At 57.8% G+C, this 57671-nt stretch carries 45 protein-coding genes and 1 tRNA gene (2 of these 46 running past the window's edge); 21 read left to right on the top strand and 25 right to left on the bottom strand.

All coding sequences use genetic code 11. The annotated features are described in order from the left end of the window. The 4 genes from ABIC80_RS14135 to ABIC80_RS14120 all read right to left on the bottom strand — a co-directional run. Positions 1–12565, bottom strand: the 5' portion of a protein-coding gene (locus ABIC80_RS14135) for an amino acid adenylation domain-containing protein (protein WP_429177643.1). The gene continues 818 nt to the left of window position 1, outside the view; 12565 of the gene's 13383 nt are visible here — the first part of the coding sequence; its start codon is at positions 12563–12565; the stop codon falls past the left edge of the window. A 69-nt stretch (positions 12566–12634) separates the two neighbouring features. Then, on the bottom strand, positions 12635–12835 hold the full coding sequence (locus tag ABIC80_RS14130; RefSeq protein WP_200134796.1) for an MbtH family protein: 201 nt from the start codon (positions 12833–12835) through the stop codon (positions 12635–12637). A 683-nt stretch (positions 12836–13518) separates the two neighbouring features. After that, positions 13519–13594, bottom strand: a tRNA-Phe gene (locus ABIC80_RS14125). 105 nt (positions 13595–13699) lie between these two features. After that, on the bottom strand, positions 13700–14419 hold the full coding sequence (locus ABIC80_RS14120; RefSeq protein WP_094422068.1) for a DUF554 domain-containing protein: 720 nt from the start codon (positions 14417–14419) through the stop codon (positions 13700–13702). 398 nt (positions 14420–14817) lie between these two features. Between ABIC80_RS14120 and ABIC80_RS14115 the strand changes: the two genes are divergently transcribed. Continuing rightward, positions 14818–16953: an ornithine decarboxylase gene (locus ABIC80_RS14115; RefSeq protein WP_429177554.1), complete on the top strand. Its 2136-nt coding sequence runs from the start codon at positions 14818–14820 to the stop codon at positions 16951–16953. A 24-nt stretch (positions 16954–16977) separates the two neighbouring features. Here the strand turns inward: ABIC80_RS14115 and ABIC80_RS14110 are convergent, their stop codons facing one another. Together ABIC80_RS14110 and ABIC80_RS14105 are read right to left on the bottom strand one after the other, a co-directional pair. Next, a complete protein-coding gene (locus tag ABIC80_RS14110; protein WP_429177553.1) occupies positions 16978–17670 on the bottom strand; it encodes a response regulator in 693 nt (230 codons plus the stop codon). Then, positions 17660–19294: an ATP-binding protein gene (locus tag ABIC80_RS14105; RefSeq protein WP_429177551.1), complete on the bottom strand. Its 1635-nt coding sequence runs from the start codon at positions 19292–19294 to the stop codon at positions 17660–17662. Before ABIC80_RS14105 ends, ABIC80_RS14110 begins: the two co-directional genes overlap by 11 nt. Before the next feature lie 335 nt (positions 19295–19629). Between ABIC80_RS14105 and ABIC80_RS14100 the strand changes: the two genes are divergently transcribed. Genes ABIC80_RS14100 through citG form a run of 8 tightly spaced genes read left to right on the top strand, consistent with a single transcriptional unit; the run spans position 19630 to position 26987 of the window. Beyond that, the gene (locus ABIC80_RS14100) at positions 19630–20994 is read left to right on the top strand and encodes a 2-hydroxycarboxylate transporter family protein (RefSeq protein ID WP_023480841.1); all 1365 of its coding nucleotides are present in this window, start codon (positions 19630–19632) and stop codon (positions 20992–20994) included. A 22-nt stretch (positions 20995–21016) separates the two neighbouring features. Continuing rightward, positions 21017–21883: a fumarylacetoacetate hydrolase family protein gene (locus ABIC80_RS14095; RefSeq protein WP_076769195.1), complete on the top strand. Its 867-nt coding sequence runs from the start codon at positions 21017–21019 to the stop codon at positions 21881–21883. Positions 21884–21899: 16 nt separating this feature from the next. Further along, the gene (gene citC, locus ABIC80_RS14090; RefSeq protein ID WP_429177549.1) at positions 21900–22919 is read left to right on the top strand and encodes a [citrate (pro-3S)-lyase] ligase; all 1020 of its coding nucleotides are present in this window, start codon (positions 21900–21902) and stop codon (positions 22917–22919) included. 18 nt (positions 22920–22937) lie between these two features. Continuing rightward, positions 22938–23231 carry a citrate lyase acyl carrier protein gene (gene citD / locus ABIC80_RS14085; RefSeq protein ID WP_305207521.1) on the top strand — a complete coding sequence of 98 codons (294 nt, stop codon included), beginning with the start codon at positions 22938–22940 and terminating at the stop codon, positions 23229–23231. After that, entirely contained in the window at positions 23228–24103 is an 876-nt protein-coding gene (gene citE / locus ABIC80_RS14080) for a citrate (pro-3S)-lyase subunit beta (protein WP_023481022.1), read from the top strand. The genes citD and citE overlap by 4 nt, the downstream gene beginning before the upstream one ends. A 10-nt stretch (positions 24104–24113) precedes the next feature. After that, entirely contained in the window at positions 24114–25643 is a 1530-nt protein-coding gene (gene citF / locus ABIC80_RS14075) for a citrate lyase subunit alpha (RefSeq protein ID WP_429177547.1), read from the top strand. Then, on the top strand, positions 25640–26179 hold the full coding sequence (gene citX, locus ABIC80_RS14070; RefSeq protein WP_429177545.1) for a citrate lyase holo-[acyl-carrier protein] synthase: 540 nt from the start codon (positions 25640–25642) through the stop codon (positions 26177–26179). Before citF ends, citX begins: the two co-directional genes overlap by 4 nt. Further along, entirely contained in the window at positions 26157–26987 is an 831-nt protein-coding gene (gene citG, locus ABIC80_RS14065) for a triphosphoribosyl-dephospho-CoA synthase CitG (RefSeq protein ID WP_429177543.1), read from the top strand. Before citX ends, citG begins: the two co-directional genes overlap by 23 nt. 377 nt (positions 26988–27364) lie before the next feature. On the opposite strand, the gene ABIC80_RS14060 is transcribed toward citG, so the two are convergent. The 4 genes from ABIC80_RS14060 to mutY all read right to left on the bottom strand — a co-directional run bounded on the left by ABIC80_RS14060 (position 27365) and on the right by mutY (position 31403). Then, the gene (locus ABIC80_RS14060) at positions 27365–28618 is read right to left on the bottom strand and encodes a nucleoside permease (protein WP_076769192.1); all 1254 of its coding nucleotides are present in this window, start codon (positions 28616–28618) and stop codon (positions 27365–27367) included. A 245-nt stretch (positions 28619–28863) separates the two neighbouring features. Then, complete coding sequence (mltC, locus tag ABIC80_RS14055) at positions 28864–29946, bottom strand: membrane-bound lytic murein transglycosylase MltC (protein ID WP_042713600.1); 1083 nt, start codon at positions 29944–29946, stop codon at positions 28864–28866. A 104-nt stretch (positions 29947–30050) separates the two neighbouring features. Continuing rightward, complete coding sequence (locus tag ABIC80_RS14050; RefSeq protein ID WP_020455176.1) at positions 30051–30326, bottom strand: oxidative damage protection protein; 276 nt, start codon at positions 30324–30326, stop codon at positions 30051–30053. Between the two features lie 24 nt (positions 30327–30350). Beyond that, a complete protein-coding gene (gene mutY, locus ABIC80_RS14045; RefSeq protein ID WP_429177541.1) occupies positions 30351–31403 on the bottom strand; it encodes an A/G-specific adenine glycosylase in 1053 nt (350 codons plus the stop codon). 142 nt (positions 31404–31545) lie between these two features. Here mutY and trmB point away from each other — a divergent pair, with 142 nt between their 5' ends. From trmB to wzz(fepE), 4 genes are all read left to right on the top strand, one after another. Beyond that, positions 31546–32265: a tRNA (guanosine(46)-N7)-methyltransferase TrmB gene (gene trmB / locus ABIC80_RS14040; protein WP_200579621.1), complete on the top strand. Its 720-nt coding sequence runs from the start codon at positions 31546–31548 to the stop codon at positions 32263–32265. Continuing rightward, positions 32265–32591, top strand: coding sequence for a YggL family protein (locus ABIC80_RS14035; protein ID WP_023480838.1), 327 nt, complete (start codon positions 32265–32267; stop codon positions 32589–32591). Before trmB ends, ABIC80_RS14035 begins: the two co-directional genes overlap by 1 nt. 56 nt (positions 32592–32647) lie before the next feature. Next, entirely contained in the window at positions 32648–33364 is a 717-nt protein-coding gene (locus ABIC80_RS14030; protein WP_023480977.1) for a DUF2884 domain-containing protein, read from the top strand. Positions 33365–33695: 331 nt separating this feature from the next. Continuing rightward, entirely contained in the window at positions 33696–34802 is a 1107-nt protein-coding gene (gene wzz(fepE) / locus ABIC80_RS14025) for an LPS O-antigen length regulator Wzz(fepE) (RefSeq protein WP_429177539.1), read from the top strand. A gap of 80 nt (positions 34803–34882) precedes the next feature. Here the strand turns inward: wzz(fepE) and hemW are convergent, their stop codons facing one another. Genes hemW through ABIC80_RS14000 form a run of 5 tightly spaced genes read right to left on the bottom strand, consistent with a single transcriptional unit; the run spans position 34883 to position 38190 of the window. Continuing rightward, the gene (gene hemW / locus ABIC80_RS14020; RefSeq protein ID WP_429177537.1) at positions 34883–36019 is read right to left on the bottom strand and encodes a radical SAM family heme chaperone HemW; all 1137 of its coding nucleotides are present in this window, start codon (positions 36017–36019) and stop codon (positions 34883–34885) included. Next, complete coding sequence (locus ABIC80_RS14015) at positions 36012–36605, bottom strand: XTP/dITP diphosphatase (RefSeq protein ID WP_200134936.1); 594 nt, start codon at positions 36603–36605, stop codon at positions 36012–36014. The genes hemW and ABIC80_RS14015 overlap by 8 nt, the downstream gene beginning before the upstream one ends. Before the next feature lie 8 nt (positions 36606–36613). Further along, positions 36614–36904 (bottom strand): DUF167 family protein YggU, encoded by a 291-nt coding sequence (yggU, locus tag ABIC80_RS14010; RefSeq protein ID WP_042713571.1) that lies wholly within the window; start codon positions 36902–36904, stop codon positions 36614–36616. Then, positions 36901–37467, bottom strand: a complete 567-nt coding sequence (locus ABIC80_RS14005) for a YggT family protein (protein WP_094422044.1) — start codon at positions 37465–37467, stop codon at positions 36901–36903. The genes yggU and ABIC80_RS14005 overlap by 4 nt, the downstream gene beginning before the upstream one ends. Before the next feature lie 18 nt (positions 37468–37485). Further along, positions 37486–38190 carry a YggS family pyridoxal phosphate-dependent enzyme gene (locus tag ABIC80_RS14000; protein WP_312277525.1) on the bottom strand — a complete coding sequence of 235 codons (705 nt, stop codon included), beginning with the start codon at positions 38188–38190 and terminating at the stop codon, positions 37486–37488. Between the two features lie 17 nt (positions 38191–38207). Here ABIC80_RS14000 and ABIC80_RS13995 point away from each other — a divergent pair, with 17 nt between their 5' ends. After that, positions 38208–39188, top strand: a complete 981-nt coding sequence (locus tag ABIC80_RS13995) for a type IV pilus twitching motility protein PilT (RefSeq protein ID WP_305207530.1) — start codon at positions 38208–38210, stop codon at positions 39186–39188. Here the strand turns inward: ABIC80_RS13995 and ABIC80_RS13990 are convergent. Continuing rightward, positions 39185–41455 (bottom strand): FAD-dependent oxidoreductase, encoded by a 2271-nt coding sequence (locus ABIC80_RS13990; RefSeq protein WP_429177535.1) that lies wholly within the window; start codon positions 41453–41455, stop codon positions 39185–39187. The genes ABIC80_RS13995 and ABIC80_RS13990 overlap by 4 nt on opposite strands. Before the next feature lie 67 nt (positions 41456–41522). On the opposite strand from ABIC80_RS13990, the gene ABIC80_RS13985 reads away from it, so the two are divergent. Then, positions 41523–42215 carry an IclR family transcriptional regulator domain-containing protein gene (locus ABIC80_RS13985; protein ID WP_429177533.1) on the top strand — a complete coding sequence of 231 codons (693 nt, stop codon included), beginning with the start codon at positions 41523–41525 and terminating at the stop codon, positions 42213–42215. 132 nt (positions 42216–42347) lie between these two features. On the opposite strand, the gene ruvX is transcribed toward ABIC80_RS13985, so the two are convergent. The 8 genes from ruvX to metK all read right to left on the bottom strand — a co-directional run bounded on the left by ruvX (position 42348) and on the right by metK (position 49535). After that, a complete protein-coding gene (ruvX, locus tag ABIC80_RS13980; protein WP_023480823.1) occupies positions 42348–42764 on the bottom strand; it encodes a Holliday junction resolvase RuvX in 417 nt (138 codons plus the stop codon). After that, positions 42764–43327: a YqgE/AlgH family protein gene (locus tag ABIC80_RS13975; RefSeq protein ID WP_023480870.1), complete on the bottom strand. Its 564-nt coding sequence runs from the start codon at positions 43325–43327 to the stop codon at positions 42764–42766. The genes ruvX and ABIC80_RS13975 overlap by 1 nt, the downstream gene beginning before the upstream one ends. A gap of 118 nt (positions 43328–43445) precedes the next feature. Then, positions 43446–44393 (bottom strand): glutathione synthase, encoded by a 948-nt coding sequence (gshB, locus tag ABIC80_RS13970; RefSeq protein WP_042713582.1) that lies wholly within the window; start codon positions 44391–44393, stop codon positions 43446–43448. A gap of 13 nt (positions 44394–44406) precedes the next feature. Continuing rightward, positions 44407–45138: a 16S rRNA (uracil(1498)-N(3))-methyltransferase gene (gene rsmE, locus ABIC80_RS13965; protein WP_042713583.1), complete on the bottom strand. Its 732-nt coding sequence runs from the start codon at positions 45136–45138 to the stop codon at positions 44407–44409. 67 nt (positions 45139–45205) lie between these two features. After that, the gene (endA, locus tag ABIC80_RS13960; RefSeq protein WP_042713585.1) at positions 45206–45904 is read right to left on the bottom strand and encodes a deoxyribonuclease I; all 699 of its coding nucleotides are present in this window, start codon (positions 45902–45904) and stop codon (positions 45206–45208) included. 87 nt (positions 45905–45991) lie between these two features. Beyond that, positions 45992–46498, bottom strand: coding sequence for a SprT family zinc-dependent metalloprotease (locus ABIC80_RS13955; RefSeq protein WP_429177531.1), 507 nt, complete (start codon positions 46496–46498; stop codon positions 45992–45994). A gap of 83 nt (positions 46499–46581) precedes the next feature. After that, positions 46582–47976, bottom strand: coding sequence for a sugar porter family MFS transporter (locus ABIC80_RS13950; protein ID WP_076769185.1), 1395 nt, complete (start codon positions 47974–47976; stop codon positions 46582–46584). Between the two features lie 404 nt (positions 47977–48380). Next, positions 48381–49535, bottom strand: coding sequence for a methionine adenosyltransferase (metK, locus tag ABIC80_RS13945; protein WP_076769184.1), 1155 nt, complete (start codon positions 49533–49535; stop codon positions 48381–48383). A gap of 406 nt (positions 49536–49941) precedes the next feature. On the opposite strand from metK, the gene ABIC80_RS13940 reads away from it, so the two are divergent. The 3 genes from ABIC80_RS13940 to speA all read left to right on the top strand — a co-directional run bounded on the left by ABIC80_RS13940 (position 49942) and on the right by speA (position 52342). Continuing rightward, positions 49942–50085, top strand: a complete 144-nt coding sequence (locus tag ABIC80_RS13940) for a hypothetical protein (RefSeq protein ID WP_420920225.1) — start codon at positions 49942–49944, stop codon at positions 50083–50085. 77 nt (positions 50086–50162) lie between these two features. Continuing rightward, positions 50163–50357: an acid stress response protein YqgB gene (yqgB, locus tag ABIC80_RS13935; protein ID WP_429177529.1), complete on the top strand. Its 195-nt coding sequence runs from the start codon at positions 50163–50165 to the stop codon at positions 50355–50357. An 8-nt stretch (positions 50358–50365) separates the two neighbouring features. Next, positions 50366–52342, top strand: coding sequence for a biosynthetic arginine decarboxylase (speA, locus tag ABIC80_RS13930; protein WP_071789546.1), 1977 nt, complete (start codon positions 50366–50368; stop codon positions 52340–52342). Between the two features lie 119 nt (positions 52343–52461). On the opposite strand, the gene ABIC80_RS13925 is transcribed toward speA, so the two are convergent. Further along, a complete protein-coding gene (locus ABIC80_RS13925) occupies positions 52462–53220 on the bottom strand; it encodes a M48 family metallopeptidase (RefSeq protein ID WP_429177527.1) in 759 nt (252 codons plus the stop codon). A 277-nt stretch (positions 53221–53497) separates the two neighbouring features. On the opposite strand from ABIC80_RS13925, the gene tkt reads away from it, so the two are divergent. From tkt to epd, 3 genes are all read left to right on the top strand, one after another. After that, complete coding sequence (gene tkt / locus ABIC80_RS13920; protein WP_042713595.1) at positions 53498–55489, top strand: transketolase; 1992 nt, start codon at positions 53498–53500, stop codon at positions 55487–55489. A gap of 231 nt (positions 55490–55720) precedes the next feature. Then, the gene (locus ABIC80_RS13915; protein ID WP_023480846.1) at positions 55721–56470 is read left to right on the top strand and encodes a phage antirepressor KilAC domain-containing protein; all 750 of its coding nucleotides are present in this window, start codon (positions 55721–55723) and stop codon (positions 56468–56470) included. A gap of 411 nt (positions 56471–56881) precedes the next feature. Then, positions 56882–57671, top strand: partial view of an erythrose-4-phosphate dehydrogenase gene (gene epd, locus ABIC80_RS13910; protein ID WP_429177526.1) — the 5' portion only. Its footprint extends 230 nt past the window's final position; the window shows 790 of its 1020 coding nt (coding positions 1–790); its start codon is at positions 56882–56884; its stop codon lies beyond the right edge, outside the window.

Here is a 57671-nt window from a genome sequence, read left to right as displayed (position 1 = left end):
GCATCGCGACCGTTGGCGATTCAAACAGATCGCGGATGGTCAGCTTCACCTGCAATTCGCGGTCAATCTGCGTAATCAGGCGCGCCGCCAGCAGAGAGTGGCCGCCCATGGCGAAGAAGCTGCTGTCGATGCTGACGTTCTCAACCTTGAGCAGCGTGCTGAATTTCTCCGCCAGCCAGATCTCCCGCTCGCTTTGCGGTTGACGCCCGGCCTGGGTGCTGAAGTCAGGCTTCGGCAGCGACTTAATCGCCAGTTTACCGTTGGCGTTGAGCGGCAGCGCCTCCAGCAGCACCACCGCAGCAGGCACCATAAAGTCCGGGAGACGTTCACGGGCAAACTGTTGCAACGCTTCAGGCAATGCCTGGAGCGGATCGCTCGCCACCACATAGGCGACCAGCTGTTTATGGCCCGCCGCATCTTCAAGCGGAATAACCGCCACCTGCTGCACGGCCTCATGCTGCTTCAGCACGATCTCGATTTCACCTGGCTCGATTCGGAAGCCGCGAATTTTCACCTGCTGATCGCCACGGCTGACAAAGCTGATGGCGCCGTCACGGCGGCGTTTAACTCTATCGCCGGTGCGGTACATACGGCTTCCCGCAGGCCCGTAAGGGTCGGCGACAAAGTGTGCCGCGCTAAGCCCCGGATGGTTCACGTAGCCGCGCGCCAGCCCGCGTCCGGCGATGTAAAGCTCGCCTGCAACGCCCTCCGGCTGCGGTTGTAAGTACTCATCCAGCACATATAAGCAGGTGTTATCCATTGCGTAGCCGATCGGCACATCCAGATAGGGCGCATCCGCCTGGGTAATCGGGTAATCCGTGGCGTAAGTCGTCGTCTCTGTCGGGCCGTAGATGTTCATCAGCTCAAGATCCGGCAAGTGCTCGCGCACGGACTGTACCGCGCTTGGGGAGATCTTCTCCCCGCCGGTATAGACCTTGCTGACCCCCGCCAGGCACTGCCACGCCTCTTCGGCAATCAGGCGGAACAGCCCGGAGGTTAAAAACACCGCGGTGACGTTGCGATCGGTAATTGTCGAGGTGATCACCGGCAGATCCAGCGCTTCCCCCGGCACAATCACCGCCTGGTGGCCGTTGAGCAGCGCCGCCCAGATCTCATAGGTTGAGGCATCAAAGGCATACGGCGAGTGCAGCAGAATGCGCTGATGATGCTCCCCCTGCCAGCGGCGATCGCGCGCCAGCGCAACGACGTTATCCTGGGTAATGGCAATCCCTTTCGGTTGACCGGTGGAGCCGGAGGTAAACATCACGTAAGCGATATGGTCAGGCTTGAGCGGCGTCGCGATAGTCGGCGCCTCTTCTTGCGTATGGGCATTATTGACCGTCAGCACGGCAATACCCTCCGGCAGAGGCGTCGCGCTGTGCTGCTCATCCACCACCGCGATGCGCACATCCAGCGTATGGGTAATATGCTGCCAGCGCTCAAACGGATCGCTGGTGCGCAGCGGCACATAGAAGCCGCCCGCTTTCACCACGGCGAGCACGCCAATCACCAGCGAGAGAGAACGCTCCAGCAGTAACGCCACGCCCTGTTCTGCTTTCACGCCCTGCTGTTGCAGGGTGTGCGCTAAAGCATTGGCGCGCGCATCCAGCTCCTGGTAGGTCAACTGCTCGTCGCCACAGCTGATGGCGATGTGGTGCGGCGTTTTCGCCACCTGGCAGGCAAACTCCTGCGCTAATGTGGCCGGCGGTGTATCCACAAAGGTGTCATTGCCGATATGAATAAGCGCGTTACGCTGTTCGCCGCTCAGTAACGACAGGTTTTTCACTGGCCGATCCGGCGAGGCGACCGCCGCCTGCAACAGCTGCACAAAGTAACCCGCCAGCGCGGTAACAGTTGAGCGATCGAACAGCTCCACCGGGAAGTCAATTTGTGCATCCAGCGCGCAGACTTCGCCATTTTCGCCGCTAATCTCGTCAAAGTTAAACAGCAGATCAAACTTGGTCGTCACCAGACCGACCGGCTGGTGAGCGGCCTGCACATCCACCAGTTGCGGCGGCGTATTGGCGTTGTTTTGCAGCACCATCATCACCTGGAAGAGGGGATGTCTGGCGGAGGAGCGCCCCGGATTCAATGCTTTGACCACCCAGTCGAACGGCACATCCTGGTTAACATACGCAGAGAGCATATACTCACGAACGCTGGCAAGCGCGGCACGGAAGCTGGGATTTGCCGCCAGATCGACGCGCAGCACCAGCGTATTGACGAAAAAGCCCACCAGATCGCCGATGGCTTCATCCGAGCGTCCTGCTGCGGCGGTACCAAGCGTAATATCATCGCCCGCGCCCATGCGGCTAAAGAGGACAGCGGCGGTCGCCTGTAACAGCATAAAGGGCGTTACCCCTTCCTGTTGCGTCAGGGTTTTAATCCGCTGATAGAGCGCCTCGTCGATCGGGAAATGGACCCGCTCGCCCACATAGCTCGGTGACGCCGGGTGCGGACGGTCAACGGGCAGCAGCATCTCTTCAGGCGCGTCTGCTAGCGCGCTGCGCCAGAAGGCGATCTGCTGGGCGCAGAGCGGCGTGTTCTCCTCGATTTCGCCGAGCAGGCTGCGCTGCCAGAGCGCATAGTCGGCGTACTGCACCGTAAGCGGCGTCCACGTCGGCACCTGCTGCTGGCAGCGCGCGTTGTAAGCGCAGGAGATATCGTGGAACAGCGGTGCCAGCGAGCCGCCATCGCAGGCGATATGGTGAATGACAATCAGCAACACCTGTTCGTGGGTCTGCGGCAAGCGGAACAGCGTACAGCGCAGCGGAATTTCCCGCGCCAGGTCAAAGGCGTAGCCTGACGCCTCATCCAGCGCGCCAGCGAGCGCTTCCTCACTCACCGACTTCACCGCCAGCGTCATCTCGACCGAATCAGCGGCGAGGATATGCTGGTAAGGCTGCTCCTGATGGAGGGGGTAGAGGGTGCGCAACACTTCATGGCGCGCCACCACATCACGCAGTGCCTGGCCCAGCGCCGCTTCATTCAGCGGCCCGCTGAAGCGCACGGCGAGCGGCATATTATAGGCCGCGTGGTTATCGTCGAGGTTCTTCAATAACCACATGCGCTGCTGGGCAAAGGAGAGCGGCAGATACTCGCCGCGCGGCTGCGGGGTCAGCGCCACTTTCGGGGCGATATCCGCCTGCGCCAGCTGGCTGGCGAGCTGCGCCACGGTGGGGTAATCAAACAGCGTACGGATGGGCACATTTTTGCCCAGCTCGCTGCTGATGCGGCTTATCAGACGCATCGCTAACAGCGAATGGCCGCCGAGCATAAAGAAGTTGTCATCAATGCCCGGCGCCTCCAACTGCAACACCTCAGCGAAGAGGCCCGCTAACATCTCCTCCTGCGCATTGCGCGGCTGACGCCGGGTTGCGCTCTGCATCATGCTTGGTTTCGGCAGTGCGCGCTTATCCAGCTTGCCGTTAATGGTCAGCGGGAATTTCTCCATCTGCACAATGGCCGCTGGCACCATATATTCCGGCAGTTTATCCGCTGCATGATGGCGCAGCGCCGTCATGTCGACAGGGCTGGAGCCGTCACTGATGATATAGCCCACCAGCTGCGGGTTGCCGGGGTTATCGTTTTGCAGGATCACCTCGGCCTGGGTCACCTGCGGATAGCTCGCCAGCGCGGCGGCAATCTCGCCCAGCTCAATGCGGAACCCGCGCAGTTTCACCTGCTGATCGGCGCGGCCTAAGTAGTTCAGCTCGCCTTTGCGGGTGCGGATCGCCACATCACCGGAGCGGTACATGCGCGTGCCTGGCTCGCCATACGGGTCAGCAACAAAGCGTTCGCTGCTTAGCGCCACGCGGTTCAGGTAGCCGCGCGCGAGGCCTGCGCCGCTGATATACATCTCCCCCTCTACGCCTGGCGGAACAGGTTGCAGCGCATTGTCTAACAGATGGATATGCAGATCCGGGATCGCCACGCCAATCAGGCTACCGGAGGCGTTGCGCGCCCCCTCCGCCGTCAGCGGCTGATAGCTCACATGAACGGTGGTTTCGGTGATGCCGTACATGTTAATCAGCTCCGGCGCAGCGTCATCATGGCGCTGATACCAGCGCTCAAGCTGGCTCAAATCGAGCGCTTCACCGCCAAACACCACTTTGCGCAGCGCTAATGGGTAGCTTGCTGGCGCAGCGGCGTTTTCCGCTTCAATCAGCTGATAGAAGGCGGAAGGCGTCTGGTTGAGGATGGTGACCCGTTTGTCGCTCAGCAGTTGCAAAAAGGCCTGCGGATCGCGGCTGACGATAAACGGCACCACCACCAGTTCGCCGCCGTAGAGCAGCGGGCCCCAGATCTCCCAGACGGAGAAGTCGAAGGAGCAGGAGTGGAACAGCGTCCAGATGTCGGTGCGGGCAAAGTTAAACCAGCCCTCGGTGGCCGCAAAGAGGCGCAGCACATTGCTGTGGTGGATCATCACCCCTTTCGGTTTACCGGTGGAGCCGGAGGTGTAGATGATGTACGCCAGGCTCTCCGGGGTGACCGGGCGCAGGCGCTCATTGTCACTGAGATCGTCGGCGCTCAGCCCTGCAAGCTGCTGCTGGCACTGCGGCGTATCGAGCAGCAGTTCGGGCAGCGTGCTGCTTAGCGTACCGGCATACTCCGCGAGGGTGATAATCAGCGCCGGTCTGGCGTCGTCAACAATGTAGGCCAGACGATCCGCCGGGTTATGCACATCCAGCGGCAGGTAGGCGGCGCCCGCTTTGACGATGGCGAGCAGCGCCACCAGTGTCTCCATGGTGCGCGGCAGCGCCAGCGCGACGCTATCTTCCGTGCCGATACCGCGGCTTACCAGATAGCGTGCCAGCTGGTTGGCACGCTGGTTCAGTTCGCCGTAGCTCATCGTCTTATCGCCGAGGCTCAGCGCCGTTGCCTGCGGTGTTTCACGCACCCGCTGTTCGAAAACCTGATGCAGCGTGGCGTGAGCCCACTGGTTAAAAGCGGTGCAAGCTTGCACGGCAGCCTGGCACTCCTCCGCCAGCAGCAGCGGAACGCTGCCGACGCGCCGCTGCGGCTCTGCCATCACGGCGTTCAGAACCAGCACGAAACGCTCGGCCAGCGCTTCGGCGGTGGCATCGTCAAACAGATCGGTGGCGTATTCGAGAATGCCGTTAAGCGCCGTGGGCGTCTCTTCGATATTAAAGGTCAGATCGAACTTCGCCACCGGCAGCAGCGGTGTGGCAACTCTGGTTTGCAGATGGTCAAAGCGCGCTTCGCTGTAGGCCATATTTTGCAGTACCAGCATCACCTGGAAGAGAGGGTGGCGCGCCAGCGAACGCTCAGGATTTAGCGCTTCGACCAGGTTATCAAAGGGAAGATCCTGGTGTTCGTAGGCTTGCAGCGCATAGTCGCGAACCTTCTCCAGCAGGGCGCTGAAGGTGAGGTTGTCGTCAATGGTGGCACGCATCACCAGCGTGTTGATAAAGAAGCCAACCAGCGGTTCGAGCGCCTCATCGCTGCGCCCGGCAATGGCGGTACCGACGGGAATGTCGTCACCTGCGCCCATGCGGTGCAGCAGCACCGCCAGCGCCGCCTGCAACACCATAAACAGACTGGCGTTGTGCCCTTTCGCCACCTCAAGCAGGCGCGCGTGCAGCGATTCATCGATGGTAAAGCGACACTGCTTGCCCTGGTAGCTTGCGCGCGCCGGGCGCGGACGGTCGAGAGGCAACTTCAGCTCGTCAGGGAGATCGGCGAGGGTGTTGCGCCACCAGGCGAGCTGGCGGCCCGCCAGGCTTTCAGCGGCGTTGAGCTCGCCCAGCCAGTCGTTCTGCCACAGGGCATAATCGCCATAGTTCACCGTAAGCGGCGTGAAGGCCGGAGCCTGGCCCTGCGCGCGGGCGTTATAGGCCGCGGCGAGATCATGCAGGAGCGGAGAGAGCGAACTGCCATCGCTGGCGATATGGTGCATTAAAAACAGCAGCAGATGGCGCTCTTGATTGACGGTAAAGAGCCACGCGCGGCAGGGATCTTCCCCGGCTAAATCGAAGGTGTATTGCGCGGCGCTCAGCATCCGGCTTTGCAGATCGTCAGACGCAACGTGTTCGGTTATCAGAGTGCAGGCTGCCTCCTCATCCCCGGTAACGTGCTGATAAACGCTGCCGTCGGGCTGCTGTAAAAAGCGCGTGCGCAGCGTTTCGTGGCGCAGCTTCACATCGTTAAGTGCCGCCGCCAGCGCCGCTACATTTACTTCGCCCGTAAGCTCCAGCGTCAGCGGCATATTGTAGGTGGCGGTTTGCCCCTCGATACGATCGATCATCCACAGCCGACGCTGCGCGGCGGAAAGCGGCAGACGGGCCGGTTTTTCACGCGCCTGTAGCAGCAAACGCGAAGGCGCGGCGGCGTGCAAACGCTCGGCGAACTGCGCCACCGTCGGCGCTTCAAAGAGATCGCGGATCGCAGGATCAACACGCATTTCGCGGCGCACTTTGCTGACCAGACGCGACGCCAGCAGCGAGTGGCCGCCGAGGGCAAAGAAGTTGTCATCAATGCCGATGTCATCCAGGCCGAGCACTTCGGCGAAGAGTGCGCAGAGCATGCTCTCCCGCTCATTGCGTGCGCCACGATGCTGCGCGGCGGTAAAGTGCGGCGCGGGCAGGGCGCGCATATCCACTTTGCCGTTGGCGTTTAGCGGGAAGGTCTCCAGCGGGATAATCATCGCCGGCACCATAAAGTCCGGCAACTGCGCGCTCAGCGCCGCGCGCAGCTGTTCCGCATCGAAGTCCACCGCTTTGCGCGGGATAACATAGGCGACAATCTGCTTATTGCCTGCGTTTGGCTCGACGATGCAGGCCAGCGCCTGCGCTACGGCAGGCTGCTGTTGCAGCGCGGTTTCCACTTCCGCCAGCTCAATACGGAAGCCGCGAATTTTCACCTGCTGATCGCCGCGGCTGAGGTATTCGAGCACGCCATCTTCACGCCAGCGCGCCCAGTCCCCGGAGCGGTACATGCGCTCGCCGGGCTGCGCGAAGGGGTTGGCGACAAAGTGCGTTGCCGTCAGCACCGGCTGGTTCTGGTAGCCGCGCGCCAGTCCGAGACCGGCGATATACAACTCGCCGGGAACGCCGACCGGCACAGGATTGAGATAGCCATCCAGCACGTAGGTCTGCATGTTATCGATCGGCGCGCCGATGGGCACCGTCGTCTCCGTCGGGATGCCCGGCATCAGGTGCGTGGTGGTAAAGGTAGTGGTTTCTGTCGGGCCGTAGCCGTTCATCATCTTCAGTTCAGGGCAGTGCGTCATGACCTTTCTGATCGCCGCCACCGGCAGCACATCACCCCCGGCAATCAGCAGCCGCACCGCTTTCAGCGCGCTGGCATGCTCCTCGGCCATCAGGCGGAAGAGACCGGCGGTGAGCCACAGCGCGGTCACGTTTTCCGCCATGACGATCTGTGCCAGCGCATCGATATCCAGCTCACCGGCTGGGGCGACAATCAGCTGACCGCCGCACAGCAGCGGCACCCACAGTTCATAGGTGGAGGCATCAAAGGCTGACGGGGAGTGCAGCAAGACGCGCTGATGATCCTCCGCCGACCAGCGGCGGTCGAGGGCAAGCGCCGCTACACTCTGCTGGTTGACGGCAATCCCCTTTGGTTTACCGGTCGAGCCGGAGGTGTACATGATGTAGGCCAGGCTCTGCGCCGCACTGGCTACTGCCGGGTTGGTCTCTGTTCCGGCCTGCTGCGCGTCGTCGGCCGGGTGAATGATATGCGCGGCATCCGGTAACGGCAGACCCGCGTCGGCGATAAGCAGCGTGGCACCTGCGTCATCCAGCATCATCTGCTGGCGCTCAAGGGGGTCGCGCGGGCGCAGCGGCAGGTAAGCGCCGCCCGCTTTGATCACCGCAAGTGTGGCAATCACTTCATCAATGGAGTGCTGCATCAGCAGCCCGGCGCAGAAGGTCTTCCCGCCGTTCAGGGCTATCAGCCGGTGCGCCAGACGGTTCGCCGCCTGGTTTAGCTGGCTGTAGGTCACCGTTTTGCTGCCTTGCTTAACGGCAATGGCGTCCGGCGTGCGCAGCACCTGCTGTTCAAACAGCGCGGCTAAACGCACCTCAGGCAGCGCGACACGGGTGGCATTCCAGCCGCTGAGCAGCGTTTCGCGCTGGGCAGAGGTTAATAGCGCTAGCTCGCCAACGCGGGTAGTCGGCGCGCTCACCAGTGTCTCAATTACGTGGACTACGCGTTCGGCAACGCCCTCGATGGTGCGCGCGTTATAGAGATCGGTGGCGTATTCGATATACCCGCTTACGCGCCCGTGCTGCTCATCAATGTTGAAATTAAACAGCAGATCAAATTTCGCGCTGCTGGTGGGCAATTCAAGCTGTTCAAGCTGTAACCCTTCGAAGCTGACAGCCTGCGGCCACGGCGTATCGACCGCCAGCATCACCTGGAAAAGCGGATGTTTTGCCAGCGAGCGGTCTGGTGCCAGGGCTTCGACAAGGCGCTCGAAGGGGAGATCCTGGTGTTCATTGGCCTCCAGCACTGCACTGCGCGCCAGCTCAATGAGCGTGCGTAATTCCGGGTTGCCGGAGGCCTGGGTACGCAGCACCGCGGTGTTGGCGAAGTAGCCAATCATCGGGATCTGCGCGATATCGGTACGGCCATAGATCGGCGTACCGATGGCAATGTCGTCGCCCGCGCCCATGCGGTGCAGCAGCGCCACCAGGCCTGCGTGCAGCAGCATAAAGAGGCTGGCACCCGTTTGTGCGCTCAGCGCTGCAAGCTTTGCAAAGACATCATCCGGCAGCGTAAAGGCGACGCGATCGCCCGAATAGCTGGCGCGCGCCGGACGGGGGCGATCGCCTGCCAGCGTAATCTCTTCCGGCAGCCCCTGTAGCTGATTGCGCCAGTAGGCCATTTGCCTGGCGAAGAGGGCGTTCTCATCCTGCTCTTCACTGAGCAGCGCGCGTTGCCAGAGGGCGTAATCCGCATACTGCACCGCAAGCGGCGCAAGATCGGGGGCGTGGCCTGCCTGGCGCGCCTGCCAGCAGAGGCTCAGATCCTGCAATAGCGGGAAGAGGGAGCCGCCGTCGCCTGCGGTGTGGTGGATCACCAGCAGCAGAACATGCTGCTCGGGCGCAAGTTGATAGAGCCAGCCTTTGATCGGCAGCTCGCGATCGAGGGCAAAAATATGCGCGCTGTGCTGCATCAGCTGGGCGTTCAGATCGTCTGGCGCAACGGTCTGTTGTTGCAGGGTAAATGCCGCCTCTTGCGGCGTCAGCACCTGCTGGCAAGGGGTATCGTCCTGCTGGGTTAAGCGCGTACGCAGGCTCTCATGGCGGGCGATAACATCCGCCAGCGCCTGCGTCAGCATTGCGGCATCCAGTTTACCGGTAAGCCTGATGGCGAGCGGCATATTGTAGGCGCTGCCCGGCGCGATCTGCTCCTGTAGCCACAGGCGCTGCTGGGCAAACGACATCGGCAGCAGGGCGGGGCGCGGTTGCGCCACCAGCGCAGGGCGCACGGGCGCGCCGCTTCCGGCCTCAATCAGCCTGCTCAGCTCGGCGACGGTTGGCGCGTCGAAGATCGCCTTCAGCGAGATCTCACTGTTGAACGCTTCGCGGATGCGGCTCAGCAGTTTCAGCGCCAGCAGCGAATGGCCGCCAAGGCTGAAGAAGTTGTCATCGATTCCCGGTAACGCGCTGTCCAGGCACTCGGCAAAGAGCTGGCACAGTTTTTCCTGCTGCGGCGTGGAGGGCAGCACGCGGGCGGGCGCGGTGAAAGCAGGTACGGGCAGGGCGCGGCGGTCAATTTTGCCATTCGCCGTGAGGGGGAACTGCTCCAGCACCATCATCACTGACGGCACCATATAATCCGGCAGCTGTTTGCCTAAGTCGGCGCGCAGCGTGTCGGGCGAACAATGCGCGCCATCGTGCGGCACCACGTAAGCTACCAGCCGTTTTTGCCCGGAGGCTTTTTCATCATGCGCGAGCACCAGCGCCTGCTTGATCGCCTTTGATCCCAGCAGCGCGTTTTCGATATCGCCGAGCTCAATGCGGTAACCGCGGATCTTCACCTGGTTGTCCGCGCGCCCGAGGAAGCCGATCTGCATATCCTGCTCCCAGAAGGCGATATCCCCGGTGCGGTACATGCGCGACCCTTCAGGGCCAAAGGGGTTAGCGACAAAGCGCTCGCTGGTGAGATCGGCGCGTTTCAGGTAGCCAAACGCCAGGCCGTCGCCAGCGATATAGAGCTCACCTGCCTGGCCAACCGGAACCGGTTGTAGCGCGCTGTCGAGGATATAAACCTGGGTGTTGTTGATCGGCAGACCAATGATGGAAGGAGCCACGCGATCGGCGGTCAGCTCGCGCAGGGTTGACCAGATCGTCGTTTCCGTTGGCCCGTAAACCTGAATGACTCGCGATGCCAGCGTCACCATCTGTTCGGCCAGATTGGCTGCCAGCGCGTCACCGCCCACCAGCGCGGTGAGACCTGCCAGCGCCTGCGGTTGATAGCTGACCAGGCCCTGCCACAACGCTGGCGTACCCTGCAAATGGGTGATGTTCCAGCGATGGATTTCATTTGCCAGCAGATGCGGGTCGCGCGCCGCATCGCGTGTAGCGATCACCACCGCTGCGCCGTTGAGCAGCGGCAGGAAAAGCTCCAGCGCGGCAATATCAAACCCGACCGTGGTGACGGCCATTAAACGATGCTCCGCCGAGAGCTGAACATGTTGCTGCATCGCCAGCATAAAATTGGCCAATGCATGATGGGGGATCAGCACCCCTTTTGGCGCGCCGGTCGAGCCGGATGTGAAGAGCACATACGCTGCCTGCTGCCGCTGGGCGGGGGTTGTCACAGGGTCGGTTTCTGGCTGCGAGATAATGCCAGCAATAATGGCGTTATCATCTATTTGATATTGCGGGAATTGTGCAACCAGATGCGACGTCCCGGAGGTGGTTAACAGGCAGGTCGGCGCGGCGGTGGCGAGAATATGTTTTATCCGTTCAGCGGGATGATCGGGATCTAATGGCATATAGACCGCACCGGCTTTCATGATCGCCAGCATAGCGATCACCAGATTATCCGTGCGCGGCAGCAGCAGCCCGACAATGTCGCCCGGCCGTACCCCCTGCTGGCGTAAATAGTGGCTCATTTGGTTCACCAGGCTATTTAGCTGCCCATAGCTCAGCACGCTCTCCTCGTAGAAGATGGCCGGAGCATCGGGTGTACGCTGAACCTGTTTTTCAAAGCACTCCGCAAGCGTAAGGGAAGGTGTCGGCGCTGCGGTTTTATCATTCAGCAGGGCAATCTGCTGCTGCTCACTGGCGCTCAGTAACGCGGGGACGCCGATGGCCATCTCAGGGTTAGCAATCAGTTCACTGAATAGCGCCGTCATTCTTTCATAATGGGCAAGCAGCTGTTGATCGCTATAGAGCGCGCTGTTGGCATCGAAGCCCAGCACGATGGTGCGCTCACCGCCATAGCCGAAGAAGAAGATGCTCAAATCTTCCACCGGGCCGTTGGAGAGATTCACGGAAAAGGTTTCCGCCCCTGTCAGCGCCAGGCTTTCGCCGAAGAGTTCAACGTTAATCGCCGTGTTAAACAGCGGGCGCGTGACGTTAAGCTCGCGAAGCAGATCTTCATGGCGGTATTGCTGATGGCGCAACGAGGAGATCATCTCTTTCATTGCCTGCGCCATCACGTCGTTGAGAGTCAGCGCTGGCGATAAGTTTAAGCGCAGCGGCATGATATTCGACATTAAGCCAGGAATGCTGCGCTGCGCTCGCCCAACGCGCGCCGCCATTGGAAAGCCAATCACTAAATCTTCATTACCGGTAATGCGGTAGAGATAGATCGCGCTCAGGGCGGTGAGCAGCTGCGGCAGCGTAAAGCCGGAGCCGCTTGCCCGCTGCATGATGGCGTCATGAAACGGTTTTTCCAGCGGGATGCGCTGGCGGATTAGCTGGTCGCAGGGGGCGGCGCGCCCGGCGAGACTCACCGGCTCCGGCAGATCGCTAAAGCGCGATACCCAGTAATCTCTGTCGCGCGCGAAACGCTTTGAGTGGCGATACGCGACATCGTCGGCCATCAATGTTTTAAAGCTGCCGTAAGGTGAGGGGGAGACCGGCTCGCCGGCGATTAAGCAGTTGTAGATCTCAATGACGCGGCTGAGGAGCAGCGCGGCGCCAAAACCGTCGGTAAGAATGTGATGGCTGCACTGATAATAGAGATGTTTGTTTTCGGCAATCTTAATCAGGAAAAAGGTAAACAGATGCTTTTCAGAGAGCGAATAGGCTCTGTTTGTCTGCGCCGTCATATATTCAATGGCGGTTGCCCACGGGTCATCCATCATACTGAAATCATAAAAGCCTGCTTCATAATCATTAACCGGCGTCAATGATTGCCTGACGTCGTTATTTTCATGAAAAAAACGGCTATGCATGGCATCCGTTTCAACAATCATTAGTTTTATAGCGTCTTTAAATAGTGATGGGTTAATTGCGCCATCAATAATTAAATACTCACTAATATTATTATTTGCTTGATTCAGTGCGACTTCATTCGCTAACCACATGCCCATCTGAGCCGACGTTAAAGCGAAATAATCCATGTCTTCTGGTGCGGACATATAAAACCTCAATATTAAAGCGAAATAGGATAACGAGTGGGCAACACGGGGTTAGAGATTTTGTAAACTTTTCGGCTTGATATCCTTCCAGTTTTCCTCGATGTACTCAATGCACGCCTTGCGGCTGGCGGGCCCGCAGACCACGTCCCAACCCTCGGGGACAACCATAAATTCCGGCCATAAAGAGTGCTGATTCTCTGCGTTTACTAATACTAAAAAAGTAATGTTTTCATTTTCGAATGGATTGCTCATTTACTTGCCCCTGTAATAATAAAAACGAGGGTAATATTTATAGAATAAAAATCTGGAAGGCAATCTGTAATAGGAGGCTGTAAAAGAGATAACTTCTTGTTGTGATCTATCTCACGTTTTATTGCTAATTAATAATAGCGTGAATAAATAAGAATTTTATCCAGCGGCTAAGCTTTAAATAGTATAGATAAAAGAAATGGCAATTTTATTTTTTGAATAATATTAATGTTTAAAATGTGCTCTTAGGTATTAATTAATATAAGGCGCGGTGTGTGGTTAATAATCGAACGGAGTTCGATGGAGAGTCCGGTCGCAGAAAAGCAAAAACCCAGCCATAGGCTGGGTTCTCTGAATAAGTGGTGCCCGGACCCGGACTAACGCCGAAGGCGTTGAACAGCGCGCTTGTCGCGCTGGCCCCGAAGGGGTGAGCCGCTTGCGGCGAATAATCGAACGAAGTTCGATGGAGAGTCCGGTCGCAGAAAAGCAAAAACCCAGCCATAGGCTGGGTTTTCTGAATAAGTGGTGCCCGGACCCGGACTAACGCCGCAGGCGTTGAACAGCGCGCCTGTCGCGCTGGCCCCGAAGGGGTGAGCCGCTTGCGGCGAATAATCGAACGAAGTTCGATGGAGAGTCCATACCCCAGAAAGCAAAAACCCGCCTTTTGGGCGGGTTCTTTAAATTAGTGGTGCCCGGACTCGGAATCGAACCAAGGACACGGGGATTTTCAATCCCCTGCTCTACCGACTGAGCTATCCGGGCAACGGGGCGCATTAAACCTGATTCACTGCGCTCCGTCAACGAAATTTCTTCATTTCGTCACAGAGTGCACAATCTATCACCACTTTCTGCCCATTGCACGCGCACTCAGGCAAAAAAGGCCGTCCAGAGGGCGGATAGCGGCATTGCCAGCACCAGCGCGGGCAGCATATTCGCCACGGCAAACATCTTTATTCCGCAGATGCGCAGCCCGGTCGCCAGCAGCAGAATTCCACCGACGGCGGTAAAATCGCCCATCATCGCCGGGGTGGTGAGCGGCAGAATAAGCGTCGCGCAGGTGGCGAGCGTCAGCTGAATAATCAGCATTGGAACCGAGATGATCGCCACGGCGAAACCGAGCGAAGTGGCGAAGATCAGCGCGGTAAAGAAATCGAGAAACGCTTTGGCAATCAGAATGCTGGGATCGCCGGTCATCCCTTCGCGCATGGCGCCAAAAATCCCGGTCCCGCTGGCGCAAAAGAGAATAATGATCGCCACCAGGCTCTGAATAAACGACTCATGGGCGCTGGAGGCTGACTCAACCGCGTTGCGCTTCTGCGCCAGCTTGCGCAGGGCATTAACGCCGCCGCCGATGCCGCGCTCAACATAACAGAGCTCGCCAATCAGTGTGCCGAGCAGCGTCGCCAGCACCATCACCGGCAGGTTGACGCATTTGACCACCAGTAAAATGCCGATGCCAAGCGAGGCAAGGCCAAAAATGGAGGGCATTGATGAGCGCACGCGCTCCGGTAAACGGTGGCTCATCAGCGCACCGAGCGTGCCGCCGATCAGCACGGCAGCCGCGTTAATAAAAGGACCTGTCAGCACGTTCACACTCCTGAAGTGCCATAAAAATGAATAAGAAGGCGCATACCATAGCATTTTTATGCGCGGCGAAGTGCCACCCAGGTTGCGCCTGCGGGTTAAAAATGACATGATTGCGCGAATTTTCATCCATCTGACGGGGCCGCCTGATGCTGTACATTTCAGCCGCTGACACTGCGTTTCACGCCCGTGCCAGGGCCACTCGCCCCCGCTTATCGTCACTCTTTCTCACCATGCGGTGAGGGTAGCGCACGCTCACCGCAGGACAACAGTAAGATCAGCGGTTTTCTGCTTTTACTGATGTCTGGCGTCCGGAGCTGATCCCAGCCAGACATTTTCGTTGGGCGAAGCCACCGCTTCGTCCGGGGCTTTTTACTCCCCTGAAACGGGTATTCGTGCTTATGAACTCACTGAAAATTGCCGTCAGCCGCGAGCTGCTCTCCACCCTCTCAACCCACCGCGAGGTGATCTCCCTTGAGAGTACCGATTTTACGGATGTGGCGGCAGTCGTCATGACGGTAGCGGAGAGCCGCAGCGGCATTCTCGCGCTGCTCAAACGCACTGGTTTTAATCTGCCGGTCTTTCTCTTCTCCGGCGAACCGGTTACCGCACCCGAAGGCGTGACGGCGGTGATTAGCGGACGCGATCAGGAGTGGCTGGAGCTGGAAGCCGCCGCCTGTGATTATGAAGCAAAGCTGCTGCCACCGTTCTTCGATACGCTGCGTCAATATGTCGAGATGAAGAACAGCACCTTCGCCTGTCCCGGCCACCAGCACGGCGCGTTCTTTAAAAAGCACCCGGCGGGCCGTCAGTTCTACGACTTTTTCGGTGAGAACGTCTTTCGCGCCGATATGTGCAACGCCGACGTCAAGCTCGGTGATTTGCTGATCCACGAAGGCTCCGCCAAGCACGCGCAGAAGTTTGCCGCCAAAGTGTTTAACGCCGACAAAACTTACTTTGTGCTTAACGGCACCTCCGCCGCCAATAAAGTGGTGACCAATGCGCTGCTGACGCGCGGCGATCTGGTGCTTTTCGATCGCAACAACCATAAATCCAACCACCACGGCGCGCTGATTCAGGCCGGCGCGACGCCGGTCTATCTGGAAGCGGCGCGCAACCCGTTTGGCTTTATTGGCGGCATTGACGATCACTGTTTTGATGAAGCCTACCTGCGCACCTTAATCAGCGATGTCGCGCCTGATAAGGCCAGACAGCCGCGTCCGTTCCGCCTGGCGGTGATCCAGCTTGGCACCTACGATGGCACGATCTACAACGCCCGCCAGGTGATCGATAAGATCGGCCACCTGTGCGACTACATCCTGTTTGATTCGGCGTGGGTCGGTTACGAGCAGTTTATCCCGATGATGGCCGACTGCTCGCCGCTGCTGCTCGATCTGAACGAAAACGATCCGGGGATCTTCGTCACCCAGTCGGTGCATAAACAGCAGGCGGGCTTCTCGCAAACCTCGCAGATCCACAAAAAAGATAACCACCTGCGCGGCCAGGCGCGCTTCTGCCCGCACAAGCGGCTGAATAACGCCTTTATGCTGCACGCCTCCACCAGCCCGTTTTATCCACTGTTTGCCGCGCTGGATATCAACGCCAAAATTCACCAGGGCGAGAGCGGGCGCAGGCTGTGGGCGGAGTGCGTTGAGTTGGGCATTGAGGCGCGCAAAGCGATCATCGCCAACTGCAAAATGATCCAGCCATTTGTGCCGCCGGTGATCGGTGGTCGCCCGTGGCAGGATCATCCCACCGAGCTTATCGCCCGCAAGCGCCGCTTCTTCAGCTTTGAACCGGGCGACAAGTGGCACGGTTTTGAGGGCTACGCCCAGGATCAATATTTTGTCGATCCCTGCAAACTGCTGCTCACCACGCCGGGCATCGATGCGGAGACGGGTGAATACACCGATTTCGGCATTCCGGCGACCATTCTGGCGCACTACCTGCGTGAAAACGGCATTGTGCCGGAGAAGTGTGATCTCAACTCGATCCTCTTCCTGCTGACCCCTGCTGAAAGCGCAGAGAAGATGGCGCAGCTGGTGGCGATGATCGCCCAGTTTGAGCAGCATATTGAAGATGACACGCCGCTGGCCGACGTGCTGCCGACCATCTTTAACAAATACCCGGTGCGCTACCGCGATTACACCCTGCGCGAACTGTGCCAGGAGATGCACGATCTCTACGTCAGCTTTGACGTTAAAGATCTGCAAAAAGCGATGTTCCGTAAAGAGAGCTTCCCGGCGGTGGCGATGAATCCGCAGGATGCCAATAGCGAGTTTATTCGCGGTAACGTCGAACTGGTGCGCATCAGCGAGGCGGAAGGGCGCATTGCGGCAGAGGGCGCGCTGCCCTATCCGCCGGGCGTGCTCTGCGTGGTGCCGGGTGAAGTGTGGGGTAGAGCAGTGCAGCGCTACTTCCTCGCGCTGGAGGAGGGGGTTAACCTGCTGCCCGGCTTCTCGCCGGAGCTACAGGGCGTCTACTCGGAAACCGATGCCGATGGCATCAAGCGCCTTTACGGCTACGTGCTGAAGTAATCACCGCGCCGCCTGGGATGCGTCTCAGGCGGCCGCGCGGCGGTAAATGCGCCGCGGGTGACCAATCTTGCCATACTGCATCTCCACCGCCAAAAAGCCCGCCTCGACACAGTGTTCAAGGTAGCGGCGGGTGGTGGTTTTGCTCAGTCCCGTTTCGCTTACCACCTCATCAACGGAAAAACAGCGCGCCTCGTCGTCGGCGAACAGCTTCTGCACCAGCGCCAGCGTGCTCTCTTCAATCCCTTTGCTGCCGTTATCCTGGCGGTAACTTTTCGACTGCAACTGATAGAGGGTGTCGACGTTCTGTTGGTCGACAATCTTCCACACCCGTTGCTGCTCGGTGAACTGCACAAAGCGCTCCAGCGACTGGCTTAAGCGCTTCCACGACACCGGTTTGAGAATGTAATCGAAAGCGCCGTTGCGGATCGCCTGGCTACAGGTGTCCATATCGCTGGCGGCGGTAATAAAGATCACCGAACAGTTGGCGTTGATAATCTCGGGGTCGCTAATCAGCGTGATGCCTTTGCCATCCGGCAGGTAGTTATCCAGCAGGATGAGCTGCGGCTGTCGCTGGCTAAGGAGTGTTTTCGCTTCCGCCAGCGATGACGCCATCCCTACCAGCCGCAGGCGCGGATGTTTACTCACCAGTTCAGCGTTGAGCTGCGCCAGCGTCTCTTCATCTTCGACGATCAGCACGTCTATCGGTTCATGTTGCATACATCTCATCCAGGGTGGCAACGGAGCGCGGAGCGCTGCCCGTTTCAGGAATAAACAGAGAAAAAATGGTGCCGCGGGGCGCATTAGCCGACACCTCGATCGCGCCGCCCGCCTGAGTGACATAGCTGGCGATCAGATAGAGGCCAATGCCGTGATCGCCGCGGCGTTTGGTGGTCACCCCGCGCTCAAAGATGCGATCGGCAATCGCCGGATCGATCCCAATCCCGCGATCCGCCACTTCTATGATCAGCTCCCGATCGTTAAGCAGGATCAGTACATCGACCGGATCGTGCGGCAGAGTGGCGCGCTGGGTTGCTTCAATAGCGTTATCCAGCAGGTTGCCGATGATGGAGATCAACTCCGCTTCTGCCAGCCCACGACAGGGGCGATCCATGCGGCTTAATGGGTCGAAGTTCAGCTCCACGCCTTTCTCCCGCGCGCGCGCCGCTTTGCCCAGCAGCAGACCGCAAATGGTCGGCGAGGTAAAGCGCGAGGAGATAAAGTCCAGCAGCTCCTGAGCGTGTTCCGACTGGGCCTGAATATAGTTCACCGCTTCGTCATAACGCTCCATATGCAGCAGCCCGGAAAGGGTGGTCATGCGGTTAAGCTGCTCATGGCGCATAATGCGCAGGTTGTCAGCATAGCGCTTTACCTGGCTTAACTGCGCGCTCAGGCTGTCGATCTCATTGCGATCGCGAAAGGTGATCACCCACCCTTGTAAGCTATCTTCGAGCATAATGCGCACCCGGCTGGCGATCACCGTCAGGTGGTTGAAGCGGCAAATCTCATCATGGGTGTCGCTCTCCAGCATCGTCGCGGCAGCAAAAAAGGGCACCGGCGCAATCACATCGCTAATCGCATGGCCCCGCAGGGCACGGGTTGGCTGGCTCAGTCCCAGCAGCTTACGCGCCGCCTGGTTGATCACCTCAATGCGAGACTCGCGATCAATCGCAATCACCCCTTCGTAGATCGACTCCATCATCGCCTTCTGCTGGCGCACCAGCAGGCCAATCTCGCGCGGCTCAAGGGAGAAGATCTGCTTTTTAATGCTGCGGGTAAAAAACCAGGAGAAGACAAACAGCGCGACGAGCAGCAGTACGGCGGCGATAAAGATATTAATCACTTTGCCGAGGGTGATGGCATCCAGATAGCTGGTCAGATACCCAACCGAGACAATGCCGACCACCCTGCCATTATCATCAAAAATAGGCGCTTTACTGCGTAGCGAAATCCCCAGCCCGCCTTTGCGAATAGTGGTGGTGCTTTTGCCCTGTAATACTTCCGCGTTATCGCCGCCGACCAGCGTTTTTCCCACCACATCTGCATGCACGGAGTGAAATAGGTGCAGGCCTTTATTATCACCAATCACAATAAAGCTGGCATCGCTGTGGGAAACCACCTTTTGCATAAACTGATTAATAGCGGGAATATTCTTCTCGGCGACAGAGCGCCGTAGATTCGGAATAATCGCAATCTCTTCCGCCTGTATTTTCGCGCGGGCGCTCATCTCCTGATAGAGCTGGCGTCCGACGTCCTTGTAATAATAAACGCCCAGCAGGACGAACAGGCCGGAGAAGAAAAGCACCAGCGAGATAAACAGCTTGATTTGAAAGGAGACTTTCATAACGACACGCGCAGCAATAAGGAAAGCCTCAATGTAACACTTTTCCCTGCGCGGGCGAGCAGTTTGCGGGAAACTTGTGATCCCTTACACAGCGCGTGTTGCTGTGGAAAAACAAGCTGTTACAACCTCCTGTTACGGTTTGTTATGAACATGTATTTCCTTTTAAAAAAACCATAAAAACCACGGCAATAAATAAGAGCCGGCTCACGCAAAATAGAAGAAACCATAAAAACCATAGGTGCCTTAAAAACTCTGGTTTTAATATGCCTGCCCTCACATAAAGTGTGTATTTAGCCCACTACGCTGTAAGCACAAAATAACGAAGGGGCTTAATTATGAGCACAACTGACGATTCATTCTCTGTACCCGGAAAGTCGCGAACGCTTGATAAAACATCACTGAAAGATAAGTGGTGGCACATTATGGATAGCTGGAAAGTCGGGATTATTCCCCTGCCGCTGTTTCTTTTGGCGGGGGCATTAATTGCCGTCGACTGTCTCGGCGGTAAACTGCCGAGCGATATCGTGGTGATGGTCGCCACGCTGGCCTTTTTTGGCTTCGCCTGCGGTGAGTTTGGCAAGCGGCTGCCGATTGTTGGCAAGCTGGGCGCGGCGGCGATTTGCGCCACCTTTATCCCCTCGGCGATGGTCTATTACGGCCTGCTGCCGGATGTGGTGGTTGAGTCCACCACCAAGTTCTACAAATCGACCAACATTCTCTATCTCTACATCTGCTGCATTATTGTTGGCAGCATTATGAGCATGAATCGCACCACGCTGATTCAGGGCTTTTTGCGTATCTTCTTCCCGATGCTGTGCGGTGAAATCGTCGGCATGCTGGTCGGCATGGGCGTTGGCATGGCGCTCGGCATGGAGCCGTTCCAGATCTTCTTCTTTATCATTCTGCCGATCATGGCGGGCGGCGTGGGCGAAGGCGCGATCCCGCTGTCAATTGGTTACGCCACGCTGCTGCATATGGATCAGGGCGTTGCGCTGGGCCGCGTGCTGCCGATGGTGATGCTCGGCGGGCTGACGGCGATCATTATCTCCGGCTGCCTGAACCAGCTTGGTAAACGCTTCCCGCACCTCACTGGCGAAGGCCAGCTGATGCCGAACCGCAGTAACGGCGACGAACCGGCCTCTGCCACTCCGGCCTTCTCCGGTAAAACCGATGTCACGACCATTGCCGCAGGCGCGCTGCTGGCGGTGCTGCTCTATATGATCGGTATGCTCGGTCACAAACTGATTGGCCTGCCTGCCCCGGTTGGCATGCTGTTTGTCGCGGTGCTGATTAAGCTTGCCCACGGCGTCTCGCCGCGCCTGCTGGAAGGCTCGCAGGTGGTCTACAAATTCTTCCAGACCTCAGTCACCTACCCGATCCTCTTCGCCGTTGGCGTGGCCATTACGCCGTGGGAAGAGCTGGTTCACGCTTTCACCATCAATAACCTGCTGGTGATTGTCAGCACCGTCTCCGCGCTGGTCGCGACCGGCTTCTTCGTCGGTAAAAAGATCGGCATGCACCCGATTGATGTGGCCATCGTCTCCTGCTGCCAGAGCGGGCAGGGCGGCACCGGCGACGTCGCCATTCTTACCGCAGGTAACCGTATGAGCCTGATGCCGTTCGCACAGATCGCTACCCGTATCGGTGGGGCAATTAACGTCTCCATCTCGCTGCTGGTGCTCGGCAACTTCCTCGTCTGATTCAGGAATTACAGGAACTGATATGAAACTCGCAAGCTTTGTTCACCAGGGTATCCGCAGCTACGGCATCGTCAGCGCGGAAGGCGTCGTCAACCTCGGCCAGCGCCTGGGCGACCGCTACGCCGATTTGAAAGCGTTGCTCGCCGCCGACGATGGGCTGGCGCAGGCCGCGCGCTACAGCGAAGAAGCCGCCGATCTGCGTTTTGATGAGATCGCCTTTCTGCCGGTGATTGATAACCCAGGCAAAATCCTCTGTGTCGGGATGAACTACGCCGAAAAACGCAAAGAGTTCGACCAGCACAACCCGGCGCCGACGCTGTTTGTCCGCTTCGCCGATTCGCAAACCGGTCATAACGCGCCGGTGGTGAAACCGCGCCACTCCAGCGAGTTCGACTATGAAGGCGAACTGGCGGTGATTATCGGTAAAGGTGGGGAGAATATTGCCCGCGAAACGGCCTTAAGCCATGTGGCGGGTTATAGCTGCTATATGGATGGCTCGGCGCGAGACTGGCAGCACAGCTGGTTTACCGCCGGCAAAAACTGGCGGCAGACCGGGGCATTTGGCCCATGGATGACCACCGCCGATGAGATCCCGGACCCGCACACGCTCGCCATCCGCACCTGGCTCAATGGCCGCATGGTGCAGGATGACACCACCGCCAGCATGATCCACAAAGTCGCTGAGCTTATCGAATACATCAGTACCTTCACCAGCCTGACGCCGGGCGATGTGATCATCACCGGTTCACCGGGCGGCGTCGGGAAAAAACGCACGCCACCGCTGTTTATGAAGGCGGGCGATCGCATCGAAGTGGAGATCGAGAAGATCGGGCATCTCAGCAATGTGATCGTGGAAGCGCCGGAGCAGGCGCTGGCAGCAGCGCACTAAGGACGAAGGCCAACAGATGCACACACGACCCTCCATCGACTTCCGCATTGCGGAAGTCAACGGTAACACGCCCCGGCTTGAGCGCATCCGCTCGCTATTAGCCGACAGCGGATTAGGCATGGACAGCGACATCACGACCTTCGTTGAAGCCTGGTCGGGAGAGCAACTGGTGGGGTGTGCAGGCCTTGCCGCGAACGTCATCAAATGCGTGGCGGTCGATGCGCAGCTTCGCGGCGAAAACCTCAGCGCCCGGCTGCTGGCGGAAGTGGAGAACCTGGCGCTGGCGCGCGGCCACTTCCATCTCTTTCTCTGCACGCGCCCCTGCAACCGGGAGCGCTTTCAGCACAGCGGTTTTTCGCCCATCGTGCAGAGCGGCAATAACGCGGTGCTGATGGAGAACACGCCGTCGGGCATTGAGCGCTACTGCCGCTCGCTGCAGGCAAAGCGGCTGGCGGGTAAGCGCATTGGCGCCATCGTGATGAACGCCAACCCCTTTACCCTTGGCCACCGCCATCTGGTGGAGCAGGCGGCAAAAGCCTGCGATGCCCTGCATCTGTTTGTGGTGCGGGAAGATGCCTCGTTTTTCCCCTTCGCCGCGCGGCTGAAGATGGTGAAAGCGGGCGTAGCGCACCTGGCGAATGTCACGGTGCATGAGGGCTCGCAATACATCATCTCCCGCGCCACATTTCCGGCCTACTTCCTGAAAGAGACCGGCAAAGTGCAGCAGGCGTGGAGCGAAATCGACCTGCTGATCTTTCGCAATCACATTGCCCCGGCGCTCGGCATTACCCACCGCTTTATTGGCAGCGAACCCTTTTGCGCGGTGACCCGCCAGTACAACAACACCATGCACCAGATGCTGGCGGGCGCGGTTGAGGTGGTGGAGATCCCACGCATTAAAGCCGCAGGCACGGCGATTTCGGCGTCCGAAGTGCGCCGTTTATTAAAAACACACCAGTTTTCCCGCATTCGGGAAATCGTACCAGATACCACTTTCGCGCACCTTGAAGCCCATTACAGCGTGGAAGTCGCTTAAAAATCAGGACTGATAACTATGAAAATTGTACGGGAGGCGCTGGCGGGAACCCTCGAATCCAGCGACCTGATGGTGAAAATCGCCCCTACCGACGGTGAACTGGAGGTGGTGGTGCGCAGCGAAGTGATCAAGCAGTTTGGCGATCAGATCCGCCGCGTGGTGAATGAGACACTGCGCGCGATGGAGATCCGCCAGGGCTTAATCATTATTGAAGATAAAGGCGCGCTGGATTGCGTGATCCGCGCCCGTCTGCAAAGCGCCGTGTTGCGCGCCGCAGAAGAGAAGGAGATCGCGTGGGGGAGATTGCTGTGAAAAAACTTCGTCGTAGCATGCTGTTTCTGCCGGGCGCTAACGCCGCCATGCTCTCCACCGCCTTTATCTACCGCCCCGATTCAATCATGTTTGACCTCGAAGATGCGGTGGCGCTGCGCGAGAAGGACACCGCGCGCCTGCTGGTCTTTCATGCTCTGCAACATCCGATGTATCAGGATATTGAAACCGTGGTACGCATCAACCCGCTGAATACCCCGTTTGGCCTGCCGGATCTCGAAGCGGTAGTGCGCGCGGGCGTTGATGTGGTGCGCCTGCCGAAAACCGACAGCCCGGAGGATATCTACGAACTCGAACGCCACCTGGAACGCATCGAGCTTGCCTGCGGGCGGGAAGTGGGATCAACCCGCGTGATGGCGGCGATTGAGTCGGCGATTGGCGTCATTAACGCCGTGGCAATTGCCCGCAGCTCGCAGCGGCTGATCGGCATTGCGCTGGCGGCCTTCGATTACGTGATGGATATGCAGACCGAGCGCGGTGACGGCACGGAGCTCTTTTATGCCCGTTGCGCGGTGCTACACGCTGCCCGCGCTGCCGGTATCGACGCTTTCGATGTGGTGTGGTCAGACGTCAATGATGAAGCCGGGTTCCTGCGCGAAGTGGAGCTGGTGCGCAAGATGGGCTTTAACGGCAAATCGCTGATTAACCCGCGCCAGATTGACCTGTTGCATAACGCCTATGCGCCGACGCAGCAGGAGGTCGATCACGCCAAAGTCGTGATTGAAGCGGCAGAGGAGGGGGAGCGTAACGGCCTTGGCGTCGTCTCCCTGAACGGCAAAATGATCGACGCCCCCATTATTAACCATGCGCAGATGGTGCTGGAACGCGCGGCGGCGTCCGGCGTGCGTCGTTAAGGAGAAAACCATGAACCACCAAACTGAGCTGCTTCACGTCAACTTTCCCCATCTGCGTGAATTAAAACCCTTTGATACCGCCCACAGCGCCACACCGTGGCTGGCGGATGATGACGCCAGGCTAAACCGTAAACTCTGCGCCTCACTCGAAGAGGCAATTACGCGCAGCGGCCTGCGCGATGGTATGACCATCTCTTTCCACCACGCCTTTCGCGAAGGCGACCGGGTGATCAACACCGTGGTGGCAACCCTTGCGCGCCTCGGCTTCAAAAAACTGACGCTCGCCTCCAGTTCGCTGATGACCTGTAACGATGAGCTGATTGAGCATATTCAGAGCGGCGTGATCCGCAAAATTTACACCTCCGGCATGCGCGGCAAGCTGGCGGATGCCATCTCCCACGGGCTGATGGCAGAGCCGGTGCAGATCCACTCTCACGGCGGGCGGGTAAAACTGTTGCAGGATGGCGAGCTGAAGATCGATGTCGCCTTTCTCGGCGTGCCGTGCAGCGATGCCTTCGGTAACGCCAACGGTACGCAGGGGAAATCCTGCTGCGGCTCGCTCGGCTACGCGATGGTTGACGCCGAATTTGCCGATAAAGTGGTGCTGCTGACCGAAGAAGTGGTGCCCTTTCCCAATATGCCCGCCAGTCTGAGCCAGGATCGGGTGGATCTGATTGTCCAGGTGGAGAGCGTGGGCGATCCGGCGAAAATCAGCGTCGGCGCCGCGCGTGTCACCAGCAATCCACGAGAGTTGATGATCGCCCGCTATGCGGCGGATGTGATTGAGCACTCCGGCTACTTCCGCGACGGCTTCTCGATGCAGACCGGCTCCGGCGCGGCATCGACGGCGGCGACCCGCTTTATGGCTGAAAAGATGGCGCGCCACGGCGTCAAAGCCCGTTTTGCCCTCGGCGGCATTACCGGCAGCCTGGTCGAACTGCATGAGAAGGGGCTGATTGAGAAGCTGCTCGATACCCAGTGCTTTGATGGCGAAGCGGCGGCTTCGCTGCGCCGTAATCCCAACCATGTGGAGATCTCGACCAACGTTTACGCCAATCCCGGCGGTAAAGCGGCAAGCTGCGACCAGCTGGATGTGGTGATCCTCAGCGCGCTGGAGATCGATATCGACTTTAACGTTAACGTTATTACCGGTTCGGACGGCGTAATGCGCGGTGCCTCCGGCGGCCACTGCGATGTGGCAGCGGCGGCAAATCTGACCATTGTGGTTGCCCCACTGCTGCGCAGCCGCATTCCGACCGTGGTGAAGCGCGTGACCACCCGCCTGACGCCGGGGGAGAGCATTGATGTGCTGGTCACCGACCACGGTATTGCGGTCAACCCGGCGCGCCCGGAAGTCCGCCAACGTTTAGTGGCGGCAGGGCTGAAAGTTGTCGATATCGAGGCGCTCTATCAGCGGGCGATTTCCCTTACCGGCGAGCCAAAACCGATCGCCTTTACCGACCGGATTGTCGGGGTGATCCGCTATCGCGACGGCAGCATGATTGACGTTGTGCGCCAGGTAAAAGAGGAGGCGTTATGACTACCATGACTCGCGAGCGTACCGGTGTCAGCCTTGAGGCGTTGCTGGCGGCGAAAGAGAACCGCGCCGCGCGGCAGGCTGACTGGCTTCGCCACTATCAACAACCGATTATCTCCCTGACGCTTGTCACCCCGGGCGCGGTGAAAGATACGATGCGCTATCGCAACACCATGGGCGTGGCGTTACAGGCCTGCGACCAGATGCTGTGGCAGCACGGCTGGCAGACGCTTGACCGCCAGGTGCTGTGGCTGCAGACCGGCGCGGAAGCGATGTGGTGCGTGGCCCATCCGGCGGCGGAAATCAAAGCGCAGTGCATTGAGCTGGAGCAGACCCATCCGCTCGGCAGGCTGTGGGATTTTGATATCTTCTGCCCGCAGAACGGCCAGGTGGGCCGCCATTCGCTGGATCGCACCACCCGCCGCTGTCTGGTGTGCGATGAACCGGCGCACAACTGCGCCCGCTCCCGCCGTCATCCGCTGGATGAGGTAGTGAGCCGCGTTGAGGGGCTGATTAATGGCTGGTTTACCCGCGACTAAACCTGCCGTGGCGTTTGTGCCTGCGCTGGCGGCGCGGGCGCTGCGGCAGGAGCTGGATCTCACCCCGAAGCCGGGGCTGGTGGACAGGGCAAACAGCGGCGCGCACCGCGATATGGATTACGCGCTGTTTCTCGCCAGTATCGACGCCATTACGCCGTGGTTTGCCCGCTTCGAGCAGGCGGGTTTTGATCATGCCCATCAACCGGCGGCGGCGCAGTTACGGCTGATTCGACCGATGGGGATTGCCTGCGAGCAGGCGATGTTTGCCGCCACCCATGGGGTGAATACCCATAAAGGCGGCATCTTCTCACTCGGGTTGCTGTCGTTTGCCGCCGGGCGGCTGCGGGGGCTGGGTTGGCAACTGAGCGCGGATGCGCTTTGTCACGAGGTGAGCGCGATTTGCCGCGGGCTGGTGGCACGCGAGCTGGCCGGGCGGGCGCAGGCAATCACGGCTGGTGAAAAGCAGTTCCGCGACTATGGCCTGACCGGCGCGCGCGGCGAGGCGGAGCAGGGGTTCATCACCGTGCGCCGTGCGGTATTGCCCTTCTGGCAGCAGGAGCAGGGGGAGCGCCGTTTGCATAACGCGCTGCTCAGGCTGATGGCGGTTAACCGCGACAGCAATCTGGTGTCACGCGGTGGCCTGGCGGGGCTGCGTTATGTGCAGGATTATGCGCAGCAGCTATTAGCCACCGAATGGGAGAGGGATGATTTACGCCAGATGGATCAGGCGTTGATTGCGCGACATTTAAGCCCCGGCGGCAGCGCCGATCTGCTGGCAGTGGCGTATGTGCTGGCGATGATCCCGTAACTGAAGCTGTTACGTAGGCCGGATAAGGCAACGCCGCCATCCGGCAATGGGTGGAAGTTCCTGATGGCGGTGTTACGTAGGCCGGATAAGGCAACGCCGCCATCCGGCAATGGGTGGAAATGCCTGATGGCGGTGTTACGTAGGCCGGATAAGGCATCGCCGCCATCCGGCAATGGGTGGAAATGCCTGATGGCGCTACGCTTATCAGGCCTACGGACGTGCATCGATTATGTGTCAGCGCCGAAGAGGCTGCTTCGTAGGCCGGATAAGGCAACGCCGCCATCCGGCAATGGGTGCAAATGCCGGATGGCGCTGCGCTTATCCGGCCTACAAAATGAGACCCATAAAAAACCCGGCGCTCAGGCCGGGTTTTCTGTTTACGCTTTCTGCGTCACGCCAGATGGCTCGCGCACGTGTTTGTACTTAAACAGCATCACGAAGGCGACGGCCAGCACCAGCGAATAACCGGCGAAGATCAGCCACACGGTTTTCCAGTCGGTAAGACCGGCGGTGGTGTACATCTCCACCACTTTGCCGCTCACCATACCGCCGAGGATACAGCCGAAGCCGTTGGTCATCATCAGCAGCATGCCCTGCGCACTGGCGCGGATTTCCGGGCTAACCTCTTTCTCAACAAACACCGAGCCGGAGATGTTGAAGAAGTCGAAGGCGCAACCGTACACGATCATCGACAGCACCAGCAGCACGGTGCCGAACGGCGTTGGGTCGCCATAAGCGAACAGACCAAAGCGCAGCACCCAGGCGAGGATACTGATCATCATCACGTTCTTAATGCCGTAACGGCTCAGGAAGAACGGAATGGCGAGGATAAAGACGGTTTCCGAAATCTGCGAAATCGACATCATTACCGACGCGTGGGTAACGATAAAGCTATTAGCGAACAGCGGATTCGAGTCGAAGCTGTGCAGGAAGGTGTTGCCGAACATATTGGTGATCTGCAACTCCGCGCCCAGCAGCATGGAGAAGATAAAGAAGATCGCCATACGTTTGTTTTTATACAGCGCAAAGGCGTTCAGGCCGAGCATCTCCACCCAGGTCTGCTTCTGCTTGCTGTTAGCCACCGGAATGTGCGGCAGCGTCAGCGCAATCACGCTCAGCAGCAGCGACAGCGCGGCACCAATGTAGAGCTGCATATGGCTTAACTCAAAGCCGGAGAAGCTCACCGCCCACATGGCGAGGATAAAGCCGATGGTGCCCCAGATACGAATCGGCGGGAAATCGGTGACGATATCGTGCCCGGCAGATTTAAGACGGAAATAGGAGATGGAGTTCACCAGGCTCAGCGTCGGCATATAGGCCAGCGAGTTGAGCAGAATAATAGCAAACATCGCGCCCGGCGTGGTGACGCCTGCGGCGATAAACAGCGTGATGGCCCCGACCAGATGACAGAGGGCATATACCCATTTCGCGCTAAGCCACTTATCGGCGACGATGCCTAAAAGGGTTGGCATAAAGAGCGAGGCGATACCAAGGGAGCTGTAGACCGCGCCGACTTCCGCGCCCTGAAATTTCAGGGTCACGATCATGTAAGAGCCAAGTGTCGTCAGCCAACTGCCCCACAGGCAGAACTGCAGAAAGATGATCACTTTCAGCTGCAGCTTAAGATTCATGCTTTTTTCCTCGCAAAGGAGACGGTTGTCGTTGTAATGGGCAGATATACTGCGATTTGTGGCGGCACTTTATCACTTTGCGGCGGCGTTGTTTGTTACGTACGACAGAAAAATGCAATCTTCGTCTGATTGCATTCTTATTAAGTGATCTTGATCACGCTTTTACGCAACCGATTGCGAGGGCCAGAAGGCGGGCTTATGCCCTTTTACCTGCAAAGGTAAAAGGGCATAAACCACAAGGGGCGTTAATTACGACGGTAGGTTTTCTGCGCGGCGTTCACTTTGTAGAGATAGCGGCGTGACTCAGCAGAAGGGTGGCGCGTGGTAAGCGTTTCATACACATCGCCCGGCGACATGGTATTGATGATATTCGCCGCCTGCACTTTATCCGCCGAGAAGACGCGCAGCACGCTGCCCGCACCGCCGTTATAGGCAGTGATCACCGCATAGCGCCGTGAGGTCGGGTTGCTGATACCGCCAAGATAGACATTGTTCAGCATCGCCAGGTAAGCGGTGCCGGTATCAATATTGCTCTGCGGATCGAAGAGATAGCTGCGGTCCGGCGTACCGGATTTCCCCTGAGCGCGGAAGACATCTTTCCCGGCGCTGTGCTGCACCACCTGCATCAAACCGAGCGCGTCGGAGCGGCTCACCGCATAGGGGTTGAAGGAGGATTCCGTCTGCATAATCGCCAGAATCAGCGACTCCTCAACGCCATACTTATGCGACGCTTTGCGCACCATGCCCATATATTTATGCGCACGTTTATCGAGGTGGTTCGGCACCAGGTTAATGGTGATGCTGGAGATCACACGGATGCCGCTGGTGCGGGTTTTCAGCCGCGTTTGCAGCAGATAGTCGGCATATTTTTCCGCGCGCCACTGCCAGCGAATCGCTTCGCCGTTGTTATCCAGCACCTGACCATAGAGGAAAGGCTGTTTGGAGATGGTGATATCGTCGGTATCGGAGTAGAGATCGATAGAGCCGGGATCGTCGCCCATCAGCAGCGTTTTAACGATCGCCGCGCGCAGGTGCGCCGCCGGATCGGTCGCCGAGATGGTTTCGACAGTAATCGTCCCTTCATCAAAGTTGATGTGGCTTCGCGTCTGGTACTGATCGGTATACTTAACGTAATCCTTTGGGCCTGCGATCAGTACTTCGTTAAAGCCCCATAAATTCTCAATATTGTGGGCGAACTGGCCCATCAAAATGTCAAAACCGTTGGTGTCTTTGATCCAGGCTTCGTTGTAGTCTTCGCCGGATTTATTAGAGCTGGAACAAGAGATCAGCAACGGCGCGATCATCGCTAGCGCTAAAAATTTTTTCATCATTCCGGATGCAGTTGTGTTTGATTACAGCGCCTGAGACGCTCGCGAACCGGCAATGCCTTCCCTGGATTTATGGCACTGCCGGCGGGTTTAAACCACGACGCCTATTTTTTTTCTTGTGGCGTGTAGCCTTCAATGTGCACGTCTTTGCCTTCAAACAGGAAATTGACCATCTCCTCTTCCAGCAATTTGCGGTGCTCGACGTTCATCATGTTGAGTTTCTTCTCATTGATCAGCATCGTCTGCTTCTGCTGCCACTGCTTCCAGGCCTCTTTCGAGATCTCGTTATAAATGCGTTTACCCAGGTCGCCCGGATAGAGCTGGAAGTCTTGCCCTTCCGCTTCGCGTTGCAGGAAGGTACAAAAAATGGTTCTGCTCATAATCATTCCTCTTTTTGCGCGCCGCTAAGATGCCGCTTCGGCGCGTAATTGCTGTATCAGGCGTTCCACCGGAGCCGCCAGACCGACGGATGGCGGTTGCGCTAAGTTATACCAAAGACCTGCACCTTCATCCATGCACGCGGCAACGGAAGACACAGGAAGCCACATCGGCACAATATCGAGGTGGAAATGGCTAAAAGTGTGGCGAAACGCGACAAGTTGGCTGAGAGTATCTGCGCTAATCCCTTTTTGCGCCAGCCAGTCGCGCAGCGCTGCTTCATCACTAAACTGCGGGAAACAGAAGAGGCCGCCCCACAGCCCGCTCGGCGGGCGCTGTTCAAGGTAAACCGTGCCTTCATGCTCCATCAGCAGCAGATAACCGGTGCGCTCGGGCAGGATCTGCTTCGGTTTTTTACCCGGATAGCTGCTCCAGCTATGCGTGGCGTAAGCGATACAACCGCTTTGCAGCGGGCAGAGTTCGCACTTCGGTTTTGAGCGGGTGCAGACCATGGCACCAAGATCCATCATCGCCTGGTTAAAGCGCTCGACGCCTTTCGCCGGTGTTACCTGCTCGCTTATCTCCCACAGCCGTTTCTCCACCTCTTTTTTCCCCGGCCAGCCGGCCACCGCATAACAGCGGGCCAGCACGCGCTTAACGTTGCCATCGAGAATTGGAAAGTGTTTACCGAGGGATAAAGAGAGAATGGCACCCGCCGTCGAGCGGCCAACGCCTGGCAGCGCGGCAACTTCTTCGAAGGTTTCAGGAAAACGGCCATTGTGCAGCGTGGCGATCTGCTGCGCGGCTTTATGCAGATTGCGTGCGCGGGCGTAGTAACCGAGCCCGGTCCACAGATGCAGCACTTCATCCAGCGGCGCGTTGGCTAAATCACTCACCGTCGGGAAGCGCGCCATAAAGCGCTCAAAATAGGGGATCACCGTTGTGACCTGGGTTTGTTGCAACATCACTTCTGACAGCCATACTTTGTAGGGCGTCTTTTCAATTTGCCAGGGCAGGGTTTTCCGCCCAAATTTGTCGTACCAGTCCAGAACCTGGGCTGAGAATTGAGACGCTTGCATGGTCACCAGAATCGCTTTATCAGGGGCGAAGATTGCAGCACAGCGGCGTTGCACTGTAAACCGGAACTTTCCGGTGCTTGCATCATGCCATGAACTTTGGATAATGCCCGTTTCCTGAACACTCTCACGAGCAGAAAACTTTATGAATAACGACGTCATTTCACCGGAATTTGATGAAAATGGCCGCCCGCTGCGCCGCATTCGTAGCTTTGTCCGTCGCCAGGGGCGTCTGACGAAGGGTCAGCAGCATGCGCTGGACAATTACTGGCCGGTGATGGGCGTTGAGTTTACCGAACAGCCGCTCGATTTTACCGCCCTGTTTGGTCGCACCGCACCGGTGACGCTGGAGATCGGTTTTGGCATGGGTGCTTCGCTGGTCGAAATGGCGAAAACCCGCCCGGAGCAGGATTTCCTCGGCATTGAAGTACACTCGCCGGGCGTCGGTGCCTGCCTCTCTTCTGCGCACGAAGAGGGCGTCGAGAACCTGCGCGTAATGTGCCATGACGCGGTAGAAGTGCTGCACACGATGATTCCGGATAACTCCTTAAACATGGTGCAACTCTTTTTCCCGGACCCGTGGCACAAAGCGCGTCATAATAAGCGCCGCATTGTGCAGGTACCCTTTGCCGAGCTGGTGAAGAGCAAGCTCAAGCTGGGCGGCGTATTCCATATGGCGACCGACTGGGAAGCCTATGCAGAACATATGCTGGAGGTGATGAACTCCATCGACGGGTATAAGAACCTGTCGGCCAGCAACGACTATGTGCCGCGCCCGGAATCGCGCCCGGTAACGAAATTTGAACAGCGTGGCCATCGTCTTGGTCACGGTGTATGGGACTTAATGTTCGAGAGGGTGAAATAATGGCAAAGAACCGCAGCCGTCGCTTGCGTAAAAAAATGCATATCGACGAATTCCAGGAAGTGGGTTTCTCCGTCGCGTGGCGTTTCCCGGAAGGTACCACCGAAGAGCAGATCGACAGCACCGTTGATAACTTCATTAAGCAGGTGATTGCGCCGAATAAACTGGCGTTTGATGGCAGCGGCTATCTGGCGTGGGAAGGGTTAATCTGCCTGCAAGAGATTGGCAAATGCACCGAAGAGCATCAGGCCCTTGTGCGTAAGTGGCTGGAGGAGCAGAAGCTCGAAGCGGTACGCACCAGCGAACTTTTCGACGTCTGGTGGGACTAAACAAACATAAGGGCCAGCATCTGCTGGCCCATTTTGTCTCTACAGGAGTTAATAGAATGCGTAAAACGCTGCTGGCGGCAACGCTCACCCTTACAGCTTTCGCGGCGCAGGCAGATTATCAGTGCAGCGTCACGCCGCGCGACGATGTGATTATCAGCCCGCAAACCGTGCAGGTGAAGGGCGAAAACGGCAATCTGGTGATCACGCCAGAGGGCAATGTGATGTTTAACGGCAAACAGCCCTCCCTTAGCGCCGCACAGCGCGAGCAGGCGAAAGATTACCAGGCTGAGTTACGCAGCGCCCTGCCGTGGATCGACAACGGCGCGCTGACCCGCGTGGAGAAAAACCGCATTGCGCTGGATAAGATCATCGTCAAAGAGGTGGGGGAGAGCAGCAGCATGCGTAACCGCCTCACCAAACTCGACGCGCAGCTCAAAGAGCAGATGAATCGTATTATCGAGCATCGCAGCGACGGCCTGACGTTCCATTACAAGGCGATTGAACAGGTTCGCGCCGACGGTCAGCAGTTAGTCAACCAGGCGATGGGCGGCATTCTGCAGGACAGCATTAACGAAATGGGCGCGAAAGCGGTGATGAAGAGCGGCGGCAATCCGTTGCAGAATGTGCTCGGCAATCTCGGCGGCTTACAAACCTCTATCCAGAACGAATGGAAAAATCAGGAAGCTGACTTCCAGCAGTTTGGCAAAGATGTCTGCCAGCGCGTGGTTTCTCTCGAAGAGAGCCGCAAAGCGTTAACTTCCTCCCTGAAGTAACTCTGTACCATGGCCTTTTGTCATCGATGAAAGGCCTTATTCGTATTGAATATGTTGTTACGCTCTTTCCCTTATTTCTGACGATTAAATAACAAACTCGTATCTTTTATTTAATTGGTTTGTCAGGCTCTGCTGATTATTCTCCTTTATAAATTATTGCCCACAAAAGCAAGTAGCAATTCGCAGATAACCCCTACCAGAATTTGGGGTTTTACTTAAGTAATTAATCAATTATCTGAATTGTCCATAACTTGTATACTTTCAGAATGTTCTTGTTGATGCTAATATCGCCGTCTCAAATCACGGATATGATTTCTTCATAAATACTCCTATGTCATCAATAAACATACAGCCGAAAGGCGACGCTTCATTTTATGAAGAGCCCGCGCTTTCGTTTAAAAATAATGAGATCGATCTGCTCTATTTGCTGAGCCTGTTATGGCGAGGCAAGAAACTTATTACCGGTACAGTTGTGTTGTTTGCCGTTTGCGCATTCTTTATCACCGCCTTACTCCCGCAAAAGTGGACCAGCCAGGCGGAGATTACGCCGGCAGAGCGAATCCAGTGGGCTGAGCTGCAACGAGCGCTCATGACGCTGCAGGTTCTGGATGTAAAAACCACTATTTCACAGGATGATGTTTACCACCTGTTCCTGAAAAAATTCTCTTCTCAATCATTAAAAGAGGAGTTCCTTGCCAACTCGCCGTTGGTGCTGGGCAAGCTGGAAGAGAACAATATCGATCAGGATGAACTGCGCCGTGCGCTGACGCTGTTGACGCAGAAGATCAAAGCGACCAATAACGCCAAACTGGCGAGTGCTGATAATACGCCGTACGCTTCCTGGACGCTCAGCTTCACTGCGCCGACGGCGACAGAAGCCCAGCAGGTGCTGAAAGGCTACATCGATTTCATTTCTGCCAAAGTAGTCAACGAGACGCTGGCAACGCTGCGTAATGATGTTGAGTTGAAGAAGAACTTTGAAAAGAACGTGCTGGAGATGGATCGTGCCCGAATTGCTACAAAGCATGATGCGAATGTGAAGCGCCTGAACTACTCCCTTGAAGTAGCGAATGCCGCGGGCATCAAACGCCCGGTCTATAGCAATGGCCAGGCGGTACAGGATGACCCGGACTTCTCTATCGCGCTGGGTGCAGACGGTATCTCTGAAAAACTGCGCATTGAGCAGTCGATGAAAGATTTTACCGAGCTGAATGCCGATTTTCGCAACCGTGAATACACTCTGGCGCAGCTGCAAAAAGTTGATATTAAAGATGTGGAGTTTTCTCCCTTCAAATATCAACTCTCGCCGTCGCTGCCGATGAAAAAAGATGGCCCGGGGAAAGCGATTATCATGGCGTTGGCCGTTATTCTTGGTGGCATTATATCCTCTGGCATCGTTTTATTGCGCCACGGGATGCACCAGCGGAAGTTGCTGTAATACTACTCTTTAAATAATCACGCCGCTAAAATAAATAAGGGGAAATAATATTTCCCCTTATTTTTATCTCTCACTTCACGTTATTCGCTAAGAAACAACTCAAGCAGTGAATTGAGAAACAGCTTACCGTGCTCGGTTATCTGCCAGTGCGTTGCGTTCTCGGTCAGATAATTGAGCGCCAGCGCCTGCTCAATTTGCGGGCGGATGGTCGCTTCATCCAGACCGGTATACGCGGAAAACTCTGCCCGCGGCGCCGGTTCCAGCAGGCGGAACCGGTTCATAAAGAACTCGAACGGCTTATCCTGCTTTTCAACATCATGCTGCTTATCAAGGTAATTTCCCTGCATATAGCCGCGTGGATGGCGCGTTTTCGCCGTACGCAAAATGCGTCCGTCCGCGAAGGTCACTTTGCCGTGCGCGCCGCAGCCGATTCCGAGGTAGTCGCCAAAGCGCCAGTAGTTCAGGTTGTGCTGGCACTGATAACCCGGTTTGGCATAGGCCGAGGTTTCATACTGCTGATAACCGGCAGCTGTCAGGATCTGATGCCCCTGCTCGAAGATATCCCACAGCGCGTCGTCATCCGGCAGCACCGGCGGGCGCGAGCTGAAGAGCGTATTGGGTTCGATGGTGAGCTGATACCACGACAGATGCGGTGGATTTAAGGCGATGGCCTGGCGCAGATCGTCGAGCGCTTCCTCAACGGATTGATCCGGCAAGCCGTGCATTAAATCGAGGTTGAAACTGCGCAGCCCCAGCCCGCTCGCAAGGCGTGCCGCACGTTTAGCTTCTTCCGGGCCGTGAATACGCCCGAGACGCTGCAACTTGGTTTCACTGAAACTCTGCACGCCTATCGAGATACGGTTAACGCCAGCGCGCTGGTAGTCGGCGAAGCGGTCAGCCTCAACGGTGCCCGGATTCGCCTCCATGGTAATTTCCGCATCACTGGCCAGCGGCAGACGCGCGCGAACGCCATCGAGCAGAGTCTGCATTGCCGGGCCGGAGAGCAGGCTTGGCGTACCGCCGCCGATAAAGATGGTCTTTATTTCCCGTCCCTGGGCGTAGGCGGCGTCACGATCCAGATCCGCAAGCAGATGCTGGACATAGTCGTCGTGCGGCACTTCGCCCTTCAGCGCGTGAGAGTTGAAGTCGCAGTAGGGGCACTTCTGCACGCACCAGGGAATGTGAATATAGAGACTCAGAGGCGGCAAATCAGCCATTACGCATTGCTTCCAGTAACAGGGTTAACGCCTGACCGCGATGGGAGAGGGCGCGCTTCTCGTCGCGTGTCAGCTCCGCGGCGGTTTTGCCTTCGGAGGGGACGAAAAAGATAGGGTCGTAACCAAAGCCGCCGCTGCCCGCAGGCGCGCGGGCAATCACGCCAGGCCAGCTTCCGTGGCACACCAGCGGCGTCGGATCGTCGGCATGGCGCATATAGACCAGCACACAGTGGAACTGCGCCTGGCGCTCGCCGTCCGGCACGTTTTGCAGCGCATCAAGCAGTTTTTCCAGGTTCTGTTGATCGCTGGCTTCAAGGCCTGCGTAGCGTGCGGAGTAGATCCCCGGCGCGCCGCCCAGCGCATCGACTGCCAGCCCTGAATCATCGGCAATGGCGGGTAAGCCGGTCACTTTTGCCGCATGGCGGGCTTTCAGAATGGCATTTTCAATAAAGGTCAGCCCAGTCTCTTCAACGGATTCGACGCCCAGCTCGGTTTGTGCGACCACATCGAGACCGAAATCATTGAGCAGCGAGGCAAGCTCGCGCACTTTACCGGCGTTACCGGTGGCGAGGACAACTTTTTGCATAGCGGATCCTAATTTATCAGCGCCGCGACTTCTGTCGGGATCTGTTGCGGATGAACGATTTTAATCTGTTTATGGCGGCCCAGTTCGCCCTTTTCGATCAGCACCTGGCTTTTCGCGACGCGGAATTGTTTAGCGAGAAATTTCACCAGGTGCGCATTGGCCTGGCCATCCACTGGCGGGGCGGTGATGGCGACTTTTACTTCGTCGCCATGCAAACCGATAATCGCGTCGCGGCTGGCTTTCGGCTGAATATAAAGCCGTAAAACCAGCCCGTCCTGAGAGGATACAACGGCACTCATAGTGCCATCCACAGCCCCGGCAGCAGCATATTACCGGTGGATTGCAGCAGTTCGGCAATCCCCATATTGAGTACATAGAGCAGCAGCACGAGGATCATCGGCGAGAAGTCGATGCCGCCCATTGCCGGCAGCAGGTTGCGGATCGGGCGCAGCAGCGGCTCGGTCAGCTGAACCAGTGCGTACTCAACCGGGCTGCGGCCCTGGCTGACCCAGCTCATGATTGCCATTACCAGCAGCACCCAGAAAATCATCAGGCCAATGGTTTTGACCAGAATAAGCAGGGCGGATATCCAGATAATCGGCTGCAAGGTGACCACCATAAACAGCACGATCGCCTTGATAAAACTCAGCACAAAAGCGACCAGCAGCGAGGCGCTGTCCAGCGGCCCCATCGCCGGGATAATGCGGCGCAGCGGCCCGACAATCGGCTGGGTGGCTTTAACGACAAATTGCGAAAAAGGGTTATAAAAATCACAGCGTGCCCACTGCATCCAGACGCGCAACAGCAGAACCATGGTGTAGAGTTCAATTACTGTTGAGAGCAGGAAAGTCAACGTCTTCATGGCGTTCCTCAGTTTCTCTTACTTTTTTGTGTAATCGCGCGCACCAAAAATGGCGGTACCAATGCGCACCATCGTACTGCCCGCCGCGATGGCTGCGGACATATCATCCGTCATGCCCAACGACAGGGTATCGACCGTTGAATAGCGCGTTTTAAGCGCCTCAAATGCTACAGCCATTTGCCGTGCCACGGCAAACTGCCGTTCGTACTCTGCTTCCGGTGCCGGGATCGCCATCAACCCGCGCAGGCAGATGCCCGGCAGTTCAGCGAGTTGCGTGGCAAGCTCATCCAGTTCACTCAGGGGGATACCGGACTTGCTCTGCTCATCGCTGATGTTGATTTGGATAAGAACATTAAGCGGCGCGCGCGTGGCCGGGCGCTGCTCGCTAAGGCGGCTGGCGATGCGCAGACGGTCGACAGTGTGGCACCAGTCGAAGTGCTCCGCTACCAGACGGCTTTTGTTGGACTGCAACGGGCCGATAAAGTGCCACTCCAGCCCGCTGACACCCGCCTGCTGGAAGTGCTGGATCTTCTCCACCCCCTCCTGCACATAGTTTTCACCAAACGCACGCTGTCCGGCGTCGATCGCTTCTGCGACGGCGCTCGCAGGCTTAGTTTTACTCACTGCAAGTAACGTAACTTCTTCTGAAGCCCGGCCGCAGCGTGCCGCCGCGGCGGAGATTTTGTCCCGGACCTGTGCCAGGTTATGCGCGATATCGTTCATGATTCCAGGATGGCGTAATGGATATAGAAGAAATAGTGGCGCTTAGTGTAAAGCATAATGTCTCGGATCTACACCTGTGCAGTGGTTCTCCACCGCGCTGGCGACAGCACGGGAAGCTTACCGCTGCGCCTTTTGAGCAGCCCGACATCAGTGCCCTGCTTAGCGGGCAGCTTACCTCCCTGCAACAGCAGCAGTGGCGCGAGTCGAGGCAGGTGGATTTCGCCCTGACCACCGCGAGCGGCAGGCGGCTGCGCGCAGGCGCGTTTGCCCGTCACGGCGGCATCTCGTTAGCGCTGCGCCTGTTGCCACAGCGCTGCCCGCAGCTTAGCGATATCTCTGCTCCGGCGGTGCTGCCCGAACTGCTGGCGCGGGAGAACGGCTTGATCCTCGTCACCGGTGCGACCGGGAGTGGTAAATCGACAACCCTTGCGGCGATGGTGCAGCACCTCAATCAGCAGACCGGAGTGCATATTGTGACGCTGGAAGATCCCATTGAGTTCGTGCACCAGAGCGGCAACAGCCTGATTCAGCAGCGCGAGATTGGGCAACACTGCGCCTCGTTTGCCGACGGGCTGCGCGCGGCGCTGCGCCAGGATCCGGATGTGATCCTGCTAGGCGAACTGCGCGACAGCGAGACGATCCGCCTGGCGCTCACCGCCGCCGAAACCGGGCATCTGGTGCTGGCGACCCTGCACACGCGCGGCGCGGCGCAGGCCGTCGAGCGGCTGGTGGACAGCTTCCCGGCGCAGGAGAAGGAGCCGGTGCGCAGCCAGCTGGCGGGCAGTTTACAGGCGGTGCTGGCACAGAGGCTGGAGGTGGATAAGCAGGGCGGGCGCGTGGCGCTATTTGAGTTGCTGATTAATACCCCGGCGGTGGCGAACCTTATCCGCGAAGGCAAAACGCACCAGCTGCCCGGCGTGATGCAAACCGGGCAGCAGCAGGGGATGCAGACCTTCGCGCAGAGCCACCAGCAGCGGGTGCGCGAAGGGCGTCTTTAGTGAAGATGCAGCGCGTAAACGGCGGGCAGCGCGCCTGCGGTAGCGACGATCTCCAGCCTGATGCTGCTCGCCGTAACGGGGCGGGTGAAACGGTGCTGACAGACGGAGTGGTGATTATCATGCACCTCTGCCAGCAGCCACTCGTCGGCCCACAGGCGATAGTGCGTAATGCAGTGCGGCGTGACGGCGAGCGGGTGTCCCATCTGTACGGACTCCATGGCGTTATCGAAGTCGTTATCCTGCACCAGCGTCAGCTGGCTAATCTCCTGCGGGCTCTCCCAGCGCCAGACAATTTCCGGCGCGGCGTCATCCAGCGCCGGGGACCAGGCGTTGATCTGCTGTTCAGGGCGCAGGCGGCCATTGAGCACATTCTGCATGCTCCAGGCGGCAATCGGCGGATCGCAGCGCAGGGCGGGCATGATCTGCGAAGGGTGGCGGCGAGGCAGCCAGAAGTCGAATTCATCGACGCCGTAATCGCCATCGGCGATCTGGCGAGTATGTTTGGCAACGCGCGCATTAAGGCTGTTAAACACCGTCATGATGCCCGGCAGGCGCGCATCGGTCAGCGCGATCTCAACCTCTTCATGGGCGCCGAAGGCGAGAAAGACGTACTGGTTGCGTTCGCTCTGCCAGTGGAAGGTGACGGTCTGCTCGCCTTCGTCAGCCACGCTCAGCACCTGCTCTTCAAAGTGGCAATCCGGGGTGAAGTTGCCGGCCCGCACGCTGCCGAGCAGGGAGACCGTCAGCTCCGTTGGCCGCTTTGCCCGCAGCCGCAGGGTGATGGAGGGCACGGTATGGCCCGCCGGAACAGGCAGCAGCAGGGCCATCCTCTCTGCCAGCGGATGCCAGTTGCCGTTGGGCGCAAGTGCCGTCAGGCAGTACTCGCTGCTGGCGCTGACGCTGGCACCTGCCGCCGGGTCGTTGAGCCACTGGCGCGGAATATAACAGCCGTTAAGCTGCAGCTGCTGTTGCAGCGCGCCGATATGCTCGCGCTGGGCCAGGGCCAGGGCCAGGGCCTGCGGCGTGAGACCGCGCGCATGGCAAAGCGCGGCGGCGCGCCCCACCACCTCACCGAGCAGGCCGCAGGTACACATTACGCGGGCGCTGCCGAAGGCGACGTGGGACGCGGAGATAATCCGCCCGGTCAGCAGCAGGTTATCCAGCGAGCGGCTGTAGAGGCTGCGAAACGGGATGGTGTAGGTGCCTTTGCTGTGAAACTGACGGCAGCCATCATGGGTGCTGTAGACGCCGTCCGCAGGGTGCAGATCGATCGACCAGCCGCCGTAGCCCACGGCATCGTAGTGGTCGCGCTGCTCAATGATATCCTGCTGGCTCAGCAGATGGTCGCCAACGAAGCGGCGGCTTTCGCGCTTGCCGGGGATCGCGCCGACCCACTCGATGGTCATCTTGTCCGCTTCCGGGAAGTTGCCAGAGTTTTTGATGTGATCCCACACGCCCCAGACGATCTTCCACAGCTCCCATTTGATCTCTTCGCTCTCATGCACGGTATCAAGACGCCCGCCCCACTCAAGCCACCAGAGATCGCAGCCGTTAAGGGTAGAGGTGAGGCGTTTATAGCGGGGGATGGCGGTAATATCTTTCAGCGCGAAGGAGGGGGGAACAAAGTTAACCGGCCCGTCAGTCTGCTTGGTGTAGAAGTAGATGGAGTGGCCGAGTTTATGGCCAAAGTTGTCGCCGGGTGCCATTTTTTCCCCGAGTTCCTCCGCTTCTTCTGCGCCCTCGCGATATTCGGCACCCGCCAGATAGCCGAGCACGCCGTCGCCGGTGGCATCACAAAACTGTGCGCCGCTGACGGTATAAAACGTCTCGTTGATCGGGTTAAAGGCTTTTACCTGAGTAATGGTCTGCGCCTCTTTTTCCACCTCAAAGACGGCGGTATTAAGCAGCAGTGTCAGCCCCGGCTGGCTTCTGGCAAGGTCGAGCAGCACCAGGTCAAACATCACCGGGTTGCCCTCTTTGTTGCGCCAGAGGTTCTCCTCCATGATCTCGCCCATAATGCCGCCTTCTCGCGCCCAGCGGTTGTTGTTGCCCATATGCGATGTCGCGCCGTTTGCCCACAGGCGTACTTCGCTGGAGGCGTTGCCGCCGAGCACCGGCCTGTCCTGGATTAGCACGACCTCTAAACCGTCGCGCGCTGCCGCCAGCGCGGCGCAAAGCCCTGCCAGCCCGCCGCCCGCGACGACCAGATCGGCGTGCAGCTGCCGGGTCGGAAAAGCTCTGGCATCGGTGTGAGGAAAGATTTTCATTATCTTGTTTCCTTTTTGACTGACGGTAGAATCGTTTTTTCCAGCCAACTGAAAAGCGAACCCTGCAATGTCTTCTCAACCGAACCAAAGTCTGATTGATGGCATTCGCTGCCTGCAGTACCTCGTCTCCAGCGATCGCGCCATTGGCTGTCGTGAGCTGTCGCGTCTGATGGGCATTAACACCACCCGCGTAAACCGGTTATTGATGACCATGGCCTCTATCGGCCTGACTATGCAGGACGCGCAGCGTCGCTACCTTCCCGGCCCCGGCATTCATGCGCTGGCGGCGCAGGCCATTCGCGGCTCGGCGCTCTTCTCCCACGCGCTGCCGCTGCTTGAACGCTACGCCCCGAAAGATATCGTCGTGGCGATGGGCGTGCTGTGGGAGGATCAGGTGATCTATATCTACCACTCTGAACCCGGTAGCCAGGTGAGCCAGGCGCTGGCCGGTTTCCATATGCTGCCTGCCTGGCAGTCGGTCATCGGCATGTCGCTACTGGCAGCGGAGAGCGATGAGGCGCTGCAACAGCGCTTTACACCGGAGCAGTGGCAGCAGCTTGGCCCGCATGTCGCCCAGCAGCGCGCGCAGAGGCACGTGGTGTGGCATCACGACGACGGCGAAGTGTCGATGGCGAAACCCCTTGGCGCCCACTCTGCCGCGCTCGCGTTTGCCGGTCTGTGGCAGGTTGACGATGCGGTGGTTGAGGCGCGCTTAGACGCCCTGCACGAACTGGCTCAGCGCTTAACTGAGAAATCCTGATAGCCTTCAATGTTTCTTTTATAGAAACATTGGCGAGAATGCAAAAAGCGGGGCTGGAAAGTGTGAGAAGGATCGGCAGAAAGCCGCGACGCGATCGCGGCTAACAGAAAAGAGAGGGGAAAACGGGCAGGCTTACGGGTGCAGTTCGAAGTAGCTTTCGAGAATAATCACCGCCGAGGCTGAGTCGACGCTGCCTTTATCAAGGGCGCGAAATCCGCCGCGTTCAAACAGCCCGGATCGCGCTTCAACGGTGCTTAACCGTTCATCATGCAGGATCACTTTTGCGCCAAAACGGCCGTGGATTTTATTGGCGAAGTTGCGGGCGCGGGCGGTGAGCAGCTGCTCCGTGCCATCCATATTGAGCGGCAAACCAACCACCACCGCTTCGGGCTGCCACTCTTTGAGCAGGTTTTCGATCCGCTTCCACTCCGGCGTACCGTCCTGCGCTTTCAGCGCCGTCAGCGCGCGCGCCGTCCCGGTAATGCGCTGCCCGATGGCAACGCCAATGCTTTTGGTGCCAAAATCAAACGCCAGCAGTGTGCCACTCATCAGGCATGCCCCGCGACGCCCGGCATGGTCGAAATATCGATGCCGATAAGCTTTGCCGCTTCGCGCCAGCGATCGGCGATGGGCGTTTTGAACAGGATATTGAGATCCGCCGGCGCGGTAAGCCATGCGTTATCAAGGATCTCCTCCTCAAGCTGCCCCTTATCCCACGACGAGTAGCCCAGCGCGACCATCACCTCAGCGGGTTGTTCGCCGGTGCCGAGCGTCTCCAGCACGTCACGCGAGGTGGTGACCACGGTGTTGTCCGAGACGCGAATGCTGGAGGCAAAACCGCCTGGTGGGGTGTGCAGGATAAAGCCGCGATCTTCTGCCAGCGGGCCGCCGAGCAGCACCGGTTTATCAAGACGGATCGCCGGGTCGCGTTCAACGGCCTCGATTTTCAGTTTTTCAAGCACGCCCTCTACCGTCAGGTTTTCCAGCGGCTTATTGATGATAAGCCCCATCGCCCCTTCCTCGCTGTGCTCGCAGATATAGACAACGGAGCGCCGGAAGAGGGGATCCTGGAGAGCAGGCATGGCAATAAGAAAGTGATGCTGTAAATTCATTGTCAGAGGTTCTGTTCCTGGTTCAAAAAAGCGACAACGTAGTATGGGGGGAAAGCAGGGTGCTGTCACGAGATAAAGCGGGAAGGGCGCGGGCTCTCGCTCGCACCCTGTGTGGCACTTATTTAGCCAGACGTTTTTCGATAGCGTCCATCAGCATACCGGTGATGGAGACCGGGAATTCGGCTTCGATTTCACGGATGCAGGTCGGGCTGGTGACGTTAATTTCAGTCAGGCGATCGCCGATGATATCGAGACCGACGAAGATAAGCCCTTTGGCTTTCAGCACCGGCGCGACTTTACGCGCAATCGCCCAGTCGCTCTCGGTCAGCGGACGCGGTTCGCCGCGACCACCGGCCGCCAGGTTGCCACGGGTTTCACCGCCCTGCGGCACGCGCGCCAGGCAGTAAGGCACCGGTTCGCCATCGACTACCAGCACACGTTTGTCGCCCTCTTTAATAGCAGGCAGATAGTTCTGCGCCATGCAGTAGCGCGTGCCCAGTTCGGTCAGGGTTTCGGTAATAACCGAGAGGTTCGGGTCGCCCTCTTTGACGCGGAAAATCGAGGTGCCGCCCATGCCGTCCAGCGGCTTGAGAATAATGTCGGTGTGCTTCTGCCAGAAGGCTTTCAGCCGTGCTTTATCGCGGGTGACCAGCGTTTCCGGCGTCAGGTCCGGGAACCAGGCGGTGAAGAGCTTTTCGTTACAGTCGCGCAGGCTCTGCGGTTTGTTAACGATCAGCGTGCCTTTCTCTTCCGCGCGCTCAAGGATATAGGTCGCGTAGATATACTCGGTGTCGAACGGCGGATCTTTACGCATCAGTACGGTGTCGAGATCGGCCAGCGCGATATCCTGCTCGCTGCCAAACTCATACCATTTGTCGTAGTTCTGCTCGACGGAGAGGGTACGCGTGCGGGCGCGGGCTTCACCGTTAATCAGATAGAGATCGGCCATCTCCATGTAGTGCAGCTCGTAGCCGCGGCGCTGTGCTTCCAGCAGCATGGCAAAGCTGGAGTCTTTCTTGATGTTAATGTCCGCGATGGGATCCATCACGATGCCGAGCTTAATCATTCTGCTTCTCCTTTCAACCCAGGTCGCCGAAGCGAACCTGAAGCGCGGTGATGGCGGTAAGCGCCGTTGTCTCGGTGCGTAGCACGCGGGGACCTAACAAAATATCCGTAAACTGGTAGCGCGCGGTCATGGCGATCTCATCGGCGGATAACCCGCCTTCCGGGCCAATCAGCAGGCGCACGCGCTCGACGGGCAGAGGCAAGGTGTTAATGCTCTGGCTGGCGCGCGGATGGAGGTTGAGCTTCAGACCGCTCTCCTCTTCGGCGCACCAGGCTTCGAGATCCATGGCCGGGCGAATCTCCGGAACACGGTTGCGCCCGCACTGTTCACAGGCGGCAATGGCGATCTTTTGCCACTGCTGCAGCTTCTTGTTCAGGCGTTCGGCGTCCAGTTTAACGCCGCAGCGCTCAGAAAAAAGTGGCGTAATGAGGCTTACGCCCAGTTCGATCGATTTCTGGATGGTGAATTCCATCTTTTCGCCGCGCGACATCACCTGGCCCAGGTGAATATGCAGCGGCGATTCACGATCGTCCACTTCGCCGCGCAGCACGCTGACGCGCACGCTTTTTTTATCAGCGTGGGTGATTTCCGCGTCGAAAACCTGGTTAGAGCCATCGAAAAGCTGCACCGCCTGGCCCGGGCCCATACGCAGCACGCGGCCGACGTGGTTGGCAGCATCCTCGCTGAGGGCAATTTCACTGCCCGGCTGAATACATTCTGGGTGATGGATGCGGGGAATGCGCATGTTTTAGATCCGTTCAGATTACCGCCCGGCACGGCAGGGCGGATGTTAACAATGGCGCTAGTGTAGGTTAGCTCTTTCGCGCCATGCAAGCGCGCTGCACATACGGGTTATGGTTGCCCTGAATGGCCGCGATACGCTCATCGCGCGTGCACTCCCATGCAGTAACCGGATAGAGCTTATCCCAGGCGGTGAAAAGCTGGGTCTGCTGGCGTGAGAGCGGCAGCTGGTATTGATCGCGCATATAGAAGTAGGTGCGGGCAATCGAACCGCGTGCGCGCGCCGGTGGTTCAGCCAGTTTTGCTTTGAAATCAACCTTCATCTCGCACTGGCCATACTGCCCTTCACCGCCGTTCCACTGGCTGTACATAAAGTTACCGCGATCGCCATTCACCTCGCCCACGGCGGGTTGCAGGTTGTGCATATCGCTCTCAATCTTACGGTAGCCCGGATCTTTGGCGCACTGTTTGCGCCCGCCATCCTGCCAGCACTGACGCAGGTGGCCGAACTGCCAGGCGGGCATCACATGCTCCCACTCTATGCGGCTGGCGCGGTTCTCGTTTTTTCGCACTTTATAGCCGCAGGAGGCGAGATCGACGACCCCTTTTTTGCCCTGCCAGATGATTTTACAGCCGCAGTAAAAATCGCCCGGCGCGTCAGCATTCACTTTCACTCCGGCCGCTTTGGCCTGGGAAAAGTTGTTGATACCGTTGGCGGCCAGGGCAGGCACTGCCAGCAACGTGAAGAGAAAAGGTATAAAACGGAACATAGCGAACTCCCTGTCAAAACGAGCTCGCAACGTAGCGGAAGGGGCTTCCTGATGCAATCAGTTAGCGCATAAAACTTCTTAATGGATTCAGTTAGCCGTTTCAGCCATTAACGGCTCGCCGCAGCGCACGCAGCGGTAGATCGCCTCGCCGCGTACTACCCGATTATGGCGACGCAGGGTCAACTGATGCTGCTGGCATTTACAGCGGTAGGGGAAGGTGTTGCGCCGCACCGACTCCAGTTCAAACTGATGCGTTCGCCGCGCGGGTACGCCGAGCACGCTCTCCATCATCCACTTCCACTCTTTGCCGTGTGGCGCAACGCGCCCGAACTCTTTCCACACCAGCAGGTGCGCCAGCTCATGGGGAACCACTTCATCAACAAAGGCTTGCTGATTTTCCAGCAGCAGCACCGGGTTGAGGCGAATTTCGTAATCGGCAAGCCACGCCGTACCGGCGGCGGTGCCGCGCTGTTGGTAGACCAGCTTCGGCTCGGGGTAGTCACGCTCAAGCTTCTGGTTAGCGAGGGCGAGTTTATCCCGCAGGCTACGCATAACAGCTTGCTGGAGGGCAATGGGGAGGCGGGGTGTTTTCATAACTGCAGAGAATAGGATGGGCGGGACGGGAGTGCAATAAGCAAAAAAGGCTTCCTCCGCAGAGGAAGCCTGAAGGGTGTTAATCAGTCACGGGAACCAATTTCACGCAGCGGACGGCCACGCATCAGGTTGCGCTCGATGTGCTCCAGCGAAACGTGTTTGGTTTCCGGCACCAGCCACAGGGTGAGGAGGATGAACAGCACGTTCAGACCGCCGTATACCCAGAAGGTGTTGGCATTGCCCAGCGTGTTCAGCATCGTCAGGAAGGTCGCGCCGACAATCATGTTGGCGATCCAGTTGGTGGCTGTAGAGAGGGTGATACCAAAATCGCGGCCTTTCAGCGGCTGGATTTCGGAGCAGAGAACCCAAATCAGCGGACCGGCGCTCATGGCGAAGCCGATGATAAACATCAGCAGCATGGCGACAGCGAAGTACTGCGCTGACGGCGAGTGGATGCCCATATGCAGCATCGTGCCGAGAATACCCATACCGGCGGCCATCACCATAAAGCCCAGCACCAGCGTCGGTTTACGACCCCAGCGATCCACCAGGCCGATAGCGATAAAGGTCGCCAGCACGTTGGTCAGACCGACGATCACTGTTCCCCACATCTGTTCGGTAGTGTTGGTGTAACCCGCCAGTTCAAAGATTTTCGGCGCGTAGTACATGATGACGTTCATGCCGGTGAACTGTTGCATGATTTGCAGCAGTACGCCGAGGAAGACCGCGCGGCGGAAGTTGCTGTTCTCTTTAAACAGCGCCCAGCCGGTCTGCTTCACTTTCAGGCTTTCGCGGATCTCATCCAGCTCGTTTTTCGCTTCGGCGCTGGTGTCGCGCAGGCGCAGCAGCACCCGCTCAGCATCGTTAAAGCGGCGTTTGGCGGCGAACCAGCGCGGGCTGTCCGGCAGGAAGAAGACGCCAATCAGCAGCAGCACCGCTGGAATGATGATCACGCCCAGCATCCAGCGCCATGCGCCGCTGTAGCTGAAGGCGGTATCGGAGAGGTACGCGCCGAGAATCCCGATGGTGATCATCAGCTGATACATCGAAATCATACTGCCGCGGATTTTTTCCGGGGCGATCTCAGAGAGGTAGAGCGGAGCGGTATAAGAGGCGATACCAACCGCCAGGCCGAGCAGCACGCGCGAAACGATCAGGAACTCGACGTTCGGTGCGGCGGCAGAGCAGAGAGAGCCGATAACAAACAGCACCGCGCCGATCATCAGGCTCTTTTTACGCCCGAGACGCCAGGAGAGCCAGCCGCTGCCGACTGCGCCGACGGCGGCACCAAACATCATTGAGCTCACCACCCACTCCTGAGTGTGCGAGCTGATTTGAAAATCTTCCGTGATGAAGGGCAGTGCGCCCGCAATCACGCCAATATCCAGGCCAAAAAGTAATCCTGCCAGTGCTGCGAGGAAGCAGACAAAAAAGGTCATGGCCTTGTTGGAATGCTTCTGTTTCTTATTGTCAGGCATTATGCCCTCCATTCATGTTATGAATTTTATCGAGATAAACGTTAGGTCACTCATAAGCGAAAAGTCGTGATATGCATCACATGAGTGTAATCGGTTACATTTCGGGCAGGCCACGAATGTAAATAAAAGTGTTGAGGATTATAGGATTCTTGACAATGAATGGTTAATTGCAGGGCGTTATTTCAGACTAAACCGAAGCGTGATGTAACAATTATGACGCGCGACCGTTTCAGCCAGTGAGGGAGGGGAGGAGTTTCGTTAGTTGCCTGGTGTAATCGCTTTCAAATGAAATAGTTACGGGCAGAGTGAGTATAGCTGCACAAATGGCACTGGATGGTCATAACGCGCATAAAAATGAAAAAGGCCAGCGCGAGGCTGGCCTTGATAGCGGTGCGGTCAGTGGATTATTTCAGGCCGGCAGCGTCGCGCAGCAGCGCGGCTTTGTCAGTTTTTTCCCACGGGAAAGATTCGCGACCGAAGTGACCGTATGCAGCGGTCTCTTTATAGATCGGGTGCAGCAGATCCAGCATCTGAATCAGGCCGTATGGACGCAGGTCGAAAAACTCACGCACCAGCAGCGTTAACTGCTCGGTGGAGACTTTCTCGGTGCCGAAGGTTTCAACCATGATTGAGGTCGGCTCTGCCACGCCAATGGCGTAGGAGACCTGGATTTCACAGCGGTCGGCAAGGCCAGCAGCCACGATGTTTTTCGCCACATAACGCGCCGCGTACGCTGCGGAACGGTCAACTTTCGACGGATCTTTACCGGAGAATGCGCCGCCGCCGTGACGGGCCATGCCGCCGTAGGTGTCAACGATGATTTTACGGCCGGTCAGACCACAGTCGCCCATCGGGCCGCCGATAACAAAACGGCCGGTCGGGTTGATAAAGAATTTAGTAGAGGCGTTCAGCCACTCGGTCGGCAGGATCGGCTTGATGATCTCTTCCATCACCGCTTCCTGCAGCGATTTCTGATCGATATCTTCTGAATGCTGGGTGGAGAGCACTACAGCATCAATGCCAACGATTTTGCCGTCGTCATACTGGAAAGTGACCTGGCTTTTCGCATCCGGACGCAGCCACGGCAGGGTGCCGTTTTTGCGCACTTCAGCCTGGCGTTCAACCAGACGGTGAGCGTAGGTGATTGGCGCTGGCATCAGCACGTCGGTTTCGTTGGTCGCATAGCCAAACATCAGGCCCTGGTCGCCCGCGCCCTGCTCCAGCGGATCGGCACGGTCAACGCCCTGGTTGATATCCGGGGACTGCTTACCGATTGCGCTCAGTACGGCGCAAGAGTTGGCGTCAAAGCCCATGTCAGAGTGAACATAGCCGATTTCACGCACGGTATTACGGGTGATCTCTTCGATATCCACCCATGCGCTGGTGGTGATTTCGCCACCGACCAGCACCATGCCGGTTTTCACGTACGTTTCACAAGCGACGCGCGCTTTAGGGTCCTGCTCGAGGATTGCATCCAGCACAGCGTCGGAAATTTGGTCAGCAATTTTGTCAGGATGCCCTTCAGAGACGGACTCGGACGTAAAAAGGTGTTTTGCCATAATAAATTTTCACCTGGTGTAATTCGGTTAAATCGAATTCTGTGTTCGGCTCTCTTCGCGGTGGCTACGCAAAGATGACACAAGAAGTCTGTGTGTTAATCGGTCTGGACGGATTAACATCTGGACGGCTATTTTAGGTTACTTATTCATCCCATTGCCAGCGTTTTTTGATCTGCGTCGCCTCCTGACACACTCTGTCACGGAAAATTTTCCTGGCAATGGGGCAAGAAGGCCTTTTTTATTTTGCTTTTTCACCCGGTTATCGGTATAAAACGCCGCGCGCGGCTCATCAAAAAAGCGCACGGCATCGCTGCTGTGTCGCCACTTCCAGCCGGGTTAAGCAGTGTATTTAATGGCTTTGGCTTGTCGCGGGTCGTCATGGCTTGCGTGGAGGTGATACGAAATAATGAACCGTCGTTTTCCGAATATTCTGCCGCGTCGTTCTGACGTGCACGCATTTCCCGTCATTCGCATCTCTGATCTGCAAACCAGCCGATGTTATCCCCATTTCGGCGCTTCTCAGGACTCCAGGGCCGGTAAGGCATTGTGATAACTGAACAAGGGCTCTCCTGAGCATCAGGAGTTTTCTCGTGGTTTCGCCGGCCTGTCATACTCGGGTCCGGACAGATGTTTTACTATCATATGAACCAGAAACCGGTCGCGCAGTCGGTGCTTTGGCATGTTATGCCGAAAATCATGGCTGTTTATGGGTTGTTATCGCTATGTGTCACTGCGATAGTAGTCAACTATTTCATCCCCGTGTCGCTTCGCCTCGCCAATGAGCAGGGTGACATTCACAGGGTATACACTTTAATTAAGTGAGGTTCGCAATGTCTGACGACATCTCTTCAGTTTCGCCTTCGTCAGCAGGCGAACACGGTGCACTACGTTCCATGCAGGAGGTAGCGATGAGCTCCCAGGAAGCCAGCAAGATGCTACGGACTTACAATATTGCCTGGTGGGGCAATAACTACTACGACGTCAACGAGCTGGGCCACATCAGCGTGTGCCCCGATCCGGATGTCCCCGAGGCGCGTGTCGATCTGGCACAGCTGGTGAAAGCGCGTGAAGCGCAGGGCCAGCGTTTACCGGCGCTCTTCTGCTTCCCGCAGATCCTGCAACACCGTCTGCGCTCGATTAACGCCGCCTTCAAACGCGCGCGTGAATCCTATGGCTATAACGGCGACTACTTCCTGGTTTACCCGATCAAGGTTAACCAGCACCGTCGCGTCATTGAATCCCTGATCCACTCCGGCGAACCGCTGGGGCTGGAAGCGGGTTCAAAAGCGGAACTGATGGCGGTACTCGCCCATGCGGGCATGACCCGTTCGGTGATCGTCTGTAACGGCTATAAAGACCGTGAATACATCCGCCTGGCGCTGATTGGCGAGAAGATGGGCCACAAGGTCTATCTGGTGATCGAGAAGATGAGCGAAATCGCCATCGTACTGGAAGAAGCTGAGCGCCTGAACGTGATCCCACGCCTTGGCGTGCGGGCGCGTCTGGCATCGCAAGGCTCCGGCAAGTGGCAATCCTCCGGCGGTGAGAAGTCGAAGTTTGGCCTGGCGGCGACGCAGGTGCTGCAACTGGTTGAGATCCTGCGTGAGCGCGGTCGTCTGGACAGCATTCAACTGCTGCACTTCCACCTCGGTTCGCAGATGGCCAATATTCGCGATATCGCCACCGGCGTACGCGAATCTGCCCGTTTCTACGTTGAGCTGCACAAGCTGGGCGTGAATATTCAGTGCTTCGACGTCGGCGGCGGCCTGGGTGTCGATTATGAAGGTACCCGTTCGCAATCCGACTGCTCCGTTAACTACGGCCTGAACGAGTACGCGAACAACATTATCTGGGCGATTGGCGATGCCTGCGAAGAGCACGGTTTGCCGCACCCGACGGTGATCACCGAATCGGGCCGCGCGGTGACCGCGCACCATACGGTGCTGGTCTCCAATATCATTGGCGTTGAGCGCAACGAATACACCCCGGCCATTCCGCCGGCGGAAGATGCGCCGCGCGCGCTGCAAAGCATGTGGGAAACCTGGCAGGAGATGCACGAGCCAGGCACGCGCCGTTCGCTGCGCGAGTGGCTGCATGATAGCCAGATGGATCTGCACGACATTCACGTTGGTTACTCTTCCGGCACCTTTAGCCTGCAAGAGCGCGCGTGGGCAGAGCAGCTCTACCTGAACATGTGCCATGAAGTGCAGAAGCAGCTCGATCCGAGCAACCGTGCGCACCGTCCGATTATCGACGAACTGCAGGAGCGTATGGCGGACAAGATGTACGTCAACTTCTCCCTGTTCCAGTCGATGCCGGATGCGTGGGGTATCGATCAGCTCTTCCCGGTGCTGCCGCTGGAAGGGTTGAACCATGCGCCGGAGCGCCGTGCGGTGCTGCTGGATATTACCTGTGACTCCGATGGTGCTATCGATCACTATGTCGATGGCGACGGCATTGCTACAACGATGCCAATGCCCGAGTACGATCCGGAGAACCCGCCGATGCTGGGCTTCTTTATGGTCGGTGCCTATCAGGAGATCCTCGGCAACATGCACAACCTGTTCGGCGATACCGAAGCGGTTGACGTGTTTGTCTTCCCGGATGGCAGCGTAGAAGTGGAGCTTTCTGATGAAGGCGATACCGTGGCTGATATGCTGGAGTACGTGCAGCTCGATCCGGGCAAGCTGTTAACGCAGTTCCGCGATCAGGTTAAAGAGACCGGGCTGGACGATGCGCTGCAGCAGCAGTTCCTCGAAGAGTTCGAAGCGGGTCTCTACGGCTATACCTATCTGGAAGATGAGTAACCTCATCGCACGGCGTGAGCCGCAGTGAAATCAATCCCCTCCCGGCCCAGGCCCGGAGGGGATTTTTTATCGGCGCTGCCGGGGCGTAATAAAAAGGAGGCAAGCGCCTCCTTTATTCATTACTTGATGCCGTCTGCGGCCATACGGTCGCGAATGTGCTGGGCACGAGCTTCCGAAGCCGGGTGATCGTCAAACATTGAGCTTTGACGGCCCTGGTCCATCTTCGCTAGTTTTTCGAAGCTGGTGGCTAAACCGACCGGGTTAATGCCGCGCTTGCGCAGCAGGTCGTAAGAGTAGTCATCCGCTTCCGACTCCTGACGCCGGGAGAACTGTGAGTTGACCAGTTTTTCCCCGAGCGCACCAAGCTGCGACTGGGACAAGCTACCAACCACGCCGCCCGCCGAGGCTGCCGCCGCGCGCACCGCATTGGTACCGAGCGCCACCTGCATCCCTTTCTTCACATGGCCGAGCGCAACGTGGCCCATTTCGTGGCCAACTACCGCTTCGACTTCATTGTCGGTCATCATATCCATCAGGCCGCTGTAAACGCGGATGCAGCCATTCGCCATCGCAAAGGCGTTAACGTCTTTAGTGACATACACCTTGTAGTTCACCTTCTGGCCGTTGATGTTGTCGCCAAGGGCGGCGGCAATTTTGTTCACGCGTTGGCTGTATTCGCTGCTTGCAGGTGCGATGGTGGCTTTACTGTCCATCTGCTTACAGGCGTCGTCACTCAGGGCAATAACCTGCGCATCGCTCAGGGTGTAAGCCTGAAAGGCTTCTGCGCCGGAGCTGAGAAAACCGTTTGAATCCATGTTCTGACAACCGGCAAGCAGGGTGGTCATTCCCAGAGCAAGGAGGGCTGGGCGAATTTTCATTTATTATCTTCCGCAATGATTGAGTCGTTTTTTGCTCCGCCGTTCTTCTACATGAGAGGGCGGTGAGCGCCAGTATAAAGAAGAGAGTGTTGGACGGGCGAGGAGATTGCGCAACTTGCGAGCGGCTTCCAGAGATTTCTGAAGCGCAAAAGGATGCTCCATGTACATGATTACCCGCTTGGGTTACATTGTTGGCACTTTTTTCCGGCGTAGCCCAAAACGCGCTGTCGTCAAGTCGTTACGGGATTAGCCCTTAACAGTCCGATCTGGAGTCAAAATGTCCTCACGTAAAGAGCTTGCCAATGCTATTCGTGCGCTGAGCATGGACGCGGTACAGAAAGCCAAATCCGGTCACCCGGGAGCCCCGATGGGCATGGCAGACATCGCCGAAGTGTTATGGCGTGATTTCCTGAACCATAACCCGACGAATCCTGCATGGGCTGACCGCGACCGCTTTGTGCTGTCCAATGGTCACGGCTCGATGCTGATCTACAGCCTGCTGCACCTCACCGGCTACGATCTGCCGATTACCGAACTGCAGAACTTCCGCCAGCTGCACTCCAAAACGCCGGGTCACCCGGAAGTGGGTTACACCGCTGGCGTTGAAACCACCACCGGCCCGCTGGGGCAGGGGATTGCAAACGCAGTTGGTATGGCGATTGCCGAGAAGACGCTGGCCGCGCAGTTCAACCGTCCGGGTCATGACATTGTTGACCACTTCACCTACGCCTTTATGGGCGACGGCTGCATGATGGAAGGCATCTCTCACGAAGCCTGCTCGCTGGCCGGTACGCTGAAGCTGGGTAAACTCGTTGCGTTCTATGACGACAACGGCATCTCTATCGATGGCCACGTTGAAGGCTGGTTCACCGACGATACCGCGAAACGCTTTGAAGCCTACGGCTGGCACGTTGTTCGCGGCGTGGACGGCCACGATGCCGACGCCATCAAACGCGCCGTTGAAGAAGCACGCAGCGTCACCGACAAACCGTCGCTACTGATGTGCAAAACCATTATCGGTTTCGGCTCGCCGAACAAAGCCGGTACCCACGACTCCCACGGCGCGCCGCTGGGCGACGCGGAAGTGGCACTGACCCGCGAACAGCTGGGCTGGAAACACGCTCCGTTTGAGATCCCGTCTGAGATTTATGCGCAGTGGGATGCGAAAGAAGTGGGTCAGGCGAAAGAGTCTGCGTGGAATGAGAAGTTCGCCGCTTACGCGAAAGCGTTCCCGGAGCTGGCTGCCGAGTTCACTCGTCGTATGAAAGGCGAGATGCCTGAAGATTTCGCAGCGAAAGCCAACGAGTTCATTGCCAAACTGCAGGCGAACCCGGCGAAAATCGCCAGCCGTAAAGCTTCTCAAAACGCTATCGAAGCGTTTGGCCCGCTGCTGCCGGAGTTCCTCGGCGGTTCTGCTGACCTCGCGCCTTCCAACCTGACCCTGTGGTCCGGCTCGAAAGCGATCAATGAAGATGCCGCAGGCAACTACATTCACTACGGCGTGCGCGAGTTCGGTATGACCGCGATTGCCAACGGTATCTCTCTGCACGGCGGTTTTGTGCCGTACACCTCCACCTTCCTGATGTTCGTCGAGTATGCGCGTAACGCGGTACGTATGGCGGCGCTGATGAAGCAGCGTCAGGTGCTGGTTTACACCCACGACTCCATCGGTCTGGGTGAAGATGGCCCTACGCACCAGCCGGTTGAGCAGGTTGCTTCTCTGCGCCTGACCCCGAACGTCAGCACCTGGCGTCCGTGTGACCAGGTTGAGTCTGCGGTGGCGTGGAAATATGCCGTTGAGCGTCACGACGGCCCGACTGCGCTGATCCTCTCTCGCCAGAACCTCGCGCAGCAGGAGCGTTCTGAGCAGCAGCTGGCGGATATCGCTCGCGGCGGTTACGTGCTGAAAGATTGTGACGGTCAGCCGCAGCTGATCTTCATCGCCACCGGTTCTGAAGTGGAGCTGGCCGTTGCTGCGTGGGAACGTCTGACAGCTGAAGGCGTGAAAGCGCGCGTGGTCTCCATGCCGTCTACCGACACCTTCGACAAGCAGGATGCTGCTTACCGTGAAGCGGTGCTGCCGAAAGCGGTCAGCGCGCGCGTGGCGGTGGAAGCCGGTATCGCCGACTTCTGGTGCAAATACACCGGCCTGAACGGCGCAGTTGTTGGCATGACCACCTTTGGTGAGTCTGCGCCGGCAGAGCTGCTGTTTGAAGAGTTTGGCTTCACCGTAGATAACGTGGTCGCCAAAGCCAAAGAGCTGCTGTAATCACCATTGCCCGGTAGCGTTTCGCTTACCGGGCTTGCACTATTCCGTGCCGGAGCAGGCGTCATCGCCCTCCGGCACGTCTACGTTCTGCCCTCACCACGCTCTCCTCTTTTTACTGAATGCTCTCAAAGCACCCTTGATCTATGTGTAAAAAATATACTGGATATCTATCCAGTAAGTTGTATACTATTTCCTCACCTTAACTGATGTGAGTTTGAGTAAGGAGTGAACATGCTGATCTCTGGTGAACATCTCAATTCGCAGGCTGCCGCGTCGACCATCAGCAGCCGCGAAATCGCGAAGCTGACGGGCGTAACCCATGCCGAAGTCAAACGGATGGTTAAAAGCCTGGAAACTGCGCAACGTCTTTCCCAGCCGGTAAGCGCCAATGCTTACGAACGCGAGGGCGAAATGCGGCAGGAGTTTTTGCTCAACAAGCGCGACTCACTGTTGACGGTTTCACGCCTTTCTCCGGCTTTTACCGCCGAAATGCTCGACCGCTGGCAGGAGCGCGAAAAAACCGTCGGCCTGCCGGATTTTACCAATCCTGCCGCAGCGGCACGCGCCTGGGCGGAGCAGTATGAAAAGCGCCAGCGTGCGGAAGCGCAGCTTGCCATTACCGCGCCTAAAGCGGAGTTTTTCGACCAGTATGTGCGGGTTGAAGAGTCGCTCGGTTTCCGCCAGCTGTGCAAAATGCTGCGCGTGAAAGAGCCGCAGTTCCGCCGCTTTTTGCTGGAGCGCAATATCATGCAGCGGGTTAACGGCGCGCTGATGCCACCGCAGTACCATATCGATGCGGGTTACTTTACCGTGCATGGCGGCGTGGGCGAAAACAGCCACAGCTGGTCGCAGGCGCGCTTCACCGCAAAGGGCGTCAAATGGGTGGCCGATCTGTGGGCGAAAGAGCTCTCTTCGCAGCCGGTTGAGATGCCGCGCGCGGATCGTACCGAACCGCAGGTGCCGGAGCGCAGCTGGTTTTAAGCCGCGTTTAGCGCATGGCGTTAGTGCAGAAGTGGGGGGAGTGAAACGGGTTCAGCGTAGCCCTCATCAGCCCGGCTTGTTTAATGCTTCGCAACACACTCTCCCTTCTGATAAACCAGCATGGACGCTTTTCTCTCTCCTTCGTTCGCTTTTCTGGCCCTCAGTTAGACTCTGCCTTTTCCCGTCAATTATTCCAGCAAAAATGTGATGCAAGTCAGATTACTGGCGAATCCGTCTGGACAATCATTCCTTTTATTCCAGCTTTCGCTTATTCTAGCTGAAGCGTTTCAGTCGTTTAAATGTTCGACAAATAAGCAAACAGACGCAGTTCAGGCAGGCGAGGATTCCCCTCTGGTGGCGACTGGATTACTCTGTCATCCACTTCAGGCGGGCTGGCCTTGCAGGAGAGTTATGAGCCTACGCATAGCGATTAACGGTTTCGGTCGCATCGGGCGCAACGTGGTTCGGGCACTCTACGAATCAGGGCGTCGCGCCGAGATCACCGTGGTGGCAATCAATGAACTGGCGGACGCCGCGGGGATCGCGCATCTGCTGAAGTATGACACCAGCCACGGGCGTTTTGCCTGGGATGTGCGCCAGGAGCGGGAGCAGCTATTTATTGGCGACGATGCCATTCGCCTCCTGCACGAAAGCGAGATTTCTGCGCTGCCATGGCGCGAGCTGGGCGTTAATATCGTGCTTGATTGCACCGGCGTTTATGGCAGCCGTGAAGATGGCGAAGCCCATCTGGCGGCAGGCGCGAAAAAAGTGCTCTTCTCTCATCCTGGCAGCAGCGATCTCGACGCAACCATCGTCTTTGGCGTGAACCATACGACGCTGCGTCCTGAAGATCACCTTGTCTCCAACGCCTCCTGCACCACGAACTGTATTATTCCGGTGATCAAACTGCTCGACGAGGCTTACGGCATTGAGTGGGGAACGGTAACGACAATCCACTCGGCGATGCACGATCAGCAGGTGATTGACGCCTATCATGCCGATCTGCGCCGCACGCGCGCAGCCAGCCAGTCAATCATTCCGGTCGATACCAAACTGGCGGCGGGTATCTCGCGCATTTTCCCCCAGTTTAATGACAAATTCGAAGCGATTGCGGTGCGCGTACCGACCATTAACGTCACCGCCATTGATTTAAGCGTAACGGTGCAAAAGCCGGTAAAAGCGAGTGAAGTCAACCAGTTGC

It is taken from the genome of Kosakonia sp. 1610, assembly GCF_050435845.1.
Classification (GTDB): Bacteria; Pseudomonadota; Gammaproteobacteria; order Enterobacterales; family Enterobacteriaceae; genus Kosakonia; species Kosakonia cowanii.
Note: the sequence above shows the minus strand (reverse complement) of the source record. Positions and strands in the feature narration are given on the sequence as shown.

Excerpts from the sequence above, each read along its gene's own strand:
- yggU (WP_042713571.1), bottom strand. The coding sequence starts at position 36,904 with ATGAGTGCCGTTGTATCCTCTCAGGACGGGCTGGTTTTACGGCTTTAT.
- yqgB (WP_429177529.1), top strand. The coding sequence starts at position 50,163 with ATGTTTTACTATCATATGAACCAGAAACCGGTCGCGCAGTCGGTGCTT.
- ABIC80_RS14110 (WP_429177553.1), bottom strand. The coding sequence starts at position 17,670 with ATGCAACATGAACCGATAGACGTGCTGATCGTCGAAGATGAAGAGACG.
- ABIC80_RS14105 (WP_429177551.1), bottom strand. The coding sequence starts at position 19,294 with ATGAAAGTCTCCTTTCAAATCAAGCTGTTTATCTCGCTGGTGCTTTTC.
- ABIC80_RS14115 (WP_429177554.1), top strand. The coding sequence starts at position 14,818 with ATGAACTCACTGAAAATTGCCGTCAGCCGCGAGCTGCTCTCCACCCTC.
- rsmE (WP_042713583.1), bottom strand. The coding sequence starts at position 45,138 with ATGCGCATTCCCCGCATCCATCACCCAGAATGTATTCAGCCGGGCAGT.
- ABIC80_RS13915 (WP_023480846.1), top strand. The coding sequence starts at position 55,721 with ATGCTGATCTCTGGTGAACATCTCAATTCGCAGGCTGCCGCGTCGACC.
- ABIC80_RS14100 (WP_023480841.1), top strand. The coding sequence starts at position 19,630 with ATGAGCACAACTGACGATTCATTCTCTGTACCCGGAAAGTCGCGAACG.
- ABIC80_RS13985 (WP_429177533.1), top strand. The coding sequence starts at position 41,523 with ATGTCTTCTCAACCGAACCAAAGTCTGATTGATGGCATTCGCTGCCTG.
- mutY (WP_429177541.1), bottom strand. The coding sequence starts at position 31,403 with ATGCAAGCGTCTCAATTCTCAGCCCAGGTTCTGGACTGGTACGACAAA.
- mltC (WP_042713600.1), bottom strand. The coding sequence starts at position 29,946 with ATGAAAAAATTTTTAGCGCTAGCGATGATCGCGCCGTTGCTGATCTCT.
- tkt (WP_042713595.1), top strand. The coding sequence starts at position 53,498 with ATGTCCTCACGTAAAGAGCTTGCCAATGCTATTCGTGCGCTGAGCATG.
- endA (WP_042713585.1), bottom strand. The coding sequence starts at position 45,904 with ATGTTCCGTTTTATACCTTTTCTCTTCACGTTGCTGGCAGTGCCTGCC.
- ABIC80_RS14095 (WP_076769195.1), top strand. The coding sequence starts at position 21,017 with ATGAAACTCGCAAGCTTTGTTCACCAGGGTATCCGCAGCTACGGCATC.
- ABIC80_RS14060 (WP_076769192.1), bottom strand. The coding sequence starts at position 28,618 with ATGAATCTTAAGCTGCAGCTGAAAGTGATCATCTTTCTGCAGTTCTGC.
- citX (WP_429177545.1), top strand. The coding sequence starts at position 25,640 with ATGACTACCATGACTCGCGAGCGTACCGGTGTCAGCCTTGAGGCGTTG.
- ABIC80_RS14130 (WP_200134796.1), bottom strand. The coding sequence starts at position 12,835 with ATGAGCAATCCATTCGAAAATGAAAACATTACTTTTTTAGTATTAGTA.
- ABIC80_RS13940 (WP_420920225.1), top strand. The coding sequence starts at position 49,942 with ATGAACCGTCGTTTTCCGAATATTCTGCCGCGTCGTTCTGACGTGCAC.
- ABIC80_RS14030 (WP_023480977.1), top strand. The coding sequence starts at position 32,648 with ATGCGTAAAACGCTGCTGGCGGCAACGCTCACCCTTACAGCTTTCGCG.
- ABIC80_RS14035 (WP_023480838.1), top strand. The coding sequence starts at position 32,265 with ATGGCAAAGAACCGCAGCCGTCGCTTGCGTAAAAAAATGCATATCGAC.
- ABIC80_RS14005 (WP_094422044.1), bottom strand. The coding sequence starts at position 37,467 with ATGAAGACGTTGACTTTCCTGCTCTCAACAGTAATTGAACTCTACACC.
- ABIC80_RS14000 (WP_312277525.1), bottom strand. The coding sequence starts at position 38,190 with ATGAACGATATCGCGCATAACCTGGCACAGGTCCGGGACAAAATCTCC.
- citC (WP_429177549.1), top strand. The coding sequence starts at position 21,900 with ATGCACACACGACCCTCCATCGACTTCCGCATTGCGGAAGTCAACGGT.
- citG (WP_429177543.1), top strand. The coding sequence starts at position 26,157 with ATGGCTGGTTTACCCGCGACTAAACCTGCCGTGGCGTTTGTGCCTGCG.
- gshB (WP_042713582.1), bottom strand. The coding sequence starts at position 44,393 with ATGATTAAGCTCGGCATCGTGATGGATCCCATCGCGGACATTAACATC.
- citD (WP_305207521.1), top strand. The coding sequence starts at position 22,938 with ATGAAAATTGTACGGGAGGCGCTGGCGGGAACCCTCGAATCCAGCGAC.
- ABIC80_RS13975 (WP_023480870.1), bottom strand. The coding sequence starts at position 43,327 with ATGAATTTACAGCATCACTTTCTTATTGCCATGCCTGCTCTCCAGGAT.
- ruvX (WP_023480823.1), bottom strand. The coding sequence starts at position 42,764 with ATGAGTGGCACACTGCTGGCGTTTGATTTTGGCACCAAAAGCATTGGC.
- ABIC80_RS13950 (WP_076769185.1), bottom strand. The coding sequence starts at position 47,976 with ATGCCTGACAATAAGAAACAGAAGCATTCCAACAAGGCCATGACCTTT.
- hemW (WP_429177537.1), bottom strand. The coding sequence starts at position 36,019 with ATGGCTGATTTGCCGCCTCTGAGTCTCTATATTCACATTCCCTGGTGC.
- ABIC80_RS13955 (WP_429177531.1), bottom strand. The coding sequence starts at position 46,498 with ATGAAAACACCCCGCCTCCCCATTGCCCTCCAGCAAGCTGTTATGCGT.
- ABIC80_RS14015 (WP_200134936.1), bottom strand. The coding sequence starts at position 36,605 with ATGCAAAAAGTTGTCCTCGCCACCGGTAACGCCGGTAAAGTGCGCGAG.
- metK (WP_076769184.1), bottom strand. The coding sequence starts at position 49,535 with ATGGCAAAACACCTTTTTACGTCCGAGTCCGTCTCTGAAGGGCATCCT.
- ABIC80_RS13990 (WP_429177535.1), bottom strand. The coding sequence starts at position 41,455 with ATGAAAATCTTTCCTCACACCGATGCCAGAGCTTTTCCGACCCGGCAG.
- trmB (WP_200579621.1), top strand. The coding sequence starts at position 31,546 with ATGAATAACGACGTCATTTCACCGGAATTTGATGAAAATGGCCGCCCG.
- citF (WP_429177547.1), top strand. The coding sequence starts at position 24,114 with ATGAACCACCAAACTGAGCTGCTTCACGTCAACTTTCCCCATCTGCGT.
- speA (WP_071789546.1), top strand. The coding sequence starts at position 50,366 with ATGTCTGACGACATCTCTTCAGTTTCGCCTTCGTCAGCAGGCGAACAC.
- ABIC80_RS14050 (WP_020455176.1), bottom strand. The coding sequence starts at position 30,326 with ATGAGCAGAACCATTTTTTGTACCTTCCTGCAACGCGAAGCGGAAGGG.
- ABIC80_RS13995 (WP_305207530.1), top strand. The coding sequence starts at position 38,208 with ATGGATATAGAAGAAATAGTGGCGCTTAGTGTAAAGCATAATGTCTCG.
- ABIC80_RS13925 (WP_429177527.1), bottom strand. The coding sequence starts at position 53,220 with ATGAAAATTCGCCCAGCCCTCCTTGCTCTGGGAATGACCACCCTGCTT.